70 protein-coding genes and 1 pseudogene (1 of these 71 only partly in view) are annotated in these 56,385 nt (G+C 58.3%); 33 read left to right on the top strand and 38 right to left on the bottom strand.

Features of this window, described 5'->3' with window-relative positions; translation table 11 throughout:
* A protein-coding gene (locus CBB63_RS11035; protein WP_286699175.1) for a DNA topoisomerase IV subunit A crosses the window boundary here: on the bottom strand, positions 1–577 show its 5' portion. 1,751 nt of this gene lie to the left of the window's left edge; the window shows 577 of its 2,328 coding nt (coding positions 1–577); the start codon lies at positions 575–577; its stop codon lies off the left edge, out of view.
* Between the two features lie 201 nt (positions 578–778).
* Here CBB63_RS11035 and CBB63_RS11030 point away from each other — a divergent pair, with 201 nt between their 5' ends.
* From CBB63_RS11030 to CBB63_RS11005, 6 genes are all read left to right on the top strand, one after another.
* Entirely contained in the window at positions 779–1,432 is a 654-nt protein-coding gene (locus CBB63_RS11030) for an SH3 domain-containing protein (protein WP_286699174.1), read from the top strand.
* A gap of 32 nt (positions 1,433–1,464) precedes the next feature.
* Positions 1,465–2,292 (top strand): SDR family oxidoreductase, encoded by an 828-nt coding sequence (locus CBB63_RS11025; RefSeq protein ID WP_286699173.1) that lies wholly within the window; start codon positions 1,465–1,467, stop codon positions 2,290–2,292.
* Positions 2,293–2,350: 58 nt separating this feature from the next.
* The gene (locus tag CBB63_RS11020; RefSeq protein ID WP_037953908.1) at positions 2,351–2,557 is read left to right on the top strand and encodes a twin transmembrane helix small protein; all 207 of its coding nucleotides are present in this window, start codon (positions 2,351–2,353) and stop codon (positions 2,555–2,557) included.
* Positions 2,557–3,129, top strand: a complete 573-nt coding sequence (locus CBB63_RS11015; protein WP_286699172.1) for a cob(I)yrinic acid a,c-diamide adenosyltransferase — start codon at positions 2,557–2,559, stop codon at positions 3,127–3,129. The genes CBB63_RS11020 and CBB63_RS11015 overlap by 1 nt, the downstream gene beginning before the upstream one ends.
* 146 nt (positions 3,130–3,275) lie before the next feature.
* Positions 3,276–4,034, top strand: coding sequence for an electron transfer flavoprotein subunit beta/FixA family protein (locus tag CBB63_RS11010; RefSeq protein WP_286699171.1), 759 nt, complete (start codon positions 3,276–3,278; stop codon positions 4,032–4,034).
* Positions 4,034–4,960, top strand: a complete 927-nt coding sequence (locus tag CBB63_RS11005) for an electron transfer flavoprotein subunit alpha/FixB family protein (protein ID WP_286699170.1) — start codon at positions 4,034–4,036, stop codon at positions 4,958–4,960. The genes CBB63_RS11010 and CBB63_RS11005 overlap by 1 nt, the downstream gene beginning before the upstream one ends.
* Positions 4,961–5,010: 50 nt before the next feature.
* On the opposite strand, the gene CBB63_RS11000 is transcribed toward CBB63_RS11005, so the two are convergent.
* Positions 5,011–5,835 carry a DUF6473 family protein gene (locus CBB63_RS11000; protein WP_286699169.1) on the bottom strand — a complete coding sequence of 275 codons (825 nt, stop codon included), beginning with the start codon at positions 5,833–5,835 and terminating at the stop codon, positions 5,011–5,013.
* 158 nt (positions 5,836–5,993) lie between these two features.
* On the opposite strand from CBB63_RS11000, the gene CBB63_RS10995 reads away from it, so the two are divergent.
* Entirely contained in the window at positions 5,994–6,869 is an 876-nt protein-coding gene (locus CBB63_RS10995) for a 3-hydroxybutyryl-CoA dehydrogenase (RefSeq protein WP_005849905.1), read from the top strand.
* Between the two features lie 65 nt (positions 6,870–6,934).
* On the opposite strand, the gene CBB63_RS10990 is transcribed toward CBB63_RS10995, so the two are convergent.
* From CBB63_RS10990 to CBB63_RS10960, 7 genes are all read right to left on the bottom strand, one after another.
* Positions 6,935–7,825 carry a lysophospholipid acyltransferase family protein gene (locus CBB63_RS10990; protein ID WP_286699168.1) on the bottom strand — a complete coding sequence of 297 codons (891 nt, stop codon included), beginning with the start codon at positions 7,823–7,825 and terminating at the stop codon, positions 6,935–6,937.
* A gap of 55 nt (positions 7,826–7,880) precedes the next feature.
* Positions 7,881–8,150, bottom strand: a complete 270-nt coding sequence (locus CBB63_RS10985; protein ID WP_005849908.1) for an HPr family phosphocarrier protein — start codon at positions 8,148–8,150, stop codon at positions 7,881–7,883.
* A 15-nt stretch (positions 8,151–8,165) separates the two neighbouring features.
* On the bottom strand, positions 8,166–8,558 hold the full coding sequence (locus CBB63_RS10980; protein WP_005849910.1) for a PTS sugar transporter subunit IIA: 393 nt from the start codon (positions 8,556–8,558) through the stop codon (positions 8,166–8,168).
* A complete protein-coding gene (gene rapZ, locus CBB63_RS10975; protein ID WP_286699167.1) occupies positions 8,555–9,448 on the bottom strand; it encodes an RNase adapter RapZ in 894 nt (297 codons plus the stop codon). Before rapZ ends, CBB63_RS10980 begins: the two co-directional genes overlap by 4 nt.
* Complete coding sequence (locus CBB63_RS10970) at positions 9,441–9,869, bottom strand: HPr kinase/phosphorylase (RefSeq protein WP_286699166.1); 429 nt, start codon at positions 9,867–9,869, stop codon at positions 9,441–9,443. The genes rapZ and CBB63_RS10970 overlap by 8 nt, the downstream gene beginning before the upstream one ends.
* Before the next feature lie 7 nt (positions 9,870–9,876).
* Complete coding sequence (locus CBB63_RS10965; protein ID WP_502695904.1) at positions 9,877–11,589, bottom strand: sensor N-terminal transmembrane domain-containing protein; 1,713 nt, start codon at positions 11,587–11,589, stop codon at positions 9,877–9,879.
* Positions 11,590–11,597: 8 nt separating this feature from the next.
* Positions 11,598–12,299 carry a response regulator transcription factor gene (locus CBB63_RS10960; RefSeq protein WP_286699164.1) on the bottom strand — a complete coding sequence of 234 codons (702 nt, stop codon included), beginning with the start codon at positions 12,297–12,299 and terminating at the stop codon, positions 11,598–11,600.
* 364 nt (positions 12,300–12,663) lie between these two features.
* Between CBB63_RS10960 and CBB63_RS10955 the strand changes: the two genes are divergently transcribed.
* On the top strand, positions 12,664–14,262 hold the full coding sequence (locus CBB63_RS10955) for a phosphoenolpyruvate carboxykinase (protein ID WP_005849919.1): 1,599 nt from the start codon (positions 12,664–12,666) through the stop codon (positions 14,260–14,262).
* 47 nt (positions 14,263–14,309) lie between these two features.
* Here the strand turns inward: CBB63_RS10955 and CBB63_RS10950 are convergent, their stop codons facing one another.
* Positions 14,310–15,026, bottom strand: a complete 717-nt coding sequence (locus CBB63_RS10950) for a hypothetical protein (protein WP_286699163.1) — start codon at positions 15,024–15,026, stop codon at positions 14,310–14,312.
* 78 nt (positions 15,027–15,104) lie between these two features.
* Entirely contained in the window at positions 15,105–16,004 is a 900-nt protein-coding gene (locus tag CBB63_RS10945; protein ID WP_005849923.1) for a helix-turn-helix domain-containing protein, read from the bottom strand.
* Positions 16,005–16,155: 151 nt separating this feature from the next.
* Here CBB63_RS10945 and CBB63_RS10940 point away from each other — a divergent pair, with 151 nt between their 5' ends.
* Positions 16,156–16,515: a helix-turn-helix domain-containing protein gene (locus CBB63_RS10940; protein WP_286699162.1), complete on the top strand. Its 360-nt coding sequence runs from the start codon at positions 16,156–16,158 to the stop codon at positions 16,513–16,515.
* A gap of 3 nt (positions 16,516–16,518) precedes the next feature.
* On the opposite strand, the gene CBB63_RS10935 is transcribed toward CBB63_RS10940, so the two are convergent.
* The gene (locus CBB63_RS10935) at positions 16,519–17,286 is read right to left on the bottom strand and encodes a sulfite exporter TauE/SafE family protein (RefSeq protein WP_009825329.1); all 768 of its coding nucleotides are present in this window, start codon (positions 17,284–17,286) and stop codon (positions 16,519–16,521) included.
* Positions 17,287–17,432: 146 nt separating this feature from the next.
* Here CBB63_RS10935 and CBB63_RS10930 point away from each other — a divergent pair, with 146 nt between their 5' ends.
* Positions 17,433–19,118 (top strand): acyl-CoA dehydrogenase family protein, encoded by a 1,686-nt coding sequence (locus CBB63_RS10930; protein ID WP_286699179.1) that lies wholly within the window; start codon positions 17,433–17,435, stop codon positions 19,116–19,118.
* Between the two features lie 50 nt (positions 19,119–19,168).
* Positions 19,169–19,564, top strand: coding sequence for an META domain-containing protein (locus CBB63_RS10925; RefSeq protein WP_286699161.1), 396 nt, complete (start codon positions 19,169–19,171; stop codon positions 19,562–19,564).
* Here CBB63_RS10925 and recO read toward each other — a convergent pair.
* The 11 genes from recO to folK all read right to left on the bottom strand — a co-directional run bounded on the left by recO (position 19,536) and on the right by folK (position 28,295).
* Positions 19,536–20,273 (bottom strand): DNA repair protein RecO, encoded by a 738-nt coding sequence (gene recO / locus CBB63_RS10920; RefSeq protein WP_286699160.1) that lies wholly within the window; start codon positions 20,271–20,273, stop codon positions 19,536–19,538. The two genes, CBB63_RS10925 and recO, sit on opposite strands and share 29 nt — an antisense overlap.
* On the bottom strand, positions 20,273–20,602 hold the full coding sequence (locus CBB63_RS10915; protein ID WP_286699159.1) for a DUF1491 family protein: 330 nt from the start codon (positions 20,600–20,602) through the stop codon (positions 20,273–20,275). The genes recO and CBB63_RS10915 overlap by 1 nt, the downstream gene beginning before the upstream one ends.
* Positions 20,603–20,662: 60 nt before the next feature.
* On the bottom strand, positions 20,663–21,571 hold the full coding sequence (gene era / locus CBB63_RS10910) for a GTPase Era (protein WP_286699158.1): 909 nt from the start codon (positions 21,569–21,571) through the stop codon (positions 20,663–20,665).
* On the bottom strand, positions 21,568–22,254 hold the full coding sequence (gene rnc / locus CBB63_RS10905) for a ribonuclease III (protein WP_286699157.1): 687 nt from the start codon (positions 22,252–22,254) through the stop codon (positions 21,568–21,570). Before rnc ends, era begins: the two co-directional genes overlap by 4 nt.
* Entirely contained in the window at positions 22,251–23,087 is an 837-nt protein-coding gene (lepB, locus tag CBB63_RS10900) for a signal peptidase I (protein ID WP_286699156.1), read from the bottom strand. The genes rnc and lepB overlap by 4 nt, the downstream gene beginning before the upstream one ends.
* Before the next feature lie 105 nt (positions 23,088–23,192).
* Positions 23,193–23,606, bottom strand: a complete 414-nt coding sequence (gene acpS, locus CBB63_RS10895) for a holo-ACP synthase (RefSeq protein ID WP_005849935.1) — start codon at positions 23,604–23,606, stop codon at positions 23,193–23,195.
* Between the two features lie 9 nt (positions 23,607–23,615).
* Positions 23,616–24,368 carry a pyridoxine 5'-phosphate synthase gene (locus CBB63_RS10890; protein WP_009825335.1) on the bottom strand — a complete coding sequence of 251 codons (753 nt, stop codon included), beginning with the start codon at positions 24,366–24,368 and terminating at the stop codon, positions 23,616–23,618.
* Positions 24,352–25,047: a DUF2062 domain-containing protein gene (locus tag CBB63_RS10885; protein WP_286699155.1), complete on the bottom strand. Its 696-nt coding sequence runs from the start codon at positions 25,045–25,047 to the stop codon at positions 24,352–24,354. The genes CBB63_RS10890 and CBB63_RS10885 overlap by 17 nt, the downstream gene beginning before the upstream one ends.
* 34 nt (positions 25,048–25,081) lie before the next feature.
* Positions 25,082–27,232: a RelA/SpoT family protein gene (locus CBB63_RS10880; protein WP_286699154.1), complete on the bottom strand. Its 2,151-nt coding sequence runs from the start codon at positions 27,230–27,232 to the stop codon at positions 25,082–25,084.
* A gap of 36 nt (positions 27,233–27,268) precedes the next feature.
* Positions 27,269–27,622 carry a DNA-directed RNA polymerase subunit omega gene (gene rpoZ / locus CBB63_RS10875; protein ID WP_005849941.1) on the bottom strand — a complete coding sequence of 118 codons (354 nt, stop codon included), beginning with the start codon at positions 27,620–27,622 and terminating at the stop codon, positions 27,269–27,271.
* Between the two features lie 70 nt (positions 27,623–27,692).
* On the bottom strand, positions 27,693–28,295 hold the full coding sequence (gene folK / locus CBB63_RS10870) for a 2-amino-4-hydroxy-6-hydroxymethyldihydropteridine diphosphokinase (RefSeq protein ID WP_353744264.1): 603 nt from the start codon (positions 28,293–28,295) through the stop codon (positions 27,693–27,695).
* A 128-nt stretch (positions 28,296–28,423) separates the two neighbouring features.
* Here folK and CBB63_RS10865 point away from each other — a divergent pair, with 128 nt between their 5' ends.
* From CBB63_RS10865 to CBB63_RS10845, 5 genes are all read left to right on the top strand, one after another.
* Positions 28,424–28,969, top strand: coding sequence for a LabA-like NYN domain-containing protein (locus CBB63_RS10865; RefSeq protein ID WP_286699153.1), 546 nt, complete (start codon positions 28,424–28,426; stop codon positions 28,967–28,969).
* Between the two features lie 144 nt (positions 28,970–29,113).
* Complete coding sequence (gene ispH / locus CBB63_RS10860) at positions 29,114–30,064, top strand: 4-hydroxy-3-methylbut-2-enyl diphosphate reductase (protein WP_286699152.1); 951 nt, start codon at positions 29,114–29,116, stop codon at positions 30,062–30,064.
* Positions 30,061–30,513, top strand: a complete 453-nt coding sequence (locus CBB63_RS10855; protein WP_286699151.1) for a DUF3429 domain-containing protein — start codon at positions 30,061–30,063, stop codon at positions 30,511–30,513. Before ispH ends, CBB63_RS10855 begins: the two co-directional genes overlap by 4 nt.
* Before the next feature lie 69 nt (positions 30,514–30,582).
* Entirely contained in the window at positions 30,583–31,038 is a 456-nt protein-coding gene (rnhA, locus tag CBB63_RS10850) for a ribonuclease HI (protein WP_286699150.1), read from the top strand.
* A complete protein-coding gene (locus tag CBB63_RS10845) occupies positions 31,035–31,658 on the top strand; it encodes a trimeric intracellular cation channel family protein (protein ID WP_286699149.1) in 624 nt (207 codons plus the stop codon). The genes rnhA and CBB63_RS10845 overlap by 4 nt, the downstream gene beginning before the upstream one ends.
* 2 nt (positions 31,659–31,660) lie before the next feature.
* On the opposite strand, the gene CBB63_RS10840 is transcribed toward CBB63_RS10845, so the two are convergent.
* The 5 genes from CBB63_RS10840 to def (CBB63_RS10820) all read right to left on the bottom strand — a co-directional run bounded on the left by CBB63_RS10840 (position 31,661) and on the right by def (CBB63_RS10820) (position 34,325).
* Entirely contained in the window at positions 31,661–31,900 is a 240-nt protein-coding gene (locus tag CBB63_RS10840) for a hypothetical protein (RefSeq protein WP_005849950.1), read from the bottom strand.
* A 3-nt stretch (positions 31,901–31,903) separates the two neighbouring features.
* Positions 31,904–32,818 carry a methionyl-tRNA formyltransferase gene (gene fmt / locus CBB63_RS10835; protein WP_286699148.1) on the bottom strand — a complete coding sequence of 305 codons (915 nt, stop codon included), beginning with the start codon at positions 32,816–32,818 and terminating at the stop codon, positions 31,904–31,906.
* A 30-nt stretch (positions 32,819–32,848) separates the two neighbouring features.
* Complete coding sequence (def, locus tag CBB63_RS10830; RefSeq protein ID WP_286699147.1) at positions 32,849–33,346, bottom strand: peptide deformylase; 498 nt, start codon at positions 33,344–33,346, stop codon at positions 32,849–32,851.
* Complete coding sequence (def, locus tag CBB63_RS10825; protein WP_286699146.1) at positions 33,343–33,810, bottom strand: peptide deformylase; 468 nt, start codon at positions 33,808–33,810, stop codon at positions 33,343–33,345. The genes def (CBB63_RS10830) and def (CBB63_RS10825) overlap by 4 nt, the downstream gene beginning before the upstream one ends.
* Positions 33,807–34,325 carry a peptide deformylase gene (def, locus tag CBB63_RS10820; protein ID WP_286699145.1) on the bottom strand — a complete coding sequence of 173 codons (519 nt, stop codon included), beginning with the start codon at positions 34,323–34,325 and terminating at the stop codon, positions 33,807–33,809. The genes def (CBB63_RS10825) and def (CBB63_RS10820) overlap by 4 nt, the downstream gene beginning before the upstream one ends.
* 99 nt (positions 34,326–34,424) lie before the next feature.
* On the opposite strand from def (CBB63_RS10820), the gene CBB63_RS10815 reads away from it, so the two are divergent.
* Positions 34,425–35,594: a MalY/PatB family protein gene (locus tag CBB63_RS10815; protein ID WP_286699144.1), complete on the top strand. Its 1,170-nt coding sequence runs from the start codon at positions 34,425–34,427 to the stop codon at positions 35,592–35,594.
* A gap of 2 nt (positions 35,595–35,596) precedes the next feature.
* On the opposite strand, the gene CBB63_RS10810 is transcribed toward CBB63_RS10815, so the two are convergent.
* Positions 35,597–35,956 carry a hypothetical protein gene (locus tag CBB63_RS10810; protein WP_286699143.1) on the bottom strand — a complete coding sequence of 120 codons (360 nt, stop codon included), beginning with the start codon at positions 35,954–35,956 and terminating at the stop codon, positions 35,597–35,599.
* 174 nt (positions 35,957–36,130) lie between these two features.
* On the opposite strand from CBB63_RS10810, the gene CBB63_RS10805 reads away from it, so the two are divergent.
* Positions 36,131–37,105, top strand: a complete 975-nt coding sequence (locus tag CBB63_RS10805) for a glutathione S-transferase family protein (protein WP_286699142.1) — start codon at positions 36,131–36,133, stop codon at positions 37,103–37,105.
* 11 nt (positions 37,106–37,116) lie between these two features.
* Here the strand turns inward: CBB63_RS10805 and smc are convergent, their stop codons facing one another.
* Positions 37,117–40,572: a chromosome segregation protein SMC gene (gene smc, locus CBB63_RS10800; protein WP_286699141.1), complete on the bottom strand. Its 3,456-nt coding sequence runs from the start codon at positions 40,570–40,572 to the stop codon at positions 37,117–37,119.
* 607 nt (positions 40,573–41,179) lie between these two features.
* On the opposite strand from smc, the gene CBB63_RS10790 reads away from it, so the two are divergent.
* The gene (locus CBB63_RS10790) at positions 41,180–41,947 is read left to right on the top strand and encodes an FCD domain-containing protein (RefSeq protein WP_286699139.1); all 768 of its coding nucleotides are present in this window, start codon (positions 41,180–41,182) and stop codon (positions 41,945–41,947) included.
* A 58-nt stretch (positions 41,948–42,005) separates the two neighbouring features.
* Here CBB63_RS10790 and CBB63_RS10785 read toward each other — a convergent pair whose 3' ends face one another.
* The 5 genes from CBB63_RS10785 to CBB63_RS10765 form a co-directional block, all read right to left on the bottom strand.
* Positions 42,006–42,566, bottom strand: coding sequence for a F0F1 ATP synthase subunit B (locus CBB63_RS10785; protein WP_009825351.1), 561 nt, complete (start codon positions 42,564–42,566; stop codon positions 42,006–42,008).
* A 3-nt stretch (positions 42,567–42,569) separates the two neighbouring features.
* Positions 42,570–43,121: a F0F1 ATP synthase subunit B' gene (locus CBB63_RS10780; RefSeq protein ID WP_286699138.1), complete on the bottom strand. Its 552-nt coding sequence runs from the start codon at positions 43,119–43,121 to the stop codon at positions 42,570–42,572.
* An 86-nt stretch (positions 43,122–43,207) separates the two neighbouring features.
* Complete coding sequence (locus tag CBB63_RS10775) at positions 43,208–43,444, bottom strand: F0F1 ATP synthase subunit C (RefSeq protein WP_005849971.1); 237 nt, start codon at positions 43,442–43,444, stop codon at positions 43,208–43,210.
* A gap of 61 nt (positions 43,445–43,505) precedes the next feature.
* Positions 43,506–44,264 carry a F0F1 ATP synthase subunit A gene (locus CBB63_RS10770; protein WP_286699137.1) on the bottom strand — a complete coding sequence of 253 codons (759 nt, stop codon included), beginning with the start codon at positions 44,262–44,264 and terminating at the stop codon, positions 43,506–43,508.
* A 1-nt stretch (position 44,265) separates the two neighbouring features.
* Positions 44,266–44,595: an AtpZ/AtpI family protein gene (locus tag CBB63_RS10765; RefSeq protein ID WP_005849975.1), complete on the bottom strand. Its 330-nt coding sequence runs from the start codon at positions 44,593–44,595 to the stop codon at positions 44,266–44,268.
* 251 nt (positions 44,596–44,846) lie between these two features.
* On the opposite strand from CBB63_RS10765, the gene CBB63_RS10760 reads away from it, so the two are divergent.
* On the top strand, positions 44,847–45,233 hold the full coding sequence (locus CBB63_RS10760; RefSeq protein WP_286699136.1) for an ArsR/SmtB family transcription factor: 387 nt from the start codon (positions 44,847–44,849) through the stop codon (positions 45,231–45,233).
* A gap of 206 nt (positions 45,234–45,439) precedes the next feature.
* Here the strand turns inward: CBB63_RS10760 and CBB63_RS10755 are convergent, their stop codons facing one another.
* Together CBB63_RS10755 and CBB63_RS10750 are read right to left on the bottom strand one after the other, a co-directional pair.
* A complete protein-coding gene (locus CBB63_RS10755; protein WP_286699135.1) occupies positions 45,440–46,330 on the bottom strand; it encodes a DMT family transporter in 891 nt (296 codons plus the stop codon).
* The gene (locus CBB63_RS10750) at positions 46,330–47,205 is read right to left on the bottom strand and encodes a LysR family transcriptional regulator (protein ID WP_286699134.1); all 876 of its coding nucleotides are present in this window, start codon (positions 47,203–47,205) and stop codon (positions 46,330–46,332) included. The genes CBB63_RS10755 and CBB63_RS10750 overlap by 1 nt, the downstream gene beginning before the upstream one ends.
* A gap of 121 nt (positions 47,206–47,326) precedes the next feature.
* Between CBB63_RS10750 and CBB63_RS10745 the strand changes: the two genes are divergently transcribed.
* The 12 genes from CBB63_RS10745 (at position 47,327) to CBB63_RS10690 (ending at position 55,436) form a co-directional block, all read left to right on the top strand.
* Complete coding sequence (locus tag CBB63_RS10745) at positions 47,327–47,908, top strand: FMN-dependent NADH-azoreductase (RefSeq protein ID WP_286699133.1); 582 nt, start codon at positions 47,327–47,329, stop codon at positions 47,906–47,908.
* A 202-nt stretch (positions 47,909–48,110) separates the two neighbouring features.
* On the top strand, positions 48,111–49,619 hold the full coding sequence (ffh, locus tag CBB63_RS10740) for a signal recognition particle protein (RefSeq protein WP_286699132.1): 1,509 nt from the start codon (positions 48,111–48,113) through the stop codon (positions 49,617–49,619).
* An 88-nt stretch (positions 49,620–49,707) separates the two neighbouring features.
* Positions 49,708–50,004: a chorismate mutase gene (locus CBB63_RS10735; protein WP_005849985.1), complete on the top strand. Its 297-nt coding sequence runs from the start codon at positions 49,708–49,710 to the stop codon at positions 50,002–50,004.
* A gap of 46 nt (positions 50,005–50,050) precedes the next feature.
* Complete coding sequence (gene rpsP / locus CBB63_RS10730; protein ID WP_286699131.1) at positions 50,051–50,437, top strand: 30S ribosomal protein S16; 387 nt, start codon at positions 50,051–50,053, stop codon at positions 50,435–50,437.
* 181 nt (positions 50,438–50,618) lie between these two features.
* Positions 50,619–50,768 carry a hypothetical protein gene (locus tag CBB63_RS10725; RefSeq protein ID WP_005849987.1) on the top strand — a complete coding sequence of 50 codons (150 nt, stop codon included), beginning with the start codon at positions 50,619–50,621 and terminating at the stop codon, positions 50,766–50,768.
* Positions 50,765–51,286: a ribosome maturation factor RimM gene (gene rimM / locus CBB63_RS10720; protein WP_286699130.1), complete on the top strand. Its 522-nt coding sequence runs from the start codon at positions 50,765–50,767 to the stop codon at positions 51,284–51,286. The genes CBB63_RS10725 and rimM overlap by 4 nt, the downstream gene beginning before the upstream one ends.
* A 39-nt stretch (positions 51,287–51,325) precedes the next feature.
* Positions 51,326–52,117 (top strand): tRNA (guanosine(37)-N1)-methyltransferase TrmD, encoded by a 792-nt coding sequence (gene trmD, locus CBB63_RS10715; protein ID WP_286699129.1) that lies wholly within the window; start codon positions 51,326–51,328, stop codon positions 52,115–52,117.
* Between the two features lie 19 nt (positions 52,118–52,136).
* Positions 52,137–53,096, top strand: coding sequence for a phosphoribosylaminoimidazolesuccinocarboxamide synthase (locus CBB63_RS10710; RefSeq protein WP_286699128.1), 960 nt, complete (start codon positions 52,137–52,139; stop codon positions 53,094–53,096).
* 235 nt (positions 53,097–53,331) lie between these two features.
* Entirely contained in the window at positions 53,332–53,715 is a 384-nt protein-coding gene (gene rplS, locus CBB63_RS10705) for a 50S ribosomal protein L19 (protein WP_009825361.1), read from the top strand.
* 11 nt (positions 53,716–53,726) lie between these two features.
* A complete protein-coding gene (gene rpmE, locus CBB63_RS10700) occupies positions 53,727–53,948 on the top strand; it encodes a 50S ribosomal protein L31 (protein WP_005849993.1) in 222 nt (73 codons plus the stop codon).
* A gap of 205 nt (positions 53,949–54,153) precedes the next feature.
* Positions 54,154–54,471, top strand: a complete 318-nt coding sequence (locus tag CBB63_RS10695; protein ID WP_286699127.1) for a hypothetical protein — start codon at positions 54,154–54,156, stop codon at positions 54,469–54,471.
* A 155-nt stretch (positions 54,472–54,626) separates the two neighbouring features.
* Entirely contained in the window at positions 54,627–55,436 is an 810-nt protein-coding gene (locus tag CBB63_RS10690; protein ID WP_005849997.1) for a division plane positioning ATPase MipZ, read from the top strand.
* A 56-nt stretch (positions 55,437–55,492) separates the two neighbouring features.
* Here the strand turns inward: CBB63_RS10690 and CBB63_RS10685 are convergent, their stop codons facing one another.
* A complete protein-coding gene (locus CBB63_RS10685; RefSeq protein WP_132998177.1) occupies positions 55,493–55,939 on the bottom strand; it encodes a MarR family winged helix-turn-helix transcriptional regulator in 447 nt (148 codons plus the stop codon).
* Between the two features lie 99 nt (positions 55,940–56,038).
* Between CBB63_RS10685 and CBB63_RS10680 the strand changes: the two are divergent.
* Positions 56,039–56,385, top strand: a pseudogene (locus CBB63_RS10680) (fumarylacetoacetase); the annotation flags it as partial.

Here is a 56,385-nt window from a genome sequence, read left to right as displayed (position 1 = left end):
TATTATGCGGCGGGATGTTGGTGGCCATGCCAACAGCGATACCCGACGACCCGTTTGCCAGAAGGTTCGGGAACTGCGCGGGCAGAACCGCAGGCTCGGTCAGTGTGCCGTCGTAATTCTCTCTAAAATCGACAGCATTTTCATTCAGACCTTCCAGCATGGCCTCGGCCACGGCGGTCATGCGCGCTTCGGTATATCGGCTTGCAGCGGGGTTATCCCCGTCGATGTTGCCAAAGTTCCCCTGCCCGTCAACCAACGGATAACGCACGTTAAAATCTTGCGCGAGACGCGCCATCGCATCGTAAATCGCAGCGTCGCCGTGCGGGTGATAGTTCCCCATTACGTCGCCGGAAATTTTCGCAGACTTCCGGAATCCCCCGGTGCTGTTAAGCCTCAGTTCACGCATCGCGAATAGAATTCGACGGTGAACGGGCTTTAACCCGTCGCGCGCATCGGGCAGCGCGCGGTGCATAATAGTAGAAAGCGCATAGGTCAGATACCGATCGCCCAATGCACGGCGCAAAGGCTCTGACGAATTGCGAGAATCTGGATCGGCGGGGGTGGTTACATCTGACATCTTCATTGTTTAGCCAAGGCCGCGAGACGCGGCAAGCGACTGTTTGGCGCGCAGCGCCCCAGCACGGTGTGCGGTGTCTCTGTCATGCAACTTTGCAAACATATTGGAACGATTTGGCAGCACTTTATGTTATACTTGATAATACAGCCTTGGGGAGACCTGCTGCGGGTCTAGGCTGTCTGCTATTTCGAGGAATGTGTGATGAAGCGGTTTATTTTGTTGACCTTCGGGTTTCTTGGTTGGGCATTCTACGAGATGAGCGGCGGGGCCGACTTTCAACCCGCGAGTGCTCAGATGGCTGCGAATGCAGACCAGATGCCAGCACAAGAGAATGAAATCACCGCCGAAACCTCAAACGAACCAGTCGAGACGGCAAAGGTCATCCCGGCGGTCGCGACGGCTCCGGTTGATACGACCCCGCCAGGTTTTGAAAGCACCGCGCAAGCTGATGATGCCGAACGCGTTTCTGTCACCCTCACCACCGCATTGAATACNGCGGACACCGGTGCTGCGACTGACGTATCGTATGTGCCTGTTGCCCAGAANATCGCGGNGAACGGGGCGGACACGCCAGCAATTATTCCCAGNCTGATNGTTCCGAANGACAGCGGTGCCGCGATCGTAGAGGCACGTGCTGAAACGAACCTGAGCAGCGAAGCGGATATTCGTTCTGTATCCGGCAACCGTGTGAATGTCCGTGGTGGCCCCGGCACCGAGTTTCAGGTCGTGANCAAGCTAGGTCGCGGCGATTCGGTCGAGATNATTCAGGATAACGGCGATGGATGGGTAAAGATGCGTCCCGTAGACGGCGGGCCAGAGGGCTGGATGGCCGATTTCCTGTTGTCGAACGGGTAAACTCACNCAACNNNTNCCGAGACAGANTGTTAATGCAACAACGTACAATTTTAATTACCGGCTGCTCCTCCGGGATCGGCTACGCNGCTGCGCATNCNNTGCGCGAACGCGGCTGGANNGTTTTCGCTTCGTGCCGCCAAACNCGCGATTGCGAGAGGCTAGCCGCNGAAGGATTTGATGCGCCCCAGCTCGACTATACGGATGCCAGTAGCATCGCCNCTGCGNTGGATCANGTACTNGAGCAAACCGGTGGCACGCTCGATGCCCTTTATAACAACGGTGCCCATGCGACACCCGGTGCCGTCGAAGANCTNCCCACAGACGCGCTGCGCGNGATATTCGAAAGCAATTTCTTCGGCTGGCACGAGCTTACGCGCAAGATCATCCCTGTGATGCGGGCACAGGGTCACGGGCGCATTATTCAATGTTCGTCCGTCTTGGGTCTTGTCACGATGCCGTGGCGTGGCGCTTACAATTCTACGAAATTCGCGCTGGAAGGCTTAACAGACACGCTGCGCATTGAACTGCGCGACACCCCCATTCACGTGACCCTGATCGAGCCCGGGCCCATTACATCCAACATCCGCGCGAACTCTATCCCGCACTTCGAGCGTTGGATCGATTGGAAAAGCTCTGCCCGAAAGGCGCAATACGAAAGCGCGTTGTTAGACAGGCTATACACTGCGAGAGGGCCCGACAGGTTCGAGCTTCCGCCACAAGCAGTCGTTGACAAGCTTATCCATGCGCTGGAGGCCGACCGCCCACGGCCGCGGTATTATGTCACGACACCGACGCGCATCTCGGGCATTTTAAAGCGTATTTTACCAACACGTGCCCTAGACTGGGTGCTCTCTCGATAAATTCGGGTTGCGCTACTGCATGACCCCGCTACATCTTTCAGCAACACAAAGGATGCTTATGTTCGCTGATCCGTTATATATCCTGACCGTCGTTGCCGTGATTGCGGTGGTTATCGTATTGATTTTTGGGCTTGGGGGCTTCGCTGGTGGCGGAGAATTCAATAAGCGCAATTCAAATAAACTTATGCGCATGCGCATCATCGCACAGTTCATCGCTGTCGTTCTCATCGTCATATATGTGTACCTGCGAAAGGACGCTGGCTGATGGTTGTTCTTAATAAAATCTACACCCGCACCGGCGACAAAGGCGAAACCGCGTTGGGAAACGGGGACCGTGTGGCCAAACACGACCTCCGGGTCGAGGCATATGGCACATCCGACGAATTGAACTGTTTTGTTGGTGTCGCGCGGCTTGAGGCGAAAGGCGAAACCGACGCCGCGCTGTCGCGTATCCAGAACGACCTGTTCGACCTGGGCGCTGACCTGTGCCGCCCCGATATGGAAGCGGATGCAGACGCCGAATACCCGCCTCTGCGCCTCGCGGCGGCGCAGGTCGACAGGCTTGAACGTGAGATCGACGTGATGAACGCTGATCTGTCCCCGCTGAGAAGCTTTATTCTACCCGGCGGCACCGCACTTGCCGCGCATTTGCACGTGTGCCGGACAGTTGCCCGCCGCGCCGAACGGCTTGCGGTGCATTTGGCTGACAGAGATTCTATCAATCTGGCCACCGTCAAATATCTGAACCGGCTAAGCGATTGGTTTTTCGTCGCGGCGAGGGCTTCAAATAACGGCGGTAAGGACGATGTATTATGGGTGCCCGGGGCAAATCGCTAAGGCCGTCAGTCAGAAACGCCGCGTCGAAAGACAATAAATTACTATTTTTGACTGTTTTGCATTCGATTGCTTCGTTACACCGACGAAGAGTTCACATGATCGGGGCCGAACCGGCCCGGATCGTCAACTGAGGAGAGAGAACGCTCATGAAGGTACTGGTACCTGTAAAGCGCGTGATCGACTACAACGTGAAAGTACGCGTCAAAGCGGACGGCACGGGTGTTGATCTTGCCAACGTAAAGATGTCGATGAACCCGTTTGACGAGATTTCCGTCGAACAAGCGATCCGCATGAAAGAGGCCGGCCAGGTCGAAGAAGTTGTGGTCGTCTCTATCGGCGTAAAACAGGCGCAGGAAACACTGCGCACAGCGCTGGCAATGGGCGCCGACCGCGCGATTCTGATCGTGGCGGCCGACGATGTGCACAACGATATCGAGCCTTTGACCGTTGCCAAAATTCTGAAAGGCGTCGTCGAAGAAGAGAAGCCCGACCTTGTTCTTTGCGGTAAGCAGGCGATCGACAACGACATGAACGCCACGGGTCAGATGCTGTCCGCTCTGCTGGGGTGGTCGCAAGCGACTTTCGCCTCCAAAGTCGACATCGATGGCGACAGCGCTGTTGTGACACGTGAAGTCGACGGTGGTTTGCAGACTATTAAGGTTTCCATGCCTACAGTCGTGACTGTGGATCTTCGCCTGAACGAACCACGCTATGCGTCGCTACCCAACATCATGAAGGCAAAGAAAAAGCCTTTGGATGANAAGACACCTGCCGATTATGGCGTCGAGGTTTCCAACCGTTTGGAAATCATCAAGACGGCTGAGCCAGCAGAACGTGCTGCGGGCNTCAAGGTCGAGTCGGTCGATGAACTGGTTGCGAAACTTAAAGAAGCGGGGGCTGTGTAATGGCTGTTCTACTCCTTGCAGAAGTAACTGATGGCGAACTGGCACTTGACGCGACATCCAAAGCCGTTGCTGCGGCCAAGATGCTCGGCGATGTTACTGTTCTCTGCGCTGGTGGTTCCGCCGCTGCGGCGGGCGAAGCGGCTGCGAAAATCAACGGNGTTTCCAAAGTTCNGGTCGCCGAGGATGAGACCCTTGGCCACCGCCTCGCGGAATCCACGGCGGCGTTGATCGTATCGCTCGCCGGTGATTACGATCACATCACCGCGCCAGCGACCACAGACGCCAAAAACGTGATGCCACGTGTTGCTGCGTTGCTTGACGTCATGTTGCTGTCCGATGTGTCCGGTGTTATCGACACCGACACGTTCGAACGTCCCATCTATGCGGGCAACGCGATCCAGACGGTCAAATCCTCGGATCCGAAAAAGGTTATCACCTTCCGCACCACGACGTTTGACGCCGCGGGCGACGGTGGCTCCGCCTCTGTAGAGACGGTATCCGCTGCGGCCGATCCCGGCCTGTCTTCCTGGGTTGAAGACCACGTTGCAGAAAGCGATCGCCCCGAGCTGACATCGGCTGGCGTGGTTGTTTCCGGCGGCCGTGGCGTTGGCTCCGAAGAAGACTTCGCCTTGATCGAAAAGCTGGCTGACAAGCTGGGTGCTGCTGTTGGCGCTTCGCGCGCTGCCGTTGATTCGGGCTATGCTCCGAACGACTGGCAAGTAGGTCAGACCGGTAAGGTTGTCGCGCCCGAGCTTTATGTGGCGGTTGGCATCTCCGGTGCGATCCAGCACTTGGCCGGCATGAAAGACAGCAAGATCATCGTCGCCATCAACAAAGACGAAGAAGCGCCGATCTTCCAGGTCGCGGACTATGGTCTGGTGGCAGATCTGTTCGAAGCCGTTCCCGAGCTGATCGAGAAACTGTAAGCCTTTAAGGTTTTCATGGATAAGGCCCGCAGTCACCTGCGGGCCTTTTTCTATTTCAGGTGTTCAATCGTCTGCGCGACCGCCTTCGCAATCTCTTTATGTGCCCGAACGCCGGGGAGCTGTAACGCCCGCTCCTTCTCTACTGCAGGGAACACCATCCCCGCCGTCCCCTCGGACATGGCCGCGTGTGACGGTGTCACATATACCACCCCGGCCGCCAGACGACTTACCTGGACAACCATAGCTTTGGTCACGAACAGAGGCCCCGCACGAGCCTGCGCGCCCATGTCCCGCGTGGGCTTTTCGGGACTAAGGTGAAGCAGCACGCATGGTCCCGTCATTCGGCCAAGCAGCAGGGTCATCCGAGCGATCCAAGCCTGTTGAAGCTCACGCACCACCATCGCGAACCGAGTGGGCGAGACTTGCTTGAGCGCCTCCAATAGGTGGCGTGTAAAGTGAAATTCTGCAAAATCAACCTCGGGGTAGATGGAGTAAAGCAGTTTCGACGGTGCGATAAATCTGTCGTTTCGACGAGGGTGCACTGAGTAGTAACGATTCGACATGTTGTGTGCGCCCAACACTTGCACCACGGTCACATGCGCCCCGGCGGCAATTTTCATAACTTCGGCATCATGTAGAAACACATCCAGACCCGCATTTTGGCACCCGAAGTTGATGCAAGGCACCCCGCTAGACAGTTCTACCAACGTAGGGAACGGAGTTTCGACGTAGCGGCCAAACGTCTGGGAGCCGCCAACAAAAACCACATAAGGCGAGGAAGTTCTCCGAAGAGGTCCGCGAAACAGTAGTTTCGACGTGCCATAGCGGCACAACGCGTAGTCCAACCGCCGCCTGCCATCTTCCGTAGCGCCCATACCGTTCACCCTGTTCCACCGCTTTACGGACGCAGTATCGCCCTAAGTATTTTCGATTTCCTTAATGTTCGGATTTGAGAAAAGCTGTCGTGAATTCCGACCCTTGCGGCTGCTACCCCGCCCGCTTTATGCTGCGGCGAAACAAAAGGGGACAGCGCATGGATATCCAGACAATCGGCATCGTTGGCGCAGGCCAAATGGGCAACGGCATCGCCCATGTTATGGCTTTGGCGGGCTACGACGTGCTGTTGAACGATGTAAGCGCTGAAGCACTGCAAAAGGCGGTTGATACCATTACCGGCAACCTCGACCGTCAGGTTGGCCGCGGTAAGGTAACCGAAGCAGACCGTGACGCGACGCTCAAAAGAATCGTGACAACCCAAACACTTGCAGAATTGGGCCAAAGTGATCTGGTGATCGAGGCGGCGACCGAACGCGAGACCGTCAAGCAAGCGATTTTTGAAGATCTGATCCCCCACCTCAAACCGACCACAATCCTGACGTCGAACACGTCGTCAATTTCGATTACGCGGCTCGCCAGCCGAACCGATCGCCCTGAAAAGTTTATGGGGTTCCACTTCATGAACCCGGTGCCCGTGATGCAGCTGGTGGAGCTGATCCGCGGGATTGCGACGGATAAGGAAACTTTTGAGGCCTGCCGCGGCGTCGTTGATAAACTGGGCAAAACTGCGGCCTCTGCCGAAGACTTCCCAGCATTTATCGTAAATCGTATCTTGATGCCGATGATCAACGAGGCTGTCTATACACTCTATGAAGGTGTGGGCTCTGTCGAATCTATCGATAGTTCACTCAAGCTGGGGGCCAACCACCCGATGGGGCCGCTGGAGCTTGCAGATTTCATCGGTCTAGACACCTGCCTGGCGATTATGAACGTGTTGCATGACGGGCTGGCCGATACGAAATATCGTCCCTGTCCGCTGCTGACAAAATACGTTGAAGCGGGCTGGCTGGGGCGTAAATCTCAGCGGGGTTTCTATGACTACCGCGGCGATGTGCCTGTTCCCACGCGATAAATTTGCAGCAAACAGCGGGGGCCAGCCCCCGCGCCCCCGGGATTTATCCCATTTGGAAGATAGCGTTAGTCTTTAAGCGCAAGTGTATGCGCCCGTAGCCACGCCATGAAGCCGCGTGGATCGTCCGCATGAGCGGCCATCTGCTCTGGCGAAAGCGGCGCACCTACGATCGGGCCCTGCGGCTTGTCGCAGGCGTGCACAATCTCGTGGAGCAGAAGCCCCTGTCGCAAGATTGGCGAGATTTTATTCGCAATTTGATAGGCTCTGCTATTTTGCCCTGGAAAGCGCATTGGCACCACTTGCGCGCCCGAGCGCCGGATCATTTTCGCGGTGAATACGTTCCACTCCGCCTCTATGGCAGGGCCGAACATGGTATCCGAAGCCGCTACGACCCCAGAGGGGAACAGCGCGACAACACCGCCATCCTTCAGATGCGCCATCGCTTTGGCGCGCATTTCGACACCTTTGCGCTGCGCATCAGGGTCATGGGGAAACGGCACGGGGATCATATAGCTGCCTGCGACCTCGTCGATAGAGGTCAACAAAGAGCGCGTCAGAATCCGATAATCAGGGCGTACCCGTCCGATCAGATCGGCGAAAATCATGCCATCGACCATCCCGTGCGGGTGGTTCGCAACAACGACCACTGGACCCGTTTTCGGAATGCGATTCAGCTGTTCCTGCGGGGTCGTCAGGTCGATCCCCATCGTATCAAGTGCCGCACGCCAGAACCCCTGCCCTGTGGGCGCGCCCTGTTTCTCGAACTGTCGGATCAGGCGCAGAACCTTGAGCTTGCCGGTGAAAAGTTCGATTGCGCTGATGACCCCCGATTTGACAGGATGATCAAACGTGGAGGCATAGGACAGGCTTCGGCGGTCATACTTCGTGAAGGTCACCGGTTCGCCGCTACCATCGTTCAGTAGGGGCGCAGGGCCGGTTGGCACATTCTCCGTCATGTGGTTAACCCTTTACGCATCACAGTGACCACCGGCCGCATTGCAAACACCGCCGTTACTGGCCTTCGCCGAACTTGTCAGCCACCAAGGCTGTTAACGCATCGGCCAATGCGTCCTGATCCGGGCCGGAGGTCTGTACATCAATCGTACACCCTTTGGACGCCGCGAGCATCAGCAGCCCCATAATGCTGTCACCAGAGGCGGACATCCCGTCCTTGCTGACTTCGGCGCGCGCATCAAAAGCCTCGACGACCTCAACCAGCTTGGCGGAGGCGCGGGCATGCAGGCCTTTTTCGTTTACGATTTTCAATGAGACTTGGGTCATACAATAGGGGCCTTGCTATTCCGCACTAACATTCTGGCTATCAATATATTTTCTGCCGGCCGCCAGGGCCGCGCGCACCGCCTCGGGCACTTCAAGATCACGTGACTTTGCCAGCTTGATCAACATGGGAAGGTTTGCGCCGTACAGGATCCGACGGTTTTCAGGACGGCATGCAAGCAAACTGAGGTTCGACGGGGACCCACCGAAAAGGTCCGTTACGACGACAACACCATTGCCCGTATCCACGGCATCGGCTGCCTCGCAGATTTCCCGCTGCTTTTCGGTACGATCATGGTCTGCATGGATCGCAATAGCGCGCACGCCGTTTTGCGACCCAACAACATGTTCGATCGCAGCCAAATATTCTTTGGCCAATCCACCGTGTGCAACAATCACAATACCAATCAACGCGATGTCTCTTCCCGTTTACTACGATCCAGTTCGCGGTGTCTGATGGACACCTGCCAGCCGTCGTTCGAAAGTTTGAACGCCAGATGTTCGGCCAAAGTTACGGAACGGTGTTGCCCCCCTGTGCAGCCAAACGCAAGAGAGATATGCGATTTACCTTCAGTCTTGCAGGCTGGCAGGATCAATTGACACAGAGAGTTTACCTGTGCGGCAAAGCTTTCGAACAGCGGGTCGGCATGCACGTAATCGGCGACCTCTTTTTGTGTGCCGTTCATACCACGCAGCGAGGGTTCCCAATAGGGATTGCGCAAAAACCGGCAGTCAAACACCATATCCGCACTGCGGGGCAAGCCGCGCTTATACGAGAAAGACTGTACGGATACGCTGAGGTGATGCTCCCCATCAAGCGCGAACCAGCGCTCCACTTCCGCACGCAACTGGTGCACATTCAGCTCGGAGGTGTCGATCAGGACATCCGCCAGCGCCAGCACCGGTTCAAGCAGCTCTTTCTCGCGCACGATCCCCTCGACAGGCGTAGCGGTGGCCGCCATGGGATGGCGCCGGCGTGTTTCGGAGAAGCGCCGAAGCAGGACGTTGGTCGCACAATCCAGATATAGCAATTCAATATCTACATTGGGACGAGACCGCATGTCCGACATCAGTTCGATCACGCGATCGGTCGAAAAATCGCGGTTCCGCAAATCGACACCAAGAGCCATCGGACGCAGTTGACCCGGCGCTTCGAGCAAAGCGCGCAGCATCCGCATGGGAATATTGTCGATCGCTTCAAAGCCTGCATCCTCCAACACATTAAGCGTCGAAGATCGCCCTGCCCCCGCGGGGCCGGTCACCAGCACCATGCGCCGGTTGGGTGTTACATCATCAGTCATCTGCTGTGTATTTCATCATCTTTGCCATCAAGTAAACAGAGGCAGCAAAATGAGGCCCGTCGCATCTTTTCAGGCATCGGATTTGGATGCCCATCACGTCTTGGTACGTGATTTCAGGAAGGCGGTTAGGCTCATCTTGGTCAAGGTCTACGATAAGAAAGATCGGTATCGCACTGCGATGTTTCAAGGTCAGCAAGCCGACGCCGCGCGCCTCGATCAACCCTTTGATCGCGGCGGGTGGGTGCGCGATAACCTGGGCATCCTGAACGATCAAATCCGTGCGGTCATCGGCAACCAGCTCGGCGCCCATCGCAATCATCTGCAGCGCCAGCGCGGACTTGCCTTTACCCGAGCCCCCCCTGATCATCACGCCACGCCCATCAATCGCGACGGTGGTGGCGTGNATCGTGCTTTTGGTCATGGCCGGTTCAGGTGGGCAGGCCGACCACAAAGCGCGCGCCAAGGGGATCAGAGGAGATATCGGCNTCCGTGGGCCGGATNTTTTCTGCCCAGATCACNCCGCCATGCGCTTCGACAATCTGCTTNGAGATCGCCAGCCCGAGGCCGGAGTTATTGCCAAAATGCTCTTCCGGGCGCTGCGAATAAAAACGCTTAAAGATCTTCGACAGAGCTTGCTCTGGAATGCCGGGCCCCGTGTCTTCGACGACCACAAGAACGCGATTTTCACGTTTGCGTGCCCAGACCCGAATGGCATCGCCGTCTTCGCAGAACGAGACGGCATTGCTGATCAGATTCACAAAAACCTGTGCCAAACGTGCTTCCAACCCGTGCACGATGATCGGCTGTTCGGGCAGATCGGTGATAAAATCGATGCCACGTTTGCGCGCATCTTCGCCAAGATACTGACCCAGATTGCTGATCATCATCAGCAGATCAAACGGCTCTTCCTCTTCCTTGACCAATTCGCTGTCCAGACGGGACGCATTCGAAATATCACTNACCANACGATCCAACCGGCGAACGTCATGGTCGATGACATCNAGCAGTTTTTCGCGCTGGTCCTCACGCTTGATCAGGCGCAGCGTGCCTACCGCAGAACGGAGCGAAGCAAGCGGGTTCTTGATCTCATGCGCGACATCGGCGGCAAACTGTTCGTTTCCGTCAATGCGGTTGTATAATGCGGAAACCATCCCGCGCAGTGCGCCCGACAAGCGCCCTATTTCATCAGGACGCGCCGTCAAATCAGGGATNCGAATGCGGCCCGGGTTCATCTTNCGCGCATCTTTNTCACGCCCAAGCTCTGCCGCGGCAGCAAGATCGGACAACGGATTTGCGATGGTCGAGGCCAGCACGAGGCTCAACCCGATCGAAACCAGCGTCGCGATCACGAACATCTGGAGCACCCTCTCCCGTTCGCCGCGAACCAGTTTGTCAATTTCACCCGCAGCCGAGGTGACGGCGACAACCCCGACTGGCAATCCGTTCTGCACAATCGGCGTCGCAACAGAGAAAAGCGTGCCTCCAGTGCCGACAAGATCGTTCCGCACCTTGGTCCCGCCNACCAATGCNCCCGANACCAACGGCTGCAACTGTTCCGCCAACGGAGCAGGATCTGCCGTGGCGTCGGTTTCGAAGGGTCGGGAGAGCAGCCCCCAAAGCCAGCTCAACCCATCGGAAATCAGCGCCGTGTCATCTTCGGCACCGACGTTATTTCGCGCGGCAGCACCCGCGTTCTGCGCAACAAGGCTTTCGGTGGAATCGAATACAAACACCTCGATCCCGCTGCGCAAATCAAGCCGGCCAAGGCTTGCATCTACATCCATCGCGTCGCTCAGGCTGTCAGGCGCATCCGCCGTTGCCAACTGCGCCTCAAAAACGTCAGCGATCAGTTCAGCTTCCGAAACCAGTGACGCACCACGCTGCACGGCCAGACTATCGCGAGAAGAGTTAAGATAAAGAATACCGGCGGCCAAAACATTCAACGCAATCAAGTTAAATGTGATGATCTTNCGCGTCAGCGGCGACGCACGCAGAGAGAANAGCCCCCGCCGCGCGCGTTTGCTGCGCANTTCATCTGTCGCGGTTTTGTCCGGAGCGACCCAATCGTCGCCCAATACAACATCACCGTCCCGATAAGGTGTGGTCATGTCTCGCACAAAATTCCTTTCGACAATGGCCATGGCTCAGGTCACTCTTCGTTGTATCTGTAGCCGATGCCATAGAGTGTTTCGATCGCGGAAAACTCGTCATCCGCAGTCCGCATTTTTTTGCGCAACCGTTTGATATGACTATCGATTGTACGGTCGTCGACGTAAACTTGATCATCATATGCCACGTCCATCAACTGGTCACGTGACTTCACAAAGCCGGGNCGCTGTGCAAGCGCTTGCAGCANCAGGAATTCTGTCACCGTCAGGGATACGTCCTTACCNTTCCAGCTTACNGCNTGGCGCAANGGATCCATGCGCAAATCACCACGTTCGATCACTTTGGTTTCTTCGGTGTCGCCGACCTCGTTGGTTTCCACGGCATCCTGACGGCGCAACAGCGCACGGATACGTTCAACCAAAAGCCGCTGACTAAAGGGTTTTTTCACGTAGTCGTCAGCCCCCATCCGCAGGCCGAGCACCTCATCAATCTCGTCATCTTTGGATGTCAGAAAGATCACGGGCATCGCGGTTTTCTGGCGAAGCCTTTGCAGCAAATCCATGCCATCCATGCGAGGCATCTTGATGTCCAACACCGCCATGTCGGGCAGCTTTTTGTTGAACGCATCCAACGCGGCTTGCCCGTCATTATATGTCTCGACTTCGAAACCTTCGGCTTCCAACGTCATTGAAACCGACGTCAGGATATTCCTGTCGTCATCCACCAATGCAATTTTAGACATTGCCTGTTCCTTTTATATGCTGCTCAACTGCCATAATATTTTTTCTTTCATTGATCATCAATTTACGCGGCCGAATCAATCGGAAACTGCGAATCGCTCCTCATCTTGGCCATAATCACGCCACAATTTGCTAATGAATGGCTAAATTGCCGCACATATAGGGTGCAGACGCCACGTTACCCCATAGGACTTTACGTTCAATTAAGGACAGTTTCCGCAAACAGTTACATGGTGGCGCTAACTGCGACTAACCTACCTGTTCATACTGTAAATCAACGTGCTAAGAGGCGGACACGACCCCTTGGGTCGAGCCATTTGTGCAAGAATTGGCACCTTTTCTCGGTGCAGCTACAGGAGACATCACATGACGTTAGGCCGCGTAAATCCGCAATTCCGCCTCGAAGACCAAGGCATAAGCGGGCTTGGTGATGTCTATTACAACATGATCGAACCCGCGCTGGTCGAAGCCGCGCTGAAACGGGAAGAAGGCACGTTAGGCAAGGGCGGCGCGTTTCTTGTGACGACGGGCAAATTCACCGGACGCTCCCCCAAGGATAAACATGTCGTAAAAACCGACAGCGTTGCGGATAAAATCTGGTGGGAAAACAACGCCGAGATGTCGCCTGAAGGCTTTGATGCGCTTCACAAGGACATGTTGGCGCATATGCAGGGGCGTGACTACTTCGTCCAGGATCTGGTCGGTGGGGCCGATCCGAAACACGCGATCAACGTGCGTATGGTGACCGAGCTGGCTTGGCACGGTCTGTTCATTCGCCACATGCTGCGCCGCCCCGAGCGCGACGCGCTGGATGATTTCATCGCGGACTTCACCGTAATCAACTGCCCGAGCTTTTCGGCTGATCCGGCCAAACACGACTGCCGCTCGGAAACCGTCATTGCGATGAACTTCGACAAGAAGATGATCTTGATCGGCGGCACAGAATACGCAGGTGAGAATAAGAAATCTGTATTCACCCTGTTGAACTATCTGTTGCCGGAAAAAGGGATCATGCCGATGCACTGCTCGGCCAACCATGCTACCGGCAATCCCGTCGATACCGCTGTATTCTTCGGTCTGTCAGGCACAGGAAAGACCACGCTATCCGCCGATCCGGGCCGCACATTGATTGGTGACGATGAACACGGCTGGTCGGATAACGGGACATTCAATTTCGAAGGTGGCTGCTACGCCAAGACGATCAACCTCAGCCGAGAGGCAGAACCCGAGATTTACGCGACTACCGAAAAATTCGGCACCGTGATCGAGAACATGATCTTTGATGAAGACACCAAAGAACTTGATTTCGACGATGATAGCCTCACCGCCAACATGCGTTGCGCTTACCCGCTTCACTACATTTCTAACGCCTCGGCGAAAGCGACGGGTGGGCACCCCAAGAATATCATCATGCTAACCTGTGATGCGTTCGGCGTTCTTCCCCCTATCGCACGCTTGACCCCGGCGCAGGCCATGTACCACTTCCTGTCTGGCTTCACCTCCAAGGTTGCCGGTACCGAACGTGGCGTGACTGAACCCGAGCCTACATTCTCGACCTGCTTTGGTGCGCCCTTCATGCCGCGTCGCCCCGAAGTCTACGGGAACCTTCTCCGCGAGAAGATCGCGGCGCATGGCGCAACCTGCTGGCTGGTAAACACCGGCTGGACTGGGGGCGCTTATGGCACAGGCAGCCGCATGCCGATCAAAGCAACGCGCGCGTTGCTGACCGCGGCCCTGGAAGGGTCGCTCGCCGGGGTAGAGTACCGCAAAGATCCAAACTTTGGCTTTGACGTTCCCGTGGCGGTTACGGGTGTTGCTGACATCCTGCTGGATCCACGCCGGACATGGGACAACCCTGAATCCTACGATCGTCAGGCTGACAAGCTGGTCAAGATGTTTGCAGAAAACTTCGAACAATACCTCCCTTATATTGATGACGACGTAAAAGCCGCCGCCATCGGCTAAAGCTTACCAGAGCCGCGCCAATGCGCGGCTCTTTTTCCATGCGCAGACTATGCTGCTTTCGAAGCTCGGTCCGAGAGCGGCATATCCAGAATAAAGCGCAAATCATCGCGGCCCATATAGGCCATGAACCCTTCGACCGGCGCATCCATTCCGTTGATGAACCACCGCAACGTGCCTGGCTCTGTGTGCATATAGCCATGCCGCGCTGGAAAGCCCTTATACACAACCGAGTTGGTCATAAACGCGATGACATGGTCAGGGTCCCAATGCTGCATCGCCTGCCAGAATGCATAGCGCCCCAGCACAGAAGATAGACCTGCGTTTCTGAACTCTCGCGGCGTTGCGCCCACCCAGAATTCCCCATGATAGCACACGTCGCCAGCGATGCGCTGCGCACCCGGCCCCGCGCGATACCGTGATCGGAGAAAATCGATGTCAACGCCGGGCGGCGGAAACTCGACAAATGACCGACGAAGATATTCGGCTAGCTTGGCTCCTTTCAAATCCAGCATACGCATTGCCTGCGTATGCATAACATCGCCTTTGGCATTTCGGCCGACAATCCAAAAGGCATTGGTTTCGTTCAGGTCGTGCGTTTCAGGGTCGAACGGCAGCCCTATCAAGTGATCCGGACGCGCGTCCTGCAATATCGTCTTATACTCAGCAAAATCATAACCGACCGTTAACGTGATCCCGGCCTCCTGCAAAAGTGCGGAACTGCTGGCGATAAACCGTTCGCCGTCTTGAAAACTCAACAACGTCATACTGAACTCTCCTTTGATGCAAGCTGATCAAAGGGTAGCTTATTTATCGGGAATTTTCTTCGATTTTTCGGTAACCGGCTAGAAGCCGACGATTGCATCCTCGGGCATGCCAACCATCGCGTCTTGATCCAACCCAGAGATGGTGACGTGACGTGATCTATCTACCGCGGATATCAAAGCAAAGCTTCCGTCAGGAAAACGGCTCGCCATCAAAAGTCGTTTATAGGCCAATGGGATAAGCTCGCCGCCTGCCGTGTTCCTCGGCATTTGTGTCACAACCTCGTCAAGGCGGACCCCGCCATTCGCCTGAACCTCCCGAAAGGGGAAATCCAGCATCGCCTCAAACTCGGGACCGCCCGGAAAATTGCCGAGAGGGCGGCCAATACTGCTGCGCGCATTTTCCCAACCCCACCAACTTGTGTAGAATGATTCTTGTCCGACTTCGATACAGATCCAACCACTGGGTGAGTCGCGATACACTAGGACATAGGGGCGAATTTGTTGAAAATTCTCATGTTCCAACCGGCCCTCGCTCTGCACCCAGGCCGAGAATGCCTCCTTGATCATTTCAGATTCACCGTCCCAAATCTGGGTAAGTGGCCGTTGCTGTTGATAAAAATTCCATCCGTTGGGTGTTTCGTGGGACAACCGTAAAAGCCCACCCGTGCTCCGCGTGTTGCCCTTGATCCAGACCTTGCCCCGCGCAAGAAACTCACGCGCTTCTGGCAATGCTTCTTCACCACGCTGTGTTAATTTGTACCGGCGCTCATCAACCTCAAACATAGGAGCCCCCAAGAACTCCTCAATTTGGGCGATATGACGCCGAACCGTCTGCCGCGTACTTCCCAACAAGCGCACAGCTTGACTAAGGTTCAACGTATCCGCGAGGACGGTAAAAGATCTAACCATTTCATATAGTAACGGCGGAATTCGGTCCGCGTCAAAATCAACTGGCTTTGGGCTGTCGACAGTGTTCATTCGTCACCAATGGTAAATTAATAATACATTAAGGCATTATTCATAATACACCCTTGGCCACTTTGTAACCACAAATTGAATAAATCTATCCAATTGAACGGAAAGAGTGATTTGGGGATGACTAATTCAACAACAACCGGAGGTAATTAATATGTCGCATCCAGTGGACATCCACGTCGGCAAAAAACTTAAACAGATCCGTACGCTGCGTCGGCTTTCCCAAACTGATGTGGCCAGGCGGTTAAACCTGTCGTTCCAGCAAATCCAGAAATACGAAATCGGGTCAAACCGGGTCGCGGCAAGCCGCCTGTTTGAACTGTCCCAGATTTTAGACGTAACGCCCGCATATTTCTTTGAAGGTCTGCATGACAACACGAATGATGCGCCCAAAGCCGACCCGAGCATCGAGATTGTCAACGCCTTGGCCGCAATAAACGATGACGCGCTCAAGACGCGTATTGTGACGTTTATCGAAGATGTGTCTGGGCTAACGGTCGCGCGTCAGGGCTAAGCCTTAACCAAACACGCCTCGGCGCACCAAGTTTGCGCCTGCAATCAATAGGATGACCAGCGTCGCTTTCTTAAAGGACGCTTGGTCAATCTTATCCATGACTTTGCTGCCAAGCCACATACCGGTGAGCGACGGCAAGATCATGACGGCGGAAAAGGGGACGGTTTCAGCGCGCAGCACGCCAGATCCTAAGTGTGAAAACAACAATAGCACCGCGCCGAGTCCGTAGATGACACCCTGAACCCGCATTTGGTCGTGCTTGGGCGTGCCCAATGCGGTCAGGTAGGCGACGGTAGGCGGCCCCCAAACGGCCGATACGCCACCGACCGCCCCAGCGAAGGCACCTATAAATGCTTCTAGTTTTGTAGATCGGTGCGACAGGGTGAAGCTACGCCCCGTCACCTGCCACAGCGCGAACAATGTGATCGGAACACCAATCACCAGCAGCATCGTATCGGCGGCGAGAAAACGCACGGTCTGCGCTGACAAGCTAAGCGCTATGCCGCCCGCAATCAGGAAAACCTTAAACATTTTGATGGAGTCCCAAGCCGCGGCCACCCCCTGCCGTAGTGCCTGAAACATATTGGTAATTACGGTCGGGAAGATCAGCCCGGCAAGGGCAAGCTCAGGTGACAAGAACATCGTCAGCCCTGAAATCAGCACCAGCGGCATCGCGAACCCTACGACACCCTTAATGAATCCCGCCACAAGGCCAATTCCAAAGGCGAACGCCCATTCTGACGGCGTCAACAAACTGAAAAACATGTCCATACCGCACGTCATACCAAGATTGCGGCGGAGCGCACGCGAAATCCTCAGCGTAATTTTAAACCAAATTGACGCAGCGAAACGTATCTTTATTGTGCTGCACCTGCGAAAAGGNTATGCCGTGCTTAACCAAACAAGGGAGCTTACAGATGGCACATGATGGACAAGACGTGATTTCTGGCGCGAACATCGTGATCGANGACCTGCTCGCAACCACCAGATCAACGCTGGCCCCGGTAGACCGCCTTTTAGAAGCCGCTAANTCNGCGGTTCGTGCGACCGTTTCTCAAGACGGGAAAGTGTCGAATACACTGGTCGAAGAAAACCAAACCNCCGCGCATGGTCTTGCGTGGCTTGCAACCTACGCCCAATCGCTTCACCAGATGCAGCTATGGGCAGAGAAGCTCGACGCAGATGGCACGTTTTCCGAAACAGAACAGTTGATCCATCAAATCGCATTCGGCGAATACCTGTGCCAGATTTCCGGCGGCATTCAGATGAACCAAGGGGAAATTCTGCGCTTGCACGATCTTGGCGTCNCTACCNNNGATCANAACGCGTTTTCCAATGCCGNCATCACGACACTGCAGCAACGAGGCAATTCGCAGGCNGCACGCACGCGNCTTGTCGAACTCATGCAAGAGCAAAGCGCCAACATCACCGTCGGGCGGNCNGGCCTTGACGAAGAGCTGGAGATGATCCGCGAACAGTTCCGTCGTTACGCTGTTGAAAAAGTGGAACCATTTGCCCACGAATGGCACCTGAAGGACGAGCTGATCCCGATTGANGTCATCAATGAATTGGCAGAAATGGGCGTTTTCGGCCTGACGATCCCCGAAGAATTCGGTGGCTTTGGGCTGTCCAAAGCCTCTATGTGCGTCGTCTCGGAAGAGCTGTCGCGCGGCTATATCGGCGTGGGCTCGCTCGGCACGCGGTCTGAAATCGCGGCCGAACTGATCATCGCCGGCGGGACGGACGCCCAAAAAGAAAAATGGCTCCCGCGGATCGCCAGCGCCGAGACCTTGCCCACAGCCGTCTTCACGGAACCGAACACCGGCTCTGACCTTGGTTCTTTGCGCACGCGCGCGGTGAAAGATGGCNACGATTATAAGATAACNGGCAATAAAACCTGGATCACGCACGCNGCCCGGACCCATGTGATGACACTGCTGGCGCGCACGGATCCGCAGACGTCGAACTACAAGGGCCTGTCGATGTTCTTGGCCGAGAAAACGCCGGGNNACGACGCGAATCCTTTCCCTTCCGAAGGCATGACCGGCGGCGAGATCGAAGTGCTCGGCTATCGCGGCATGAAGGAATACGAGCTCGGTTTCGACGGCTTCCACGTCAAAGGTGAAAACCTGTTGGGCGGCGAAGAGGGCAAAGGTTTCAAACAGTTGATGGAAACCTTTGAAAGCGCGCGCATCCAGACAGCCGCGCGTGCCATCGGGGTCGCGCAATCCGCGCTCGACATCTCGATGCAATACGCGATTGATCGCAAGCAGTTCGGCAAGTCTCTCATCAACTTCCCTCGCGTGTCGTCCAAACTGGCGATGATGGCGGTCGAAATCATGATCGCCCGCCAGCTCACCTATTTCTCGGCGTTTGAAAAAGACGAAGGNCGGCGCTGTGATGTCGAAGCGGGCATGGCCAAACTGCTCGGCGCACGGGTCGCTTGGGCCGCNGCTGACAATGGCTTGCAGATCCATGGCGGCAACGGTTTTGCNCTCGAATACAAAATCAGCCGTGTCCTATGTGACGCACGTATCCTCAACATTTTCGAAGGCGCGGCAGAGATTCAGGCGCAGGTCATCTCGCGCCGTTTGCTCGGATGAAGTTCGGGCAGCCTGACGCGTGAAATCGTCGGGCTGCCTATCCGGACCCCATGATCAAGCTGACCTCCCTCTTTCTGNCCATAGCCCTGACAACGCAGTGCAGTCAGGACGAAACTCTGCGNGCATATGGGGCCGCCGATCGCCTATGGCGCTTGCAAGAACTAAACGGGGTCCCGTTCTCAACAAACACACAGCTGTCCTTTCCAGAAAAAGAACAGGTTACCGTTCAAGGCCCCTGCAATCGGATGTCCGGCACGAACAAGCTGCCCTACCCCTGGTTTTCTTTCACGCTCATATCCTCCACCAAAANGGCATGTCCTGATCTCNGCCAAGAAAACATCGTTATTGACGCGCTCAACAACGCCACCCTCGTCGAGATTCTGAATGACGTCATGATTCTGTCTAACACCGAGAACCTTAATATGGTGTTTCGCGCCGTCGACTAAATGCCTCGACGTAGCGCGCGCGCGCCTCGGGTAGGGGCTTGTCCCCTAGATCGCGCGCCAGATGCCGCTCTAGGAAATATCCCGTGNTTTTGAACGCCAGCGCAATATCCGCATCGCTCGCATCCCCTTCCCCACGTAAAACGGGCGACAATGGCAGCATTTTATCAACCCACTCCCCCGCCCCTTCTCGGGTCACGGCACGCCCCGTTTTCGGAGATACAAAGACCAGCCCGCTGGTCCGTCCGGTCACCGCACAGGCGCTCAGATCAAGCCCATAGCCAAGCTCGTCTAACAGGCTGATTTCCCATTGAAGATAGGCCAATGGCCACAGGTCCCCCTGCCCCAATAGATCCAGAAGCGCTTCAGTTCGACGATATANTGGCGGATGCGCTTCGCGTTCGGGCAATGCAAAGGCAAGCAGCCCCGTCACCGCATTCAACCCCGCAAGGCTCAGCCGATCATGCATNGCCAATGCGGCGCGGCTGCGNACGGGCTCTACAGTAAACGCGCCGATATGATCNTCAAGCCGCGCGCGCCATGCGATGTCTAACTGCGCACCCGGTTGGAGAATTGGGGCAATCTTGCGACTGGTACCGCCGCGCACGATCCCNGCGTGGCGGCCGCGCTCGGGGGTGAACACCTCGATGATGGCCGATGTCTCACCATGGCGGCGCGCGCTTAGCAAAATGCCTTGATCGCGCCATTCCATCAGCTCAACCCGTCCTCATGTAGCAGATGCCGACCCTGCCTGTCCTCTACCTCGATCACCCATAGGTCCGGATCAAAACTGCGCTGTCGGCTGATCGACGCATCAACCTCCGGCTCCTGTCCGCTTGTCATTTCGACCCAGGTCCGCNCACCAGAGATTAAATCGAAACTTTTCTGAAAAAGCTGTGCATTTCCATCGAGCGTTGCGAGCTTCACCAACACAGCGCCGCCNGTGTCATCCCCATGCGCGACCACGAACGCAGGAATATCATACACCCGCAGCCGCGCCAGATAGGCATCGACCCAGAACCGCGCGGTCAGCCGGGCCATGACAGCCCCGTCGTTCCAAATGGTGTAAAATCCTCCCCGAAGGGTCGGGCCGCACCAGATCTAGACATTNCCGTCTTTGAACTCCAACCCCATCTCGGAGTAGCGCTCCGCCTCGTCCAGCCAGTTCGGGCGCACTTTGACCTGCAAAAACAGGTGCACTTTCCGCCCCAGAAACTCTTCAAGCTCCTCGCGAGAGGCTTTGCTGACCGCCTTGATCGTCTCGCCCTTGCTGCCAAGCACGATCCCCTTGTGACCGTCGCGCACCACATAGATCAACTGATCCACCCGCGCAGAGCCGTCTTTACGCTCTTCCCAGTTCTCCGTCTCGACCGTNAGCTGATAGGGCAGCTCCTGATGCAGACGCAGGGTCAGNTTCTCGCGNGTCATTTCGGCGGCGATCATGCGCATNGGCAGATCNGCAATCTGATCTTCNGGATAGAGCCACGGCCCNTCGGGCAATTCGCCCGCCANCCANTGGCGCAACGTATCCACACCATGCCCCCGCTCGGCCGAAATCATGAATGTTTCGGCAAAATCATAGCGGTCGTTCATCTCTTTGCTCAGCCCCAACAGGACCGGAGCTTCGACACGGTCGATCTTGTTGATCGCAAGCGCGACCTTGCGCCCCTGACCGATGTCAGCGAGNCCTTCCAGGATACGTTCGACCCCTTCGGTGATCCCNCGGTTGGCCTCGATCAGCAGAATGACAACATCNGCATCNGCAGCGCCCCCCCAAGCCGCGGCNACCATGGCGCGGTCCAGACGGCGACGGGGCTGGAANAGACCGGGCGTATCCACGAACACAAGCTGGCTTTCCCCTTCCATCGCGACNCCACGAATACGGGCNCGTGTGGTCTGCACCTTATGGGTCACGATCGACACTTTCGCGCCGACCATGCGGTTCAGCAACGTCGATTTGCCCGCGTTGGGCTCGCCGATCAGGGCGATAAATCCGGCGCGCGTGGTCATGAGGGTCTCTCCAATTGGGCCAAGAGCGTCTTGGCAGCGGCCTGTTCGGCCTGGCGTTTCGATGGGGCTGACGCGACGGCGCTNGCCCCGTTTTCAATCCGGGCGGTNATGGTAAACACCGGGGCGTGGTCTGGCCCCTGCCGGTCGGTCTGAACATAGGCGGGGGGCGGNAANCCGCGCGCTTGCGCCCATTCTTGCAGCGCGGTCTTGGCGTCGCGGGCGTCTTGCTTGACCTGCATCACNCGGTCACCCCACAATCGCAGGATCAACGCTTTGGCCTCGTCAAATCCGCCATCCAGATAGACAGCCGCGATGATAGCCTCGATCGCGTCCCCCAACAACGCCTGCTTGCGGCGGCCGCCAGACAACATCTCTGACCGGCCAAGCTTNAGCACNGCGCCCATGTCGATCTCGCGCGCGACCTCGGCGCAGGCTTCCTTGCGCACCAATGCGTTGAACCGCGGGGCNAGNTGCCCTTCGGTTGCGGCCGGATCAAGTTTCAGCAGCGCTTCGGCCATCACCAGCCCCAGAACGCGATCCCCCAGAAACTCNAGCCGCTGGTTGTCGTCACGATTGGCCGACGACATAGAGGCATGGGTCACCGCNCGGTTCAACAGCTCCGGCTTGGCAAAGTGGTACCCGATGCGGCCTTCAAAGGCCNNGAGATCAGCNTTTAACTTCACTTGATCGCCTTAAAGAANCGNTCNCTGCGCCANGTCCAGAAGAACAACATCGACCGACCGGCCGAGCTGAACATGATCCGGTCCGCGCGACCGATCAGGTTTTCNTACGGCACGAAACCGACGCCACCGGCCTGCTGTGCCAGACGGCTATCGGCAGAGTTNTCGCGGTTGTCGCCCATGAAAAAGTAATGCCCTTCTGGCACCGTGTAGACACCNGTATTGTCCGACGCCTGATTGCCAATGTTCAGGATCGCATGTTCGACCCCNTTNGGNAGCACTTCGATCTGACGGGATTTTTCNCATANACCACCGGCACCGACGGCACCGTTCTCGCAACGCGGACGCATNCCCTGCGGGCCCTGACGGTCCATCACCTCTTCGAAGACACCATCGTCACGCAGTTCGACCGCCGTGCCATTGATGCTGACCACACCGTCGGTGATCTGAACCTTGTCNCCCGGCAAGCCGATCAGACGCTTGATGTAATCGCGACCAGACACGGGGTGACGGAAGACCACCACATCGCCCCGCTCGGGCTCTGANCCGAACAAACGGGTGTTGTCGCCGTCAAACACACCGCAGACGTCTTTCGCGTCGACCTCAATGCCGAACCGCGGCATCATCACGCTGGGACAGGANGCGTAGGAATAGCCATAGGCCATTTTGTTCACGAANAGGAAATCCCCGATCAACAACGTCTCTTTCATCGACCCCGAAGGNATCCAGAAAGGCTGGAAAAACAGGGTCCGAAAGACCCCTGCGATCAACAGCGCATAGACGATTGTTTTGATGGTTTCGACAAAGGCGTTGCCGGTTTTCTCTTTGGCGGCCATTTTGGCGCTCCTGTTCATGCGTTCGAGCGTTACATGCGGGTGCCATTGACGCAAGTCAAGCAACCCTGCCCCCGATCCATCGACCGAATGGGCTATGATCTGCCGTTAGGTCTGAATACCTGCCTTCGGGCGGGCTTCGATGACGACAAAGGCCTGCGCCCAGGGATGGTCATCTGTCAGCGTGACGTGAATGATCGCCTCGTGGCCGTCGGGTGTCATCTTGGCCAAACGCTCCGCCGCCCAGCCGGTGACCTCCATCACGGGCTGGCCGGTGCGCAGGTTGCTCACCGCCATGTCGCGCCAAGCGATCCCCATGCGCAGACCGGTGCCAAGCGCCTTTGAACATGCCTCTTTCGCGGCCCAGCGTTTGGCGTAGGTGCCCGCGACATCACGGCGACGCTCGGCCTTTAGCTGTTCGACCTCGGTGAACACGCGATTGCGGAAACGGTCGCCAAAGCGGTCCAGCGTGCCTTGAATTCGTTCGATATTCGCGAGGTCGGTGCCGATGCCCAAAATCATGCCGCGCCCTCAGCCCTTGCGGGCGTCATCCATCAGGCGGCGCATCTCGGCGATGGCGGGGCCGAGGCCCAGAAAGATCGCCTCGCCAATCAGAAAATGCCCGATGTTCAGCTCTTGAACCTCGGGGAAAGCTGCGACGGGGCTAACGGTATCATAGGTGAGACCGTGGCCCGCGTGCACCTCAAGCCCCAGATCATGGGCGAATTTTGACATCTCTTCGAGCTTTTGCAGCTCCTTTTGCGCTTCCTCCCAATGCCCTTCGGCATAGGCGTCGCAATAGGCACCGGTGTGCAGTTCGATCACCTCTGCCCCGATGCGGTTCGCCGCCTCGATCTGGCGCTGATCGGCGGCGATGAAGATGCTGACGCGGCTGCCCGCTTCGCGCAAAGGGGCAATGAAATGCGCCAGCCGGTTTTCCTCGCGTGCGACTTCAAGTCCGCCTTCGGTTGTCCGCTCTTCGCGCTTTTCCGGCACAATGCAGACGGCATGGGGTTTGTGGCGTAGGGCGATGGCCTGCATCTCTTCCGTGGCGGCCATCTCGAAGTTGAGCGGCACGTTCAACACCTCTTGCAGCCCTTCGATATCCGCATCGGTGATGTGGCGTCGATCCTCACGCAGGTGCGCGGTGATGCCATCAGCGCCTGCCTCTTGCGCGGCGCGGGCTGCGCGCAGCGGGTCCGGATAGGCACCGCCGCGCGCATTCCGCACAGTCGCCACGTGGTCAATATTTACGCCAAGCCGAAGCTTACCTTGTGCCGCCATGGTCTTTCCCCTCCAGAGCCGCCTGCTCTGCCTTGCGTTTCGCCTCTGCCTTGGCCGAGGCTTTCTTTTTCAACAAATCGAACTTGGCCTTGATCGCGCCCTTGCGCCGCTTTTGATAGGCCCGCAGCAAGGGCACGGCCAGATAATAGGCGATCGTGGCACAGATCATGCCGGGCACGATCCCCCCGATCAGATACGGATAGAACACCTGATGCCAGAAGACCTCAAGCCCCGACCAATCCATGTCACGGCTGGTAAAGATCGCCACAAAGTTGGCCAANAANTCGTGACCGGCGTCAAAGAATTTGCCCCCNAAGGACCGATGCTCCCCCGTCCGCATGTGGGAACCGAGAATCCAGTGCCCCATNGACAGCGATGACANCCCGATNGGGACATAGGTCAGCGGGTTGCCAAAAAACGTCCCCATCAATGCGGCCAGCAGATTGCCCCGCATGACACGCGACACCAGCGCCGCCACGATAAAATGCATACCGTAGAAGGGCGTAAACGTGGTAAAAACACCGGCCCAGATGCCACGCGCAATGCGTTCGGGCGTATCGGGCAAGCGGCGCATCCGGTGTTTGACATAGTGAAACGCCCGCGTCCAACCACCCCGAGGCCACATGAATTCAGCCATCGCGCGCACTGTCGGCTTTGGATCGCGGCGTTTGAAAATCAACAGTTCGTCCTTGGGTCAGTGCAGTCNGGGCGGATCATGCGTCTTTGGTACCTGCCTTGAACAAGTCNGGNTTCCGGTATCGGCTGATCTCGGCGACCTCNCTCTCGGCCTCCAACATCGGGATCAAAGAATGCAGATGCGCAATGTCTCGCAGTTCTACGTAGATCAACAACCGGTAAAAGTCAGGCTTGCGGTCCAAAAATTCCAGATCCGCGATATTGGCAGAGGATTGGCCGATCAGCGTACAAATCCGCCCCAGCACGCCCGCCCCNTTGCCGATGGTCAGATCCAGTGTCGCCCCATAGATCGCGGGATGNGGCCCGTCGTGCCAACGCAGATCCAGCCAGCGTTCGGGCTGGTCCTCGTAATGCGACAGACGCTCGCAATCGATGGTGTGGATTTTGACGCCCTGCCCGCGGAAGGTGATGCCGACAATGCGNTCCCCCGGCAGCGCCTGACAACAAGGCGACCGGTCAAAGGATTGCCCCGCTTCCAGCCCCACCACCGCGCGCTTGCGGTCGACATGTTCGCCGGGTTTGGGGCGCAGGTTGGGATAGACGGCCTGCACNACNTCTTGGCCCGTCAGTTCGGCAGAGCCAAGTTGNGCCAAAAGCTCCTCCGCGCTGGAGAGGCGCANGTTGCGCGCCGCGGTGCGCAGCACTTTCTCCGTCGCCGATTTATTCATCTGCTCGAAGGCAGAGCGGGCAAGTTCGCGNCCAAGGCTGACAAAGCGCGCGCGATCCAGTTCACGCAGCGACCGACGGATCGCCGTCTTGGCCTTGCCCGTCGTTGCGATATCCAGCCATGTCGCCTGCGGTGTCTGACCTTGNGCGGTAATAATCTCGATCGACTGGCCGTTTTTCACCCGCGTCCACAAAGGCACGCGCATCCCGTCGATCTTGGCNCCCACGCAGGCAGACCCGATTCGCGTNTGGATCGCATAGGCGAAATCAATCGGCGTCGCCCCACGCGGCAGCTTGACCACCTCGCCCTTGGGGGTAAAGCAGAACACCTGATCGGCGTACATCTCAAGCTTGACCGCNTCGAGGAAATCTTCGTGATCCTCCTCNGAATCGAGCTGCTCTGTCAGTTGCGCGACCCATTTGACCGGATCAACAGCAAAGGGGTTCCGCGACCGCACGCCGTCACGATAGGACCAATGCGCCGCCACACCGGATTCAGCGACATCATGCATCTGCCGCGTTCTGATCTGCACCTCGACCCGTTTGCCGTCACGGCCAGAGACGGTGGTATGGATCGANCGGTAACCGTTCGTCTTGGGCTGGCTGATNTAATCCTTGAACCGNCCCGGCACGGCCCGCCAGCGCCGATGGATNGTGCCAAGCGCGCGATAACATTCATCCTCCGAGGTGGTGATAACGCGGAAACCGTAAATATCCGATAAACGGGAAAAGGATTGCTGCTTTTCCTGCATCTTGCGCCAGATCGAATACGGTTTTTTCGCCCGCCCAAAGACTTCGGCCTCGATCCCGGCTTTCTCAAGCTCGTGCCGCATGTCGCCGGTGATTCGCTGGATGACATCGCCCGTTTCGCGCTGAAGGGTGATAAAGCGCCGGATGATCGACTGCCGCCCTTCGGGGTTGAGCACGCGAAAGGCCAGATCCTCAAGCTCTTCGCGCATCCATTGCATNCCCATACGCCCCGCAAGAGGCGCATAGATATCCATNGTTTCACGAGCTTTCTGGATCTGCTTGTCAGGGCGCATCGACTTGATCGTGCGCATATTATGCANCCGATCCGCCAACTTAACCAAAATNACCCGCAGATCTTTCGACATTGCCATGAACAGCTTGCGAAAGTTCTCGGCCTGTTTTGTCTCGTTGGAATTCAGTTGCAGGTTGGTCAGCTTGGTCACNCCATCGACCAGTTCAGCNACATCATGNCCGAACTTTTCATCGACGCTGCTATAGGACGCTTTCGTGTCCTCGATCGTGTCGTGCAGCAATGCGGTGATGATGGTCGCGTCATCCAGCTGCTGTTCGGTCAAAATGGCCGCGACAGAGACCGGATGCGTGAAATAGGGCTCTCCGGAATGGCGGAACTGGCCCTCGTGCATCTGCTGGCCATATTCATAGGCCAGCCTGATCTGATTTTCGTTCGTCTTAGGGTTATAGGCGCGCACAAGCGCGATAAGGTCGTCAGCCGTAATGTCGGCGGTATTCATACCTGTCCTGCCTATAAGCCCCGAAGGGCGCGGGCCTTAGCCCTGCCCTTGTGCCGCCATCAACTGCCGCAGCAGCATTTCTTCGGACATGCTGTCCTCTTCGGGCTTGTCTTGCTCAGCCCCCATAAGAAGCGCCATTGCGTCCTCTTCGGGTTCATCAACCTCGATCTGGTTCTGGTTGCTTTCGATCAGACGCTCGCGCAGCTCATCGGCCGATTGGGTTTCATCCGCAATCTCGCGCAGGGACACGACAGGGTTTTTGTCGTTATCGCGATCAACAGTAACCGTAGAACCTGCCGCAATTTCACGCGCACGATGCGCGGCAAGCATGACAAGCTCGAACCGGTTTGGCACTTTATCTACACAATCTTCGACAGTGACGCGGGCCATGGGGATGCTCCAATCATGAATGCTGCAAGAAGCCGACTATTTAGAAGCCATCGGCGGAATTTACAAGGGCCTATTCCAGCGGCCATACCCCCTTTTTATCTGCCTCTGGCAGGTCATTCAACATCTCGCGAACGGTTTTGCCGATCAGGGGGTGACACCAGTCCGGCGCAATGTCCGCCAGCGGCACCAAAACAAAGGCACGATCCTGAAGCCGCGGGTGCGGNAGGATCAGNTGGTCAGGCGCTTTGNCCATCTGCTGTTCAAGCGGAATNTCCCGCCAATCGGTCTGGGTCTGNANATCCGGCAACACNACATCCCCCATCGCGATNAGATCCAGATCGACCGTCCGAGGGGCCCAACGGCTTTGCCGCTCGCGCCCAAGCTCTGCTTCGACGGCATGAAGAATAGCTAAAACTTGATCNGGCTCCCCTTCTACCCTTATACTAGNGGTTGTATTTACGAAATTCGGACCCGACCCNGCAGGAAACGCATANGTTGAGTAAAANGGGCTAAGAGCGACAACCCGCACGCCCATNCCAACCATAATATCAAGGGCCCGTCGCAGAGTTTCNGCCGGCCCTCCCGCAACTGATGATTGATTGCTCCCGAGGGCGATCAGCGCGCACTTGCCGANTTCACCCCCCTTGGGGTCAGGGATGGCCAATGTCTTCACTTGCTGCCTCTCGAAAAAACCTTAGTTAGTATTGTATTCATAGTCGGAAACTAAATTTGAAACATTTCGTTTTATAGCGGCTCTACACGACGCAAATTTCCGAACGACGTGTATTAGGAAGGCACTTCATGTTCTACAAGGACGAACGGCTCGCTTTATTCATCGACGGCTCCAACCTTTACGCAGCTGCCAAGAACCTGGGTTNTGACATTGATTACAAGCTACTGCGGCAGGAGTTCATGCGCCGCGGCAAACTGCTGCGTGCCTTTTACTACACCGCTTTGCTGGAAAATGACGAATACTCTCCCATACGCCCGCTGGTCGACTGGCTGAACTATAACGGGTTCTCCATGGTGACCAANCCGGCCAAGGAATACACCGACAGCATGGGCCGCCGGAAGGTCAAGGGGAACATGGATATCGAGCTTGCGGTCGACGCGATGGAGCTTGCGCCACATCTTGANCACATCGTGATCTTCTCCGGTGACGGCGANTTCCGCCCGTTGGTCGAAAGCCTNCANCGCCANGGCGTNCGCGTCTCNGTCGTCAGCACGATCCGCAGCCAACCGCCCATGATCTCGGACGAGCTGCGCCGCCAAGTGGACAACTTTATCGAACTCGAAGACCTGCGCGACGTCATTGGCCGGCCTCCACGTGAAACATCTGACGAATAACCCGCGACGGCGCGCCTAAATCTCCGCATCCCTCATGCCCCCGCAGTACGTGCGCGCGCATTTGAAGCATCAGACTGTGCCGCCGCTGGTCTGGACGATGCGCCGCGCAACCCTTACCTATGGCCCATGCCCAAGGAGAGTGTGATGACCAAACCGCCTTTGACCCTGTATCTTGCCGCGCCACGCGGGTTCTGTGCGGGCGTCGACCGCGCAATCAAGATCGTCGAAATGGCCATCGAGAAATGGGGCGCGCCGGTTTATGTGCGCCACGAGATCGTGCACAATAAATTCGTCGTCGACGGGCTGCGCGAACGGGGTGCGATCTTTGTCGAGGAACTGTCGGAATGCCCCGATGANCGGCCCGTGATNTTCTCGGCGCACGGCGTACCGAAAGCCGTACCCGCCAAGGCCGAGGCACGCAATATGGTCTATGTCGACGCGACCTGCCCGCTTGTCTCGAAGGTGCATATCGAGGCGCAACGCCACGCCGACGCCGGGCTGCAGATGATCATGATCGGCCACGCGGGCCATCCCGAAACCATTGGCACCATGGGGCAGCTCCCCCCGGGCGAGGTTTTGCTGGTCGAAACGCCCGCCGATGTCGAAACCGTCGAGGTGCGAGACCCGAGCAAGCTGGCCTATGTCACNCAGACAACGTTAAGCGTTGATGACACAGCCGAGATTGTCGCCGCCCTGAACAAACGTTTCCCGCAGATCATCGGGCCGCACAAAGAAGACATCTGCTACGCCACGACCAACCGTCAAGAAGCGGTGAAGGCAATGGCACCGANATGTGATGCGATGCTTGTTGTAGGCGCGCCAAACTCATCGAACTCCCGCCGTCTGGTCGAGGTCGGATCGCGTGCGGGCTGCGATTACGCCCAACTGGTGCAGCGCGCGACGGACATCGANTGGCGCAGCCTCGAGGGNATCAAAAGCATCGGGATCACCGCCGGTGCCTCGGCCCCCGAACANCTTATCAACGAGGTCATTGACGCGTTCAAAGACCGATANGATGTGACCACCGAAATGGTCGAAACCGCGGTAGAGAATGTGGAATTCAAAGTCCCCCGTGTGCTGCGGGTACCCGCATGACCGGCATCCCCCGCGCGCCGCTTTGGCTTGGCCTTGCCGGGCTTACTCCCTTTGTCTGGGGGGCCTTGACNGGGCTGGTNGATCCCTTGGCGAACTGGGGCGCGGCGACGTTCGGCGGCCGTTTTGTCGGGCCATATATACAGTTGTTCTACGGCACCGTTATTCTTTCCTTCATGTCCGGCGTGCTATGGGGATTCGCAACCAAGACCAGCGGGGCGAAGGCGACGGCCGGCTATATCCTCGCCGTGATCCCGGCGCTTTGGGCGTTCTTCATGACCAGCGGCGGCCCCGTGGGTGCGGGGCTGAACCTGATGTTCGGTTTTGCNGGTCTACTGGTCCTTGATGCCGCCTTCTGGCACTGGCGTCTTGCGCCGCGCTGGTGGCTAAAGCTGCGCACGCTTCTGACCGCCNTCNTGCTGGCGTGTCTGGCTGTGGGCGTCTTTCTGTAGCAGCGAAACTTGCGGGCGGGGCNTAGATTAGGCTGGACGCCCCCACGCCAGACTGGATAAGGCAGCCCCATGACCAAGCTGATTGCATATACTGATGGTGCCTGTTCCGGCAATCCCGGCCCCGGTGGCTGGGGTGCCCTGATGCGGGCGATGGATGGCGACAAGATCGTTAAGGANCGCGAGTTGAAAGGCGGCGAACCCGCCACCACCAACAACCGGATGGANCTGATGGCCGCCATCAGCGCGCTCGANGCGCTGGCCCGCCCGACCGAGATCACNATCGTCACCGACAGCAACTATGTCAAAAATGGCATCACCGGCTGGATCTACGGCTGGAAGAAAAACGGCTGGAAGAATGCCGCTAAAAAGCCCGTCAAAAACGCGGAGCTTTGGCAGCGGCTGGATGCGGCAAATGCGCGGCATCAGGTCACCTGGGAATGGGTCAAAGGCCACGCTGGCCATCCCGAGAACGAGCGCGCCGATGAACTGGCGCGGGCGGGCATGGCCCCGTTCAAAACCAAATGAGCCTGATCACCCTGCTGGAATATGCCTCCGTTCTGGTCTTTGCGATTACGGGGGCGCTGGTCGCCAGCCGCGCCCAACTTGACCTTGTAGGCTTCGCCTTTATCGCCTGTCTCACGGCCTTGGGCGGCGGCACACTGCGCGACCTGTTGCTGGATCGAAACCCGATTTTCTGGATTGCGAACCCCACCCATCTCGCCGTGGGCGTCACTGCCGCGATGGTGGTTTTCTTTACCGCGCATCTTCTCGAAAGCCGCTATCGCGCGCTGCTATGGCTCGATTCCGTAGCACTCGCCGTGGCGGTTGCTGCGGGTACGGGCGTGGCGATCTCGCTTGATCAATCCGCTGTGGTCGTGGTGCTGATGGGGATGATCACCGGCTGCATGGGCGGATTGATGCGCGATGTTGTCGTGGGAGAAGTCCCGCTTGTCCTGCAACAGGGTGAACTTTATGTCACCGCCGCTTTCGCCGGTGCTGCAACCGCTGTCATCATCCGTAGCATTCCGGGCGATGATGCACTGGCGCTGTTTGCCGGTGCCTGTATGACGTGGATTTTGCGTGCCGGATCGCTGTATTTCGGATGGCACCTACCCGTGTACAAAAGCCGCCCGCCGCGGGTGTAACGTTACTTTCGACGCCAGTGAAACGGCACGATGATCAGCGCCCCGATAGAGGACGCGATGGCGTTCATGCCAGCCGAGTTAAACCCGAAGCCGAACATCAACCGCACGAAATAAAACAGAAAAGCGCCGCCCACGCAGATGATGATCGAGGCAAGATAGCCGTTGCGGGTAAAGCCTGACTTTTCGGCGAAAAAGCCGACAAGCCCCGCGATCACAACCGTGCCAATAAGCGTCGGAAGCATGATTTACCCTTTGCTTAGAACTGTGCCCGCAGCAATCTGCGCACCACGCTGGAACGTCTGCGCATCTTGCGCCGCTTTCCCCGCCCGTTGCAAGCGGATCAGCTGAACCGCACCCTCCCCGCAACCGACGCGCAGAGTGTCATCCAGAACCTCGCCCGCTGCACCCTCGCCCTCGGCAAGCTTCGATGCCAGCACCTTCACCCGCGNGCCGTCCAGATCGAACCATGCACCAGGAAACGGCGACAATCCCCTGATTTGCCGGTCCACCTCTGTTGCGGGGCGCGACCAATCGATCCGCGCCTCGGCCTTGTCAATTTTNCTGGCATAGGTCACGCCCTCTTCGGGCTGCGGTTCCGGTTGCAGGTCAGGCAGATGCCGAAGTGCTTCCACGATCAACTCGGCGCCCATGGCGCTTAGTCGGTCATGCAGTTCGATCGTCGTCTCGGTGGTGCGGATCGGCGTCGCGGCGCGCAACAGCACGGGCCCCGTGTCCAGCCCCGCCTCCATCTGCATGATGCACACACCCGTTTCAACGTCGCCCGCCATGATCGCCCGATGGATCGGCGCGGCACCCCGCCATCGGGGCAACAAACTCGCGTGGATATTCAGGCACCCGGATTTCGGCGCATCCAGAACGGCTTGGGGCAANATCAGACCATAGGCCACAACAACAGCNACATCCGCGNCGAGCGCTGCAAACTCCGCCTGCGCTTCGGCGGTTTTNAACGAAACGGGGTGACGTACCAATAACCCCAAAGCCTCTGCCCGTTGCTGAACCGGGCTGGGGCGGTCCTTTTTGCCTCGCCCTGCAGGGCGCGGCGGCTGGCAATAGACGGCGGCGATTTCGTGGCCNGCCAAGACCAACGCATCCAACACTGGCACTGAAAAATCAGGTGTTCCCATAAAGATAACACGCATCGAACACTTCCCTTCAAACCGTAGAGGCANTCAGCCCTTGTACTTGCGCGCCTTGCGCAGCAGCATATCACGGCGCGTTTTACTCAGATTGTCGACAAACATTTTTCCGGCAAGATGGTCGATCTGATGCTGNACGCTGGTCGCNTCCAACCCGACGAAATCGCGCGTCACTGTCGCGCCCTGCTCGTCAAGATACCGCACTTTCACACCACGTGGACGCCGGATCTTGGCCGATATTCCGGGCAAATTCGGGCTCGCCTCTTCGTATTCATTCATNATCGCCGACGCGTCGATGACGACAGGGTTTGCCAAACGGATCCGTTTATCCCGCGCTTGCGAGGCATCGACAACGGCGACCTGCAGCGACACCCCGATCTGTGGTGCGGCCAGCCCGACCCCCGGCATCGCGTCCATCGTGTCGATCATGTCGTCCCAGAGCGCACGAATTTCATCATTGATTTCTGCCACTTGNGCGGCNGGNGTCCNNAAACAGGCNTGCGGCCACGGAANNATGCGACGAACGGTCATTGGCTTTGCTCCTGCGCGACACGGTCATAAATGACGATGCCATCAAGGTGGTCNTATTCATGCTGCACGATCACGGCCTCTGCGCCGGTAAACTTTCGTTCGTGGGTGCCATCAGCATCCGTCCANCGCAAGGTAACCTCNGTNGCGCGGGCAATATCCATCGGCACGCCGGGGATCGACAAACATCCCTCTTCGCCAATCGCGCGGGTGTCAGACAGGCTGACAATCTGCGGATTGATACAGGCGACAGGCGTCGGGGTGCCTTCCTTCCAGCCCGCATCGAAAACGAAAATACGCTCGGTCCGGCCAACCTGCGGGGCCGCCAACCCGCGACCGGGCGCGGCATACATCGTGTCGAACATGTCAGCGATCAGCTGGTCGATCTCGGGCGTGCGCGTGGCGACGGGGGCGCACACAGCTGTCAGCCGCGCGTCAGGCCAGGTCACGATGTCCAACACGCTCATCCGCGCGCCAGTTCGCGTTTCAGCTTGGTCATTTTGCGCGTGATCATCTGGCGNTTCATCGGTTTGAGATAATCGATAAAAAGCTTGCCATCCAGATGGTCGATCTCGTGCTGCACGCAGGTCGCCCATAGTTTGGTAAAGGTCTCGGTCTGNTCGTTCCCNTCGATATCGATCCAGCGCACGTCCACATCTGCGGGGCGCGTCACATCGGCAAACTGCTCGGGGATCGACAAACACCCTTCTTCATAGGTGTTCAGCGCGTCCGAGGCGGCGATGATTTCGGGGTTGAACATCACCAGCGGTCGCGGCGCCTCCCCCTCTTCCTTTACGCAATCCATGACGATCAAGCGGTTCATCACCCCGATCTGGGGGGCCGCAAGACCGATCCCCGGCGCGTCATACATCGTGGCGAGCATATCATCAGCCAAGCTGCGCANCTCGTCCGTCATATCGGTCACGGGGGCGCATGGCTTTTTCAGCCGCGGGTCAGGGTGTAGTAAAATATTGCGTATCATTTGGTTGATTTAGGCCAACACCTGCGCCGCTGCAACCTCGGGGCTTGCGGTCTGGTCGATTAGGTTTAGCGTGTCGGCCAAATCTGACAGGAGAACCCCATGAGCTTTGACGAAATCATCGACCGGCGTGGCACCCATTGCGCGAAATGGGACAAGATGGAGCCGATCTACGGCGTCCCCGCGGATACGGGCATTGCCATGTGGGTTGCGGATATGGATTTCCGCCCGCCTCAGGTGGTTCAAACCGCGCTGCAAGATATGTTGGACCATGGCGTCTATGGCTACTTCGGCGATGACAGCAAATATCTGGGTGCCATCCAATGGTGGATGGAGCATCGACATGGCTGGAAAGTCGCACCCGAGTGGATTTTCACCACGCACGGCCTGGTTAACGGAACCGCGATGTGTGTCGACGCCTTCACCAAGGCCGGGGACGGAGTTGTCCTGTTCACACCGGTTTACCACGCCTTTGCGCGTGTGATCTCCGCCGCAGGGCGGCAGGTGGTCGAATGCGAAATGGCGATAGAAGGCGGCCAGTATACGCTCGATTTCGATGCCTATGATGCGCAGATGACTGGCAACGAGACGATGCTGGTGTTCTGTTCCCCCCATAATCCGGGCGGGCGTGTTTGGTCCCGGTCAGAGTTAGAACAGGTCGCAGCCTTTGCCAAACGCCATGACCTTGTCCTCGTCTCGGACGAGATTCACCATGATCTGGTGATGCCTGGTCATACACACATCCCAATGGCCCTGATCGATGGCGTGGCTGATCGGTTGGTCATGATGACCGCGACAACCAAAACCTTTAACATTGCCGGTTCCCACTCCGGCAACGTGATCATCCCCGATCCGAAGCTCCGCGAAACCTTTGCGGCGCGCGTTGCAGCGATGGGGCTTTCGCCAAACTCCTTCGGTCTGTTTATGGCGTCCGCAGCCTATTCGCCGGAAGGGGCCGCATGGGTTGATGATCTGGTCAGCTATCTGGACGGCAACCGGCAGATCTTTGACGCCGCGATTCAGGACATTCCCGGGCTTCAATCCATGTCGCTTCAATCAACCTACCTTGCTTGGGTCGATTTCAGCGGGACCGGAATGGACAGATCAGAGTTCACCCAACGGGTCGAAAACTCCGCTGGGATTGCTGCAAACCACGGGCCAACTTTTGGCAAGGGCGGGGAAAGCTTCCTGCGGTTCAACATCGCCACCCCGCGCGCCCGGGTAGAAGAAGCCTGCAACCGTCTGCGCGAGGCATTCAAAGACCTGCAATAAAATCAATGCGGTGCGTCGACGGTGATCAAGCCCGCCGGCGCATCTGCAGCCCGTTCGAAATCCAGCGCCGCAGACTTCGCGACACGGGTCGCACGTTTGAAATCAAACAGCATTTCGCCGCCTTCTTGCTCTACCGCGACGATCAAACATTGAAACAGATGAGCCGCGCCATCGAATAAATCGACCCGACCGCGCAACTGCGGTGCCGTCTGCGCATCAAGCGAGAAGCCNGTGTCCCAATAACGNAGGACCTTATGCTCCACCCCGTCCGCGTGTACCCGCAAACGTGACGATTTTCGCAGGCTATCCACCCGTGCGGCATCCAGCCCGGCCTGAATGTCTTTCGGCANTATGGCTTCCACAGTTTCCTCCCTCCAAAGGCTTCCAACATGAAGCGTGACGTGCTGGGATTCAAAATCAAGTGCGCCCCAAGAATTTATTCGACGTGCATCAACGCAGCCCCCCTGTGCGTCGCGTGCTATGGCCTTTCGCCCGTCTGAACTTACCTTGAACACNAACAAGTAAAGGAGTNGTGTATGGGACTGCTGATCGACGGAGAATGGCGCGATAAATGGTACGATACGGAGTCTACCGGAGGTAAGTTTGAACGCTCCACCTCCAAATTTCGCAACTGGGTCACAGCGGACGGCAGCGCGGGCCCGTCAGGAAAATCAGGCTTTCAGGCACAATCAGGGCGGTATCANCTCTACGTCAGCTATGCCTGCCCTTGGGCACATCGCGCACTGATTTTCCGCGCGCTGAAAGACCTTACCGACCATATCAGCGTGTCGGTCGTACACCCCGANATGATGGAAGACGGCTGGACTTTCGCAACAGATTTCNAAGGCGCGACCGGAGACACCCTCTTTGGCAGTGACTTTTTGCGTGACATTTATATCAAAGCCGATCCAAATTTCACAGGCCGCGTCACGGTGCCTGTGCTTTGGGACAAGGCGCAGAACACGATCGTATCGAACGAATCGGCCGAGATCATTCGCATGTTCAACAGTGCGTTTAATGAAATCACCGGCAATACTGATGANTATTGGCCGACTGANCTGCGCGAACAAATCGCCGACATCAACGAACGCGTTTACGAGACCGTTAACAATGGCGTCTACAAGGCCGGGTTCGCGACGTCCCAAGACGCCTATGACGACGCGGTCNATCCGCTTTTTGACAGTTTGACGTGGCTAGAAAGCATCCTCGAAAACAACCGGTTCCTCGCCGGCNACAAGTTGACCGAGGCCGACTGGCGNCTGTTCACGACCCTCGCGCGCTTTGACCTCGTGTATCACACCCATTTCAAGTGCAACCATAAGCGNCTNACCGATTACCCGAACCTTTGGNCCTATACNCGGCAACTNTATCAACACGCTGATATCGCCGAGACCGTGCATTTNGATCACATTGTTCGGCACTACCATTTCAGTCAGACCACGGTGAACCCGNATCAGATCATCCCGATTAANCCGACGGTCGATTTCANCGCCCCACATGNGCGCGATTAGGGACANGGGCGTTAGGCCACCAGCGTTTCTGCCTTCTTCAAATCGACAGAGACCAGCTGGCTGACGCCCTGTTCCGCCATGGTGACGCCGAACAGCCGATCCATTCGCGCCATGGTGACAGCATGGTGCGTGATGATCAAAAAGCGCGTGTCAGTCTGTCGGCACATCTCGTCCAACAGGTCACAAAAGCGCGTCACATTCGCATCATCCAAAGGCGCGTCGACCTCGTCCAACACACAAATCGGCGCAGGGTTCGCAAGGAACACTGCAAAAATCAGCGCCATCGCGGTCAAGGTCTGTTCGCCCCCCGACAATAGGCTAAGCGTGCTAAGCTTNTTGCCCGGCGGNTGNCACATAATCTCCAACCCCGCCTCCAGNGGATCGTCNGATTCNACCATCACAAGNTTGGCCTCACCACCGTTAAAAAGATGTTTAAACAGCATAGAGAAATTGCTGTTCACCTCTTCGAATGCGGTCAGCAAGCGTTCACGGCCTTCTTTGTTCAGGCTCGCGATACCGCTGCGCAATGTCCGGATCGCCTCGGTCAAATCCGCCTTTTCGCCAACCANAGTGTCGTGTTCCGCCTGAACCTCTTTCGCGTCTTCCTCGGCACGCAAGTTCACAGCACCCAAGGCTTCGCGCTGTCCCTTCAAACGGCTCAGCTGGTTTTCAAGAACNTCGACATCGGACATCTCATCAGCATTGATCTCAAGNGTCTCTGCCAGCGCTTCGGGGGTCGTGTCACGTTCTTCATCAATGCGTTCTGCGGCAAGGGCCACCGTTTCCTTCGCCGCATCCGCGCGCGCCTCTGCCCGCGCCCGCGCCTCGCGCGCCTCCGACGCCAAGCGCTCTGCGTCACGCTCAGCCAATGTCGTATCNCGCAAATCGGCTTCCCCGGTAGACAACTNTGNGCTGGCCGCCTGCNTGCGGGTCTCTGCCGCAGAAATTGCGCCCGTCAACTCTTCACGTTTCGCCGCGATCTCTCCGGGGGCAGAGCTCGCTTCGGTCAACTCTCTTTCNGACGCTTCTTTGCGTTCAAGAAGCTCGGCGCTGCGTTTTCCCGCCGTGTCCANGCGGTTCCGCCAGCCGCCCAATTCCTTGGCGACATCCTGGGCACGTCTCTCGCGCGCGGTGCCCTCGCGACGCAGTTCGTTCAGCGCAGAACGCCTCGTCATCATCGCGATGCGCGCGCCTTCAACGGTCTGTCGCAACATCTCCACATCGGCGCGGGCACTTGAGACGTCGTCAAGCGCGGCAAGCGCATTCTCTGCCTCCGTCACCAAACGTCGACCCTCGATCGCCTCTTCCTCGTGGCGGGCGACGGCCAATCCCAAACTGTCCAACCGGCTCTCCGCCAGGTTCCGATCCGCCTCAGCCCGGCTTAGGGCCCGNCCTGCATCCGCAACAGNACGGTCTGCATCGCGCCGCAGCGCCCGCGCATTTTTGTCTGCNTCTGCCTGAGCGAGCAGAAGCTTTTGCAATGTTTCATGTGCATCACGCGCAGCCTCTGCCCGTTGATTCGTTTGCTCTAGCCCCTGCTTGAGTACCTCTAAACGGTTAATTTGNTGCAAACGAAGCGCNGCGGCCGAGGGCGCATCCTCCGCCCACGCCCGGAAACCATCCCACCGCCACAAATCGCCCTCTGGNGAGACGAGACGCTGGCCCGGCAGCAGCAGCGGTTGAAGCCGCGTGCCGTCGTCCGCGTCGACCAGACCAATCTGGCTCATCCGGCGNTTCAGAACGTCAGGCACCGAGACATGCGCCGTCAGCGGGGTGATCCCCTCGGGTAGCGGCTGGACCGTTGAATAGGCAGGTAAATATGCCCACCCCGAGGGNCCGTCNGCATCGACATCCGGGGCGCGCAGATCATCGGCCAGGGCAGCACCAAGCGCTTTTTCAAACCCGTGCTCGACCTGCAGGCGGTCCAGAATTTGACCACCCTCGGCGGTGTCACGCTCTACCAGCTTCGCCAGCGCGCCTGCTTCGGCGCGAATGGCGTTCAGCTCGCCCTCGGCCTCTGACCGTTCGGCACGGGCATCTGCCTCGCGACTTTGGGTGGCAGCGCGGTCCTCTTCCGCCTTTTGCAAGGCTTCCTCGGCAGCGACAGAGNCCGCATGCGCCTGTGTCTCTGCAGCTTGAGCGGCGCTGAAATCGGCGTTTGCTTTCTCGAGTGCGGCGGCACTCTGCGCTACGGCGGCACGCGCTTTATCCGCTTCCGCTTCCGATCGTTGAAGCGTCTTGCGGTGATCGTTCAGCAAACGTTCGGCAGAGCTGTGACGCGCGACCAAACGGGCGACATCCTCGGTCAGCTTNGACAGATCNGCTTCCTGTTTCTCTAGCACGCCGGCGGCCTCTTTCGCGCGCTCTGCCGCCTCCGCGACCGCAGCTTCATGGCCCTCGCCCGCATCCGATAGGTCACGTTCTTCCCGCTCCAACCGCGTGATCGTTTCTTCGGCGTCGCGGTTTAGCTCACCTTCGCGATCCAGATCACGGGTCAACTGCGCGATGCGCTTGGTCAACGCGTCAATCGCGGCCCGGGCGCGGTTTTCCTGATCGCTCAAGGTATCGCGCTGTACACCAAGCCGCTGCACGATAGCGGCCGCGATCGCTTCTTCCTCACGCAGGGGCGGCAAAGCCTCTTCCGCTTTTTGCCGTGCCACAGTGGCCTGACGCACGGCTTTTTCCGCCTCGGCGGCGACGGCCATCTGGCTGCGCAGCGCTTCGGNCGTCGTTTGACGAGCATCCTCNGCCACGCGCCAGCGCCGATACAGCAGCACCCCTTCGGTCCGGCGCAGGGCATCCCCGATATCGCGATAACGCGCAGCCTGACGGGCCTGGCGCGCCAATTGCGAAAGCTGACCNGCAAGCTGTTCAACCACATCNTCNACGCGCGCNAGGTTNGCTTCGGTACCATTCAGCTTCAGTTCAGCCTCGTGACGGCGGGCATAAAGCCCCGAAATACCNGCGGCTTCTTCAAGNATACGGCGCCGGTTCTTCGGTTTGGCGTTGATCAGTTCCGAAATCTGGCCTTGACGTACCAACGCTGGCGAATGGGCTCCCGTTGATGCGTCGGCAAACAGCATTTGCACATCGCGCGCGCGCACATCCTTTCCAGCCGCCTTNTAGGCGCTACCGACATCACGGGTGATCCGCCGGATGATTTCGATGCTATCACCGTCGTTAAACCCAGCCGGCGCGAGACGTTCGGAGTTGTCGATATGCAACGCGACTTCGGCGAAGTTCTTGGCCGGACGAGAGGACGCGCCNGCGAAAATCACATCTTCCATACCGCCACCGCGCATAGCGGTCGGACGGTTTTCGCCCATCACCCAACGGAGCGCTTCAAGCAGGTTGGACTTGCCGCAACCATTCGGGCCAACAACGCCGGTTAGACCATCCGAGATGATCAGATCAGTGGGGTCTACAAAGCTTTTAAAGCCTGTCAGCCTGAGTTTGGAAAACCGCAATGTTCGTGCCCGCCTGATTCTTATGGATAGCCAGAATTGCGGATCATCGGGTTTAGAGTCAACGCGACCCCGCTAGGTAGAGCGGGAAGTAGCCGCCTTATCCACAAGATATTGTTATTCTATGTCTGTTATCGCGTNTCCCTTTCGCTATGGTTGTTTGACGGTNCTGCCCCTCATCCGCAGTCCAGCTTTCCGANGGCAAGCGCTTGATCCCCCGCGACATGCGTGACCTCGCACCCGCTGACCTGCGCCATCGCCCGCGCCGCACGGTCGCGGATTGGGCCGAAACGGGGGGCGTATTCCATATTGGTGCGTATCGCTTCAGCCTGATTGCCGTTAACGCGGACGTCAAAGTCAGAACCGTCCACCGTTATGGCGGTGGCAGGCAGGCCACTGAAATGCGCGCTCGGCATGTTGCAGCCCGTGACAAACACCATCACCAAGGCGCACAGCAAGACGGTAAGGAATCGCGTATCTCTCATCATGAGCCCATCTAACGCGCGGCACCNTAAGCGAGTGTTAATGCGGNCCAANATTNNGCANAAAACANTCGCGTTGCCGCCCCGCCCCTCCGGTCATATAATTTGACCAATCCAAGGAAACGCCAATGCCCTTTCAGCCTATCGCCTCCGAAAAACTGTCAGCCGCTGTCGTACGGCAGGTCGAACAGTTAATCCTGCGTGGCATTCTNCGGCCNGGCGAACGGCTACCCGCAGAGCGTGAGTTGGCAGAGCGTCTGGCCGTTTCGCGCCCCTCGCTCCGGGATGCTATTGCCCAGCTTCAGGCCAGCGGATTGCTGACCGCAAAGCCCGGCGCCGGGGTCTATGTCGCCGATGTGCTCGGCAGCGCGTTCTCCCCTGCCCTGACAGAGCTTTTTGCACGCCACGACGAAGCNGTGTTCGACTATCTTTCGTTCCGCCGCGACATGGAAGGGCTGGCAGCCGAACGGGCCGCGCGGCTTGGTTCTGACACCGACCTTGGGGTCATTCAGGCGGTTTTCGACAAGATGGAAGCCGCACACCAGAAGCGTAACGCAGATGACGAAGCGCAACTTGACGCGCAGTTTCACANGGCGATCACAGNGGNGAGCCATAACGTCGTCATGCTGCATATGATGCGGTCGATGTATGATCTGCTGCGTGGCGGCGTGTTCTACAATCGCGAAGTCATGTTCAAACAGCGCACAACGCGCACCGCCCTGCTGGATCAACACCGCGCCATCAACGACGCATTACAGGCACGTGATCCCGCCGCGGCACAAGCCGCGGTAGAGGCGCATCTGACCTATGTCGAGAACGCCCTGCGCGATCATCAAAAGGCCGAGCGTAATGAAGATGTCGCGCGACAACGTCTTCAACACGAGACAAACACCTAGCCCAGCATAAAAAGGCCCCGGTCAATACCGAGGCCTTTTAAAGTCAGTTCGTTAAAACTTAATGAAGCTTTGTGTCGACTTCTGCAATTGCACTGTCGATCAACGCATTGCCTTCCGCGGCTGTCATCTTCTTGGCGATAACATCCTTGGCAGCGGCAATGGCCACAACAACAGCTTGATCGCGAACTTCTTTAACGGCAGCAGCCTGAGCGGAGTCGATCTGCTCTTCAGCGGCGGCCATACGGCGCGCGATGGATTTCTCCAGGTCGGCACGTGCCTGATCCGCGGCTTCGTTCGCTTCGGCCTTGGCCGATGTCACGATACGGTCCGCTTGCTCTTTCACTTCCTGCTGCTTGCGTTCGTAGCTGGCAAGAAGCGTCTGCGCTTCTTCACGCAGCGCACGGGCTTCGTCCAGTTCGGACTTGATGCCTTCGGCGCGGCTGTCGAGCATGCTGCCCATCATCTTTGGCACTTTGAAATAGATCAAAACACCGACGAAAAGCAGGAAAGCCAGCAGGACGATAAAGTCCGTATTGCGCAGCGAAAAGAACACCTCACCAGCTGCAAAAGCAGGGGAGGCGACCAGACCGGCGATGAGGGCTGAGAAGGTCAAACGCATGGCTTATCCTTTCATCCGGGCATCGACGGCCGCGGAAATTGTTTTCGCGTCAGCAGAGCCACCGACGGCGGCGACGATTGCCTCGGCTGTGTCTTTGGCGACAGCTTCAACGTTCTCCATCGCGGAGGCGCGGATTTCGCTGATCGCTTTTTCGGACTCGGCAGATTTGGCGGCGATCTCGGCGTCTGCCTTGGCAATCGCCTTGTCCAGATCGGCCTGAATATCGGCTTTCGCGGCGGCGATGATCTGCTGTGCTTCTGCACGGGCGTCGATCAAGGCTTTNTCGTAAGCGGCCTCTGCTTCCGTCGCTTTGACCTTCAGGTCTTCGGCGGCGGCGATATCATTGGTGATGGTGCCCTGGCGCTCCGCCAGAACAGCGCCGATGCGTGGCAGGGCAACGCGCGACAGAATAAAGTAAATTGCGACCAGAGCGACGATAAGCCAGAAAATCTGGTTGCCGAACCAATCAATGCAAAGCTGTGGCATACCAATGGCGCTGCCAAATTCGTTGACGCATGTGCCAGCGATTTCCGTAATAATCGGTTCCGTCGCCATAGCGGGCTCCTGTCAAAGCGTGGAAGTCTTTCGGGCAGCGCGCCATAGCGCACTGCCCGAAGCGTAAGGACGTAGGTGTCTTAAGCTTAGACAGCGAACATCAGCAGCAGAGCGACGAGGAACGAGAAGATCCCCAGGGCTTCTGCAAAGGCGATGCCGATGAACAGAGTTGCTGTTTGACCAGCAGCAGCAGATGGGTTGCGCAGTGCGCCAGCCAGGTAGTTGCCTGCAACGTTGCCCACACCGATGGCTGCGCCACCCATGCCGAATGCTGTCAGACCTGCGCCAATGAATTGGCCCATTTGTGCGAGTTCGCCTTCCATGTCATTTCTCCTTACAATGGAATTTTGGTGATTGGTCAGGCGGGAATATCCCGCCTTGGTGTTAGTGGTGCGGGTGCAATGCGTCTTTCAGATAAACGCATGTGAGGATCGCGAAAACATATGCCTGGATGAAGGAAACCAACACCTCGAGACCATACATCGCCGTGATCGCAAGAACCGAGAAGGGGGCGATGGCAGCAAGTGCCGCGAAGCCCGCGAAAACCTTGATCACGGCGTGACCCGCCATCATGTTACCCGCAAGACGGATAGAGTGGCTGACCGGACGTACAAAGTACGAGATCAGCTCGATCACGGCCAGAACCGGACGCAGTGCCAGGGGCGCGCTGCTGACCCAGAACAGGCTCAGGAACGATGCGCCGTTCTTGACGAANCCCAGAATAGTCACACCGAAGAACACGGCAAANGCCATCACGGCGGTGACCGANATATGCGATGTCGGGGTAAACGCCATCGGCAGCAGGCCCAGNAAGTTCGAGAAGACGATAAACATGAACAGGGTCATGATGTAGGGGAAGTATTTCACCCCTTCTTTACCGCAGATATCCTCGACCATCTTGTAGATGAAGCCATAGGCCAGNTCAGCGACCGACTGCATGCGCGACGGGATAACCGACCGTTTGGAGGTGCCCAGAACCAGCAGCGCAAAGATCGCCAGAACGGCAACGGCCATCCAGACTGTTGCGTTGGTGATCGTGTACCAGGATACAGCGCCGTCGCCAAAGAATGGCTTGACGATGAACTGATCCATCGGGTGAAAAGCCAAACCGCCTGTTTCTTCGCCGTGTGCTTCTGCCGCCATGTCAGGGCCCTTTTTCTTCATCGGCCACATCGGCCATCTTCTTTTCCTGGATTTCCTGCGCGGAGCGGAGCATCGTCTTCACCCCTGCCGCAAGGCCCAGCATTACAAACAGCACCATGAAAATCGGGAGCGTTCCTAAGAACCAATCCAACGAGTATCCGATGCCAAAACCGATCCCCAGACCGGCGCAAAGTTCGATCACCATCCGCCAGGCCAGCGATGCCTGGGAATAATGTTCATCCGCCCGGGGTTTTGGAGCCTGCGCCCGTTTGGCTGCTTCGATCTTTGCCTCAAGCTGCTTTAGCCGCTGCTGTTGGTCCGGATCGGTCACGCCAAAATCCCTGTTGGATGTGTTGCGCAGTAGCTACTTTCACACCGCTTNAGAGTCAACTCTGTTAGCCGANCACCCAAGNNACTGTAATCAAAAGNTTTTACGCTGANCCGCNGTTCNTATTCAGGTGCAAACTNNCCGCACNCCTTGCAAATTCNCGCGNCAATCATATTCAACCTTTTGGTTAAGCGTGGTTTCCGCTACCTCATAAGAACCGCCCCNNCCCGCGCATCAAGGACATCCAGACAGCCGTGCCCCAACCGCCCGCCACACAGCTCGACGCGATTTTTGCCGCGCTCGCCGATCCGACGCGGCGCGCCATTCTGGCGATGCTTCTTGAGGATGATATGGCCGTCACAGACGTCGCCGACCCCTTCGGCATTTCGCTCGCTGCGATATCGAAACATCTGTCGGTGCTGGAACGTGCAGGTCTGATCGTGCAGGAAAAGCGCGGGCGGCTCAAATGGTGCAAGCTNGAGCCNGCNGCNCTNAAGGCCCCGTCCGTGTGGATGCAGGGCTTNGGTCAATATGACCCGATCAATCTTGATGATTTTGAAAGGTTTCTGGCCGCCGAAATACGCGANACGTCAGGGGATGCGGATGCGGCGCAGAATGATCCGGGGACGTNNGAAGAGTAGATAAATATTGGCCCTCCTGCGACGAGGTTTTACACAGAAGGGCCAAACTTGATGTTATTAAATGACGCCGAACGCAAAGCGCAGGATCGCCAGAACAACAACAATCAAACCGATCAGATAAATAATGCTACGCATTAGAATAGTCCCTTTATAAACTTTATGTNATCTTAACGCTGGATATGTCNGATCGGTTCCCGCCCTTTTGATCAAACCGCTTTGGTATCGTCCCGCAACAGCAGATACAGCGCNACAATCGTCAGCCCNACGCCCCCGAAAACAAGCGGGCCGGGTGCGCCATTGCCCAATGCGACTTCCCACAGAATAACCCAGCTGGGCGTNAGATANGTATAGGCCATCACCTTGGCCGACGGCAGCCGCAGGGANGCNAATTGCAGCAACACAAAAGTCGCGGCAGACGCAGCGATCGCGACGTAGAGGATGGTGATCCANACAATCGCGGGCAGCGCGGTCCANTCCGTCCCCAGTACATCGCGCCAGCCATAGATAAACAGCAACACACCACCGGCGATCAGCGTGCCCAAGGTGAACACCACCGCCGGCTCTCCGCGGTTCAGCTTGCGCACCATCGGCGTATAAAGCGCATGGCTTACGCAGCCGACGAAATACACCGCTTCGCCATACCCGAGCTCGAACCGCCGCAGCGCGGCCAGATCCGCGCGAAAAATTACCCAAAGCGCGCCGACCGCACCGATGGCCAGCGCCAGCGCCATCCGCCCTGTGGTCACCTGCCGCAACAAGAGCCACCCAAACCCCGCTGCAATCACCGGCGTCAGCGTAAACACCGCCGCCGCACTGACGGGACGCGCGGTCTTCAACCCTTCAAACATCAGCACGAAATAGACCGCGAAAAGCCCCCCAAGCACCAGATAGCGCCAAGGCGCGCGCGTGGCCCCTGTCGGCACACCCGTCGTCGCAGCGACCGCCACGGCAATCACCATGCCCGCGATCACGAACCGCGCCGCATTCAACGCCGTGGGCGAGATCAGATTGGCCGACAGCGACCCAAGCGAAAACGACCCCGCCACCAGCGCCGAAAATGCCAGCATCGCCAGATGCCCCTGCAGATCAGANCGCATCACAGCCCCGTNTTNACGGCTTTTTTCAGGTACGACAGCAAGGCCTGCACNTTGGGCGTGCGGTGCAGATCAACATGGGTGACCAGCCACAGCATCGAATCCCATTCCGGCAGATGCGGGTGCACCTCGACCAGATCGGGGTTGGCGCGCCCCTCGATCAGATCGACAAACCCGATCCCCGCCGCNTCCAGCACCGCAACGCGGAGCGCGTCTGCATGGAGACCGCGGAAGGAGATCGCATGNGCNGGCACCACCTCNCGCATCCATTTGAAGAAGGGNGCACGCATCTGCGCGTCATCATGGCCGACAAACCGATGGTTGCCATACTCCTCGACCCCCGACGGCATCCCGAAGGCCGCGATATAGTCCTTATGCGCGAACAGCCCCATCTGGAACTGATAGAAAGGCTGCACNACNTTGTCCGGCTGCTCGGGCACCTGCCCCGCGCGGATCGCGATATGCGCCTCGCCATACTCCAGCCGGAACAATCNCTCCCCGGTCAGAAAGCGCAGGGTCACATCNGGGTTTTCCCTCTGGAACGCGACCAACAANGGNGTCATCCAGCTTGAAAGCTCCATCAGAGAGGTCACGACCAGCTCGCCCGACACCGCTTCGCCGCGCCCCTTGATGCGACTGGCAAGCTGGCTGAACTGGTCATCCGTGGCAGAGGCCACACGCAGCAGATCCTCGCCNGCCTCCGTCGTCTTGTAGCCGCGCGCNTGCCGTTGGAATAGCTTTACCGACAACCGTCGTTCCAGCGCATCCACATGGCGGATCACCGTCGCATGATGGACNCCCAGAACCTCGGCCGCGCCACTGACNGTGCCCATGCGCGCCACCTGATAGGCCGTCTTGATTTCTTCCCAATTGTCCATTCTCGGCCCCTCGCCTTCCACTGTGCATTATCGAACACATCACCTGCAGTTTCGCCAGTTGCGTTCNNANGNGCAAGGNTCATGTANAGGNAAGAAAGTTAACACNAAAGGATATCCTCCCATGTCTATCTTGCGTATCGATTCCTCTGCNAACACCACCAGCTCTGTGACCCGCGGCCTCACCGACCGGATCATCNCNCAACTGGGCGNCNNTGATGTAACCGTNCGNGANCTNGCNNNNGAACCCCTGCCCCAGATCACNGANACATGGGCCATCGCCCGCGCCACCCCCGAGACAGACCGCACNCCCGANCAAAGCGAAGCGCTGGTNGAATCCGACAAGCTCGTCGCAGAGCTTCTGGCCGCCGACACAATNGTCATCGGCGCGCCCATCTATAACTTCAGCGTGCCCGCGTCGCTGAAGGCGTGGATCGATCTGGTCGCCCGTGTCGGCGTTACCTTCCGCTATACCGAAAACGGCCCCGAAGGTCTGGTCAAAGGCAAGCGCGTGATCGTGGCGATGGCCTCCGGTGGCGTGCCCGCNGGGTCCGAGGCGGANTTCAACACCGGCTANCTCAAGGCNGTTCTGGGCTTCATGGGNATGACCGACGTGACCATCGTGGCCGCCGACGCGCTGGCAACAGATGCCGAAGGCACCATCGCCCGCGCGAACGAAGCTGTGGATGCGCTCAAGGCAGCATAATCCTCGGGCGGCGCGGCGGGTTGACTCAGACCCGCCGCTCGCCTAAACGATCCGCAATCTCCGGAAGCACCATGTCTTCCGGTCTCTGGCGCGGCCAGAGATCGCCCCCCACCAGCGTGTTACGCCCGTGGGGGCATTTGCGTATTCAACGCGGGCATCCTATCTGAGGGGCACCGCAACCGATNGAAGGGGGCCATGGCCCATGTTTGAGAATCTTTCCGAACGCCTCTCCGGCGTCTTTGACCGTCTCACCAAACAGGGTGCCCTCTCGGAAGAGGATGTGAAAACCGCCCTGCGCGAAGTCCGCGTCGCCCTCCTCGAGGCCGANGTTTCCCTGCCCGTCGCGCGTGATTTCGTCAAAGCGGTGCAGGACAAGGCCACCGGTCAGGCCGTCACCAAATCGATCACCCCCGGCCAGCAGGTCGTCAAGATCGTCCACGACGCGCTGATCGACACGCTGAAAGGCGAAGGCGAACCCGGCGCGCTGAAAATNGACAGCCCCCCCGCCCCGATCNTGATGGTCGGTCTGCAAGGCTCCGGTAAAACCACGACCACGGCCAAGCTCGCCAAACGTCTGAAAGACCGCGACGGCAAGCGCGTGCTGATGGCCTCGCTCGACGTGAACCGCCCTGCGGCGATGGAACAGCTGGCGATCCTCGGNGTGCAGATCGGCGTCGATACGCTGCCCATCGTCAAAGGCGAAAACCCCGTCCAGATTGCCAAACGCGCAAAGACGCAGGCATCGATGGGNGGCTACGACGTCTATATGCTCGACACCGCGGGCCGCCTCTCCATCGACGAAGAGCTGATGCGCCAGGTCGAAGCGGTGCGCGATGTCGCCAACCCCCGTGAAACCCTGCTGGTCGTCGATGGTCTCACCGGCCAGGACGCCGTGCAAACCGCGGAAAATTTCAACGACCGCATTGGCATCTCCGGCGTCGTGCTGACCCGTATGGACGGCGACGGCCGCGGCGGTGCTGCGCTGTCGATGCGCGCCGTCACCGGCAAACCCATCAAATTCGTCGGCTTGGGCGAAAAGATGGATGCGCTGGAAACCTTCGAACCCGAACGCATCGCGGGCCGTATCCTTGGCATGGGCGATATCGTCGCCCTGGTCGAGAAAGCGCAAGAAACCATCGAGGCTGAACAAGCCGAAAAGATGATGAAGCGCATGGCCAAAGGTCAGTTCAACATGAACGACCTGAAAATGCAGCTTGAACAGATGCTCAAGATGGGCGGGATGCAAGGCATGATGGGCATGATGCCCGGCATGGGCAAAATGGCGAAACAGGTCGAAGACGCAGGTTTTGATGACAAGATCCTCAAACGCCAGATCGCCCTGATCCAATCCATGACCAAGAAAGAGCGCGCCAACCCCGCGCTGCTTCAAGCCAGCCGCAAAAAGCGCATCGCCAAAGGCGCAGGCATGGAAGTGTCCGAACTCAACAAGCTCATGAAAATGCACCGCCAGATGGGCGATATGATGAAAAAGATGGGCAAAATGGGCAAGGGCGGCATGCTCAAACAAGCCATGAAGGGCATGATGGGCAAAGGCGGCATGCCCGGCGGCATGGACCCGTCCCAGATGGACCCCAAGGCGCTGGAAGCCGCGGCCAAACAGATGGGCGGCAAACTGCCTGGTGGTCTGGGCGGNATNGGNGGCGGNNNNGGNCTGCCCGGCGGCCTCTCCGGTTTCGGGAAAAAGAAATGATCCGCGCTTCATTTTGCCAGATAAACTCCCGCCGGAGGCNCCTGCCCGTGCAACGCGCCCTNNCCTTCGCCGTNAAAGGAGCCGNCGCATGACCGATCCNGTCACCCGCGCCGCCGAGGTTCTGAAAGAACACCGCGCCTCCATCGACCGTCTGGACGCGATCCTGGTCTATACTCTGGGCGAGCGGTTCAAACACACGCAGGCTGTGGGGAAACTCAAAGCCGAACACGACCTTCCCCCCTCTGATCCGGACCGCGAAGCGAACCAGATCAAGCGGCTCGAAGATTTGGCGAAAGAGGCTGACCTCGATCCCGAATTCGCCAAGAAGTTTCTGAACTTCATCATCGCTGAAGTCATTCAGCACCACAAACAACACCAATCATAGGTCCGGGCGCGTCCCTGACCCCAGTCTCAACTAAAGGAAACTACCTATGTCCATGAAAATTCGTCTCGCCCGTGGCGGCTCCAAAAAGCGCCCCTTCTACCGCATCGTTGCAGCGGACAGCCGCATGCCACGTGACGGCCGCTTCATNGANAAGCTGGGCACCTACAACCCGCTGCTGGCGAAAGACAGCGAAGAGCGCGTGAAAATGGACGTCGAGCGCGTTCAATACTGGATCAGCCAGGGCGCGCAGCCAACCGACCGTGTTGCACGCATGCTGGAAGCCGCTGGNGTGAAAGAGAAAACCGAGCGGAACAACCCCAAGAAGGGTACCCCCGGCAAGAAAGCNCAAGAGCGCGTTGAAGAGAAAGCAGCCAAGGCCGCCGCTGCTGCCGAAGCCGCTGCTGCACCTGCAGAAGACGCCGCCGAAGAATAATCGGCACATCCCCCGGCGCGGTTCCTGCCGCGCCGGGGATTTCAGGTATATCCGACAGCCCGCATCTTTGCGCGTGCAGCCTGTCCGATGTACGTGGTACACGAAATGACACGTCCCGCCGCAGCGGCCCGCTCTCATCGGTCCCNTGCGCCCCGCCCCTGGACCAGATTGGAAGCTGACAATGTTTCGTCTTTTGCGCCTTCTTCTCATCCTCGGCATCGGTGTCGCCATCGGCATCTGGTTCGAACGCACCCTGATGAAATCGGAATGCCGTGCGGGCGAGGGTCAGTGGACCGGTACAATTTGCTTAAACTCGGAGCTTTTGCAGTGAGCGATAAAATTTCGGTGGGCGCGATCTCTGGCGCATATGGTGTCCGNGGGGAACTGCGGATCAAAAGCTACTGCGCGGTGCCCGAAGATATCGAAAGCTACAGCCCGCTCTCNAGCGAGGATGGCACGCGCAGNTTCAACCTCGCGCTGGTGCGTCCGGTCAANAACGGCTTTGTCGCGCGCATCACCGATGTCACCTCCAAAGAAGAGGCCGACGCCTTGCGCGGCACCGTGCTGTTTGCGCAGCGCGACCAGCTGCCGTCGCTGCCCGACGATGAATTCTACCACACCGACCTGATCGGGCTAGAGGTCTATGACACCGGCGGCACGCTGATCGGCAAGGTCAAGACCGTCCAGAACCACGGCGCTGACGATCTGCTGGAAACGCAGCTTGCGGGCAGCGCGCAGACCGTGTTCCTGCCCTTCACCAAGGCGGCGGTGCCCACGGTCGATCTGGCCACGGGCCGCATCATCGCCGACCCGCCCGAGGGCATCCTGCCCGATGCAAAAGACGTCTAAGCCCGTACGAAAGGCCCGCATGACACAGGCCGCGATCACATGAGCNCCCCTTCACGCTCCCACGGGCGNCAATCTGTCCGTCCGACGTTCAAGCCGCGCGAGCTGATGCAGGACACNCCCGATTACGCNGGCGTCTGGCGGGCCGAGATCGTGACCCTNTTCCCCGAACTGTTCCCCGGTGTGCTGGGNGCCAGCCTGACGGGCCGCGCCCTGCAAGAAGGCACATGGCAGCTGCGCACCCATGATCTGCGCGGCTACGGCGTAGGCAAACACCGCAATGTTGACGACACCCCCGCGGGCGGCGGCGCAGGTATGGTCATGCGCGCCGATGTCGTCGGCCCCGCGATCGAAGATGCGATGGCCGGTGCCGCCGGACGCTGGCCCATCCTCTATATGTCTCCGCGCGGACGGCGGTTTGACCAGGCGATGGCGCAGGATCTGGCCACCTGCTCCGGCGTGACCATCCTCTGTGGCCGTTTCGAGGGCGTCGACGAGCGTGTGATCGACCATTACGGCATCACCGAAGTCTCCCTTGGCGATTTTGTCATGACCGGCGGAGAGTTGGCTGCGCAAGCCATGATCGACGCCACCGTGCGCCTCTTGCCCGGTGTCTTGGGCAACGCCGACAGCGTGGTCGAGGAAAGCCATTCCTCCGGCCTTCTGGAACACCCGCAATACACCCGCCCCGCCGAATGGAAAGACCGCCCCATTCCGCCGGTTCTCATGTCCGGCAACCATGGCGAAATTGCCAAATGGCGGCAGGCCCAGTCAGAAACCCTGACAGAACAACGACGCCCCGACATGTGGGCGACATATACGTCCAAGAAGTGACCCCCACGGAAGGCAGACCATGACAGACCTGACCCGCACCCTTGATCACGCCCGCATTGATGAGCTGCCGAACCCCTATTTCGGCAAGGTGCGTGACTGCTACGACCTGCCCGACGACCGGCGCATCCTGATTTCTTCTGACCGTATTTCGGCTTTTGACCGTATCCTCACCTCCATTCCGTTCAAGGGTCAGGTGTTGACCCAGACCGCGCGGTTCTGGTTCGACAACACCTCCGACATCTGCCCCAACCACGTGCTCCACTACCCCGACCCCAATGTGGTGATCGGCAAGCATCTGACCATCCTGCCCGTAGAGATCGTCGTGCGCGGCTATCTTGCCGGCTCCACAGGGACATCGGTGCTGACGCTATACAAGAAAGGTGAACGGGAGATGTACGGCCACCGCTTCCCCGATGGCCTGCGCGACAATCAGGCGCTGCCCGCGCCGATCATCACCCCCACCTCCAAGGAATTCGACGGCGGCCACGATGCTCCGCTGACCGCCCAAGAGATCGTGGACCAAGGGCTGTTGACCCAGGCGCAATGGGACCAGATCAGCGACATCGCCCTGAAGCTCTTTGCCCGCGGTCAGGAAATGGCGGCGAAAAACGGGCTGATCCTCGTGGACACAAAATATGAATTCGGCACCGATGCGCAGGGCAATATCTTGCTGGCCGATGAAATCCACACCCCCGACAGCTCGCGGTTCTGGCTCGCCGAAGGCTATGACGCCGCGCTGGAAAACGGCACACGCCCGCCGTCCTTCGACAAGGATGTGATCCGGTCCTGGGTCGATGCCCGCTGCGACCCCTATCACGATGACATCCCCGAAATCCCCGCCGACCTGATCGCCGCCACCTCGCAAGTCTATATCGACGCGTTCGAGGCGATTACCGGCCAACGTTTCGTCCCCGATCTGGAGGGCGACACCGTACTGGACCGCGTGCGGCACAATCTGCGCCCCTATTTCACCGGCTGAAAACATGCGCGTGTACGGGTGATACGCTCTTGATCTGAAGGGGCATCCCGCCTATACGACGCGCAAGTCTGGAATCGCGCACGTGCGGCTCCAGTCTTTTCTGCATCCGCAGATGACAAGCAAAGTTGACCCTACCTTCGATGGGACGCCACGGCGGGCCCGCCAGACAGACCGAAGCTATTGGATCGCACAAAACTTCGTGGACTAACCGCGAGCATTCATAGGAGACGATCAGATGAACCTGATTGCTGAGATCGAGGCGGAACAAATCGCCGAACTGGGGAAAGAAATCCCTGACTTCCGCGCCGGTGACACCATCCGCGTGGGCTTTAAAGTGACCGAAGGTACACGTACCCGCGTTCAGAACTACGAAGGCGTCTGCATTGCACGCAACAACGGCCACGGCATTGCCGGTTCGTTCACCGTGCGCAAGATTTCCTTTGGTGAAGGCGTAGAGCGCGTATTCCCGCTGCACTCCACCAACATCGAAAGCATCACCGTTGTCCGTCGTGGCCGTGTGCGTCGTGCGAAACTGTACTACCTGCGCTCGCGTCGTGGTAAGTCGGCACGTATCGTTGAAAACGTACACTACAAGCCAAAATCTGGCGCGAACGCGTAAGGAGAGCTGTCATGAAAGCCGATACACACCCCGATTACCACACCATCAACGTCAAAATGACAGATGGCACCGTTGTGGAAATGAAATCGACCTACGGCAAAGAAGGCGACCAACTGGCGCTGGATATTGACCCCTCCGTGCACCCTGCATGGAACGGCGGCACATCCCGCCTGATGGACACCGGCGGCCGCGTGTCCAAGTTCAAAAACAAATACGCAGGTCTGGGCTTCTAAACCCTTTCCATTGCGGAATTCAGAAATGGCGTGCCCTCGCGGGCGCGCCATTTTTCGTTTCACGACTGCGACTTAACCCGAGGCGCGACATCGTGTCCTTGCCCAAGGGTCAGGTCACATTTTACGGAACAAAGCGGCGGCTGTTTAGGTTTTAGAAAGCAACTACGGCCCATAGTCCTCTCAGCCCTCCACGAAAGGTTCGCTGATGCCCGCTTTCCCGCTCTCTACCCCACCCCGACCGGCTCGCGGTGCCAACAGCGGCAAGGCCCCGCGCGCGCAGGCTGATCCCGCCCCCCTCCCGGTCGAGGATTTGACCGCAGCCCGCGATCTGGTCGCCCGTGGCAGCTATGCGCAGGCGCTGGTGCTTGCTGGCGCGCTGGAACGTCTGCACGGGCCCCATGATGCGCTGACCCAGATCGCCGCCGATTGCCGCGCCCATCTGGATGCGCCCCAGGATACCGCCGTCGCGATCGACACCGGCGCCATGGGCGCACACACCCCGCCGCTGCGCCGATCGGGCTAGCAGGCACTGCCCCTGCGCGGCGCGTTCCAGCGGGTGAATTTCGCAACAATAACCACAATCTAGAGCCACAAACGCTTTCAAAAGCGCCATCGCTGCCATATGGTTTTTCCCAATGTGACCCCGATAAAAACGGGGAGTGAAAGGGACAAAAGGCAATGGCGCATATCATCGTCGTCGGGAATGAAAAAGGCGGGGCGGGGAAATCCACCGTTTCGATGCATGTGGCGACAGCCCTTGCACGGATGGGGCATAAGACCAGCGTGCTGGATCTGGACCTGCGCCAACGCACCTTCGGGCGCTATGTCGACAACCGTAAATCCTTCCTCGCCAGTGCCGAGCTCGATCTCCCCTCGCCCGAGATGCACGAATTGCCAGAGATCGAAGCAAGCAGCCTGCAGCCCGGCGAAAACATCTACGACCACCGCCTCAGCGCCGCCGTGGCAGAGCTTGAACCGACGTCCGATTTCATCTTGATCGACTGCCCGGGGTCCCACACCCGTCTCAGCCAGGTGGCGCATTCGCTGGCCGACACGCTGATCACGCCGCTGAACGACAGCTTTATCGATTTCGATCTGCTGGCGCGCACCGACGCTATGGGCGACAAGATCACCGGCCCTTCCGTCTATTCCGAAATGGTCTGGAACGCGCGGCAGTTGCGGGCCCAAGCGGGCCTTGCCCCGATCGACTGGATCGTCGTGCGCAACCGCATGGGCGCGCAGCGCATGGTGAACAAGGACAAGATGGAACGCGCCATCGCCAACCTGAGCAAACGCATCGGGTTCCGCATTGCCCCCGGTTTTAACGAACGCGTCATCTTCCGCGAGCTCTTCCCCCGTGGCCTGACCCTGCTCGACCTCAAGGATATCGGCGTCAAGCAGCTGAACATCTCGAATGTCGCGGCGCGGCAAGAGCTACGCGACCTGATGAAAGCGCTGGACCTACCCGGCGTCGATATCAACTTTTGAACCTGCGTGCGGGGGCATGTGCCCCCCGTCGCCCTCTGGCACCCGACAGCTCGCCGTCAGCCCGCGCTGCCCTGTCCCGCCGCCAGCTTCACCAGCAACCGCTTCAGCGTCTCCCGCTCCGCCGCCGTTAAATCCGCCGTCAGACGCGCGTCATAGGCCTTTGCCACCTCGTAAAGATGCTCATAGGCCGCGCGACCCTGTGTCGTCAGGGACAGCATCTCGGTCCGCCGGTCCTGATCCCCGCGCAGCCGCGTCACAAAGCGTCGCTCTGTCAACTTTTGCACCGCACGGCTGATCTTGGTCTTATGCATATTCGCCCGCTGCCCGATATCGCTGGCCGTCATCTCGCCATAAAGCCCCAGATGAAACAGCACCCGCCACTCGGTCCGCAGCATCCCGTAGCGATCTTTATAGGTGCGCTGAAACGCCAGACTGCTCGCTTCCGCTGCCTGGTTTAGAAGGTAAGGCAGGAAATGGGTCAGCTCGAAATTCTGGTCTGGCATCAGGGCAATCGCTTGTTAGTTACACAAAGGACTATTACCAACGAAGCAGATTTTGCAAGGTAGCTTTCCCGCACCCGCTGCGACACGCAAGGAACACCGATGACACTGCTCACCTCTTGGGTTGAAAGCGCGAACAGCGCCGACACCGACTTCCCGCTCAACAACCTGCCTTACGGTGTGTTTTCCACCGACACGCTCGAACCGCGCTGCGGCGTGGCGATCGGGGATATGGTGCTCGACATGGCCGCGGTAGAGGCCGAAGATCTGATCCTGCTCCACTTCGATCCTGTCTTCGATGTGCCCTATTGGAATGACGTCATGGATCTGGGCCCCGACGCATGGGCCACGCTGCGTGCGCGCCTGACCGACCTGCTGGCAACCGGCAGCCCCGACCAGGCCAAGGTCGCCCCGCATCTTGTCCCCATGGCTGACATCCGCCTGCACAT

It is taken from the genome of Sulfitobacter sp. TMED3 (genome assembly GCF_002167505.1).
GTDB classification, from domain to species: domain Bacteria; phylum Pseudomonadota; class Alphaproteobacteria; order Rhodobacterales; family Rhodobacteraceae; genus Sulfitobacter; species Sulfitobacter pontiacus.
The sequence above is the reverse complement of the archived record's forward strand: the minus strand, read 5'-3'. Positions and strand labels throughout refer to the sequence as shown.

Excerpts from the sequence above, each read along its gene's own strand:
- CBB63_RS10935 (WP_009825329.1), bottom strand. The coding sequence starts at position 17,286 with ATGGACATGTTTTTCAGTTTGTTGACGCCGTCAGAATGGGCGTTCGCC.
- rpoZ (WP_005849941.1), bottom strand. The coding sequence starts at position 27,622 with ATGGCCCGCGTCACTGTCGAAGATTGTGTAGATAAAGTGCCAAACCGG.
- CBB63_RS10950 (WP_286699163.1), bottom strand. The coding sequence starts at position 15,026 with ATGACGTTGTTGAGTTTTCAAGACGGCGAACGGTTTATCGCCAGCAGT.
- CBB63_RS10785 (WP_009825351.1), bottom strand. The coding sequence starts at position 42,566 with ATGCGTTTGACCTTCTCAGCCCTCATCGCCGGTCTGGTCGCCTCCCCT.
- rapZ (WP_286699167.1), bottom strand. The coding sequence starts at position 9,448 with ATGACTGATGATGTAACACCCAACCGGCGCATGGTGCTGGTGACCGGC.
- CBB63_RS10775 (WP_005849971.1), bottom strand. The coding sequence starts at position 43,444 with ATGGAAGGCGAACTCGCACAAATGGGCCAATTCATTGGCGCAGGTCTG.
- acpS (WP_005849935.1), bottom strand. The coding sequence starts at position 23,606 with ATGATTTTGGGCATCGGCACCGACCTCGCGAATATCGAACGAATTCAA.
- CBB63_RS11015 (WP_286699172.1), top strand. The coding sequence starts at position 2,557 with ATGGTTGTTCTTAATAAAATCTACACCCGCACCGGCGACAAAGGCGAA.
- CBB63_RS10945 (WP_005849923.1), bottom strand. The coding sequence starts at position 16,004 with ATGAACACTGTCGACAGCCCAAAGCCAGTTGATTTTGACGCGGACCGA.
- rplS (WP_009825361.1), top strand. The coding sequence starts at position 53,332 with ATGAACCTGATTGCTGAGATCGAGGCGGAACAAATCGCCGAACTGGGG.
- rpmE (WP_005849993.1), top strand. The coding sequence starts at position 53,727 with ATGAAAGCCGATACACACCCCGATTACCACACCATCAACGTCAAAATG.
- CBB63_RS10725 (WP_005849987.1), top strand. The coding sequence starts at position 50,619 with ATGTTTCGTCTTTTGCGCCTTCTTCTCATCCTCGGCATCGGTGTCGCC.
- CBB63_RS10955 (WP_005849919.1), top strand. The coding sequence starts at position 12,664 with ATGACGTTAGGCCGCGTAAATCCGCAATTCCGCCTCGAAGACCAAGGC.
- CBB63_RS10845 (WP_286699149.1), top strand. The coding sequence starts at position 31,035 with ATGAGCCTGATCACCCTGCTGGAATATGCCTCCGTTCTGGTCTTTGCG.
- CBB63_RS10815 (WP_286699144.1), top strand. The coding sequence starts at position 34,425 with ATGAGCTTTGACGAAATCATCGACCGGCGTGGCACCCATTGCGCGAAA.
- CBB63_RS10995 (WP_005849905.1), top strand. The coding sequence starts at position 5,994 with ATGGATATCCAGACAATCGGCATCGTTGGCGCAGGCCAAATGGGCAAC.
- CBB63_RS10685 (WP_132998177.1), bottom strand. The coding sequence starts at position 55,939 with ATGCCAGACCAGAATTTCGAGCTGACCCATTTCCTGCCTTACCTTCTA.
- CBB63_RS10890 (WP_009825335.1), bottom strand. The coding sequence starts at position 24,368 with ATGGCGGCACAAGGTAAGCTTCGGCTTGGCGTAAATATTGACCACGTG.
- CBB63_RS10985 (WP_005849908.1), bottom strand. The coding sequence starts at position 8,150 with ATGACCCAAGTCTCATTGAAAATCGTAAACGAAAAAGGCCTGCATGCC.
- CBB63_RS10690 (WP_005849997.1), top strand. The coding sequence starts at position 54,627 with ATGGCGCATATCATCGTCGTCGGGAATGAAAAAGGCGGGGCGGGGAAA.
- CBB63_RS10840 (WP_005849950.1), bottom strand. The coding sequence starts at position 31,900 with ATGCTTCCGACGCTTATTGGCACGGTTGTGATCGCGGGGCTTGTCGGC.
- CBB63_RS11020 (WP_037953908.1), top strand. The coding sequence starts at position 2,351 with ATGTTCGCTGATCCGTTATATATCCTGACCGTCGTTGCCGTGATTGCG.
- CBB63_RS10695 (WP_286699127.1), top strand. The coding sequence starts at position 54,154 with ATGCCCGCTTTCCCGCTCTCTACCCCACCCCGACCGGCTCGCGGTGCC.
- CBB63_RS10940 (WP_286699162.1), top strand. The coding sequence starts at position 16,156 with ATGTCGCATCCAGTGGACATCCACGTCGGCAAAAAACTTAAACAGATC.
- CBB63_RS10990 (WP_286699168.1), bottom strand. The coding sequence starts at position 7,825 with ATGACGGAGAATGTGCCAACCGGCCCTGCGCCCCTACTGAACGATGGT.
- CBB63_RS11000 (WP_286699169.1), bottom strand. The coding sequence starts at position 5,835 with ATGGGCGCTACGGAAGATGGCAGGCGGCGGTTGGACTACGCGTTGTGC.
- CBB63_RS10710 (WP_286699128.1), top strand. The coding sequence starts at position 52,137 with ATGACAGACCTGACCCGCACCCTTGATCACGCCCGCATTGATGAGCTG.